General features: G+C 67.7%; 50 protein-coding genes. 27 read left to right on the top strand and 23 right to left on the bottom strand.

From position 1 onward, the window contains the following. Positions 1 to 48 precede the first annotated feature (48 nt). Genes ACE3TE_RS03620 through coxB form a run of 5 tightly spaced genes read right to left on the bottom strand, consistent with a single transcriptional unit; the run spans position 49 to position 4251 of the window. Positions 49 to 924, bottom strand: coding sequence for a cytochrome c oxidase subunit 3 (locus ACE3TE_RS03620; protein WP_374602261.1), 876 nt, complete (start codon positions 922 to 924; stop codon positions 49 to 51). Positions 925 to 956: 32 nt separating this feature from the next. Further along, on the bottom strand, positions 957 to 1538 hold the full coding sequence (locus tag ACE3TE_RS03615; RefSeq protein WP_374602259.1) for a cytochrome c oxidase assembly protein: 582 nt from the start codon (positions 1536 to 1538) through the stop codon (positions 957 to 959). Further along, positions 1535 to 1663, bottom strand: a complete 129-nt coding sequence (locus ACE3TE_RS03610; RefSeq protein WP_374602257.1) for a hypothetical protein — start codon at positions 1661 to 1663, stop codon at positions 1535 to 1537. The genes ACE3TE_RS03615 and ACE3TE_RS03610 overlap by 4 nt, the downstream gene beginning before the upstream one ends. A gap of 39 nt (positions 1664 to 1702) precedes the next feature. Then, positions 1703 to 3334 carry a cytochrome c oxidase subunit I gene (gene ctaD, locus ACE3TE_RS03605; protein ID WP_374602255.1) on the bottom strand — a complete coding sequence of 544 codons (1632 nt, stop codon included), beginning with the start codon at positions 3332 to 3334 and terminating at the stop codon, positions 1703 to 1705. Positions 3335 to 3360: 26 nt separating this feature from the next. Then, complete coding sequence (coxB, locus tag ACE3TE_RS03600; RefSeq protein ID WP_374602253.1) at positions 3361 to 4251, bottom strand: cytochrome c oxidase subunit II; 891 nt, start codon at positions 4249 to 4251, stop codon at positions 3361 to 3363. A gap of 250 nt (positions 4252 to 4501) precedes the next feature. Between coxB and putA the strand changes: the two genes are divergently transcribed. Continuing rightward, positions 4502 to 7663, top strand: coding sequence for a bifunctional proline dehydrogenase/L-glutamate gamma-semialdehyde dehydrogenase PutA (gene putA / locus ACE3TE_RS03595; protein ID WP_374602251.1), 3162 nt, complete (start codon positions 4502 to 4504; stop codon positions 7661 to 7663). 154 nt (positions 7664 to 7817) lie between these two features. Here the strand turns inward: putA and ACE3TE_RS03590 are convergent, their stop codons facing one another. Continuing rightward, positions 7818 to 8429 (bottom strand): hypothetical protein, encoded by a 612-nt coding sequence (locus tag ACE3TE_RS03590; RefSeq protein ID WP_374602249.1) that lies wholly within the window; start codon positions 8427 to 8429, stop codon positions 7818 to 7820. A 201-nt stretch (positions 8430 to 8630) separates the two neighbouring features. On the opposite strand from ACE3TE_RS03590, the gene ACE3TE_RS03585 reads away from it, so the two are divergent. The 4 genes from ACE3TE_RS03585 to ACE3TE_RS03570 all read left to right on the top strand — a co-directional run bounded on the left by ACE3TE_RS03585 (position 8631) and on the right by ACE3TE_RS03570 (position 12005). Beyond that, on the top strand, positions 8631 to 10244 hold the full coding sequence (locus ACE3TE_RS03585) for an AAA family ATPase (RefSeq protein ID WP_374602247.1): 1614 nt from the start codon (positions 8631 to 8633) through the stop codon (positions 10242 to 10244). A 491-nt stretch (positions 10245 to 10735) separates the two neighbouring features. After that, a complete protein-coding gene (locus ACE3TE_RS03580; RefSeq protein ID WP_374602245.1) occupies positions 10736 to 10978 on the top strand; it encodes a general secretion pathway protein GspB in 243 nt (80 codons plus the stop codon). A 3-nt stretch (positions 10979 to 10981) separates the two neighbouring features. Then, positions 10982 to 11659 (top strand): rhomboid family intramembrane serine protease, encoded by a 678-nt coding sequence (locus tag ACE3TE_RS03575; protein ID WP_374602244.1) that lies wholly within the window; start codon positions 10982 to 10984, stop codon positions 11657 to 11659. A 22-nt stretch (positions 11660 to 11681) separates the two neighbouring features. Next, positions 11682 to 12005, top strand: coding sequence for a DUF1820 family protein (locus ACE3TE_RS03570; protein WP_374602242.1), 324 nt, complete (start codon positions 11682 to 11684; stop codon positions 12003 to 12005). Positions 12006 to 12017: 12 nt separating this feature from the next. Here the strand turns inward: ACE3TE_RS03570 and ACE3TE_RS03565 are convergent, their stop codons facing one another. Then, on the bottom strand, positions 12018 to 12962 hold the full coding sequence (locus ACE3TE_RS03565; RefSeq protein WP_374602240.1) for an integron integrase: 945 nt from the start codon (positions 12960 to 12962) through the stop codon (positions 12018 to 12020). 725 nt (positions 12963 to 13687) lie between these two features. Here ACE3TE_RS03565 and ACE3TE_RS03560 point away from each other — a divergent pair. The 15 genes from ACE3TE_RS03560 (at position 13688) to ACE3TE_RS03490 (ending at position 21365) form a co-directional block, all read left to right on the top strand. Then, the gene (locus tag ACE3TE_RS03560; protein ID WP_374602238.1) at positions 13688 to 14362 is read left to right on the top strand and encodes a hypothetical protein; all 675 of its coding nucleotides are present in this window, start codon (positions 13688 to 13690) and stop codon (positions 14360 to 14362) included. Positions 14363 to 14427: 65 nt separating this feature from the next. Continuing rightward, entirely contained in the window at positions 14428 to 14631 is a 204-nt protein-coding gene (locus tag ACE3TE_RS03555) for a zinc ribbon domain-containing protein (RefSeq protein ID WP_374602237.1), read from the top strand. Between the two features lie 106 nt (positions 14632 to 14737). Continuing rightward, positions 14738 to 15058: a hypothetical protein gene (locus ACE3TE_RS03550; protein ID WP_374602235.1), complete on the top strand. Its 321-nt coding sequence runs from the start codon at positions 14738 to 14740 to the stop codon at positions 15056 to 15058. A 433-nt stretch (positions 15059 to 15491) separates the two neighbouring features. Then, positions 15492 to 15899, top strand: coding sequence for a hypothetical protein (locus tag ACE3TE_RS03545; RefSeq protein WP_374602233.1), 408 nt, complete (start codon positions 15492 to 15494; stop codon positions 15897 to 15899). Positions 15900 to 16032: 133 nt separating this feature from the next. Beyond that, positions 16033 to 16317, top strand: a complete 285-nt coding sequence (locus tag ACE3TE_RS03540; RefSeq protein WP_374602232.1) for a type II toxin-antitoxin system mRNA interferase toxin, RelE/StbE family — start codon at positions 16033 to 16035, stop codon at positions 16315 to 16317. Next, positions 16317 to 16577, top strand: coding sequence for a helix-turn-helix domain-containing protein (locus ACE3TE_RS03535; RefSeq protein WP_374602230.1), 261 nt, complete (start codon positions 16317 to 16319; stop codon positions 16575 to 16577). The genes ACE3TE_RS03540 and ACE3TE_RS03535 overlap by 1 nt, the downstream gene beginning before the upstream one ends. 155 nt (positions 16578 to 16732) lie before the next feature. Further along, the gene (locus ACE3TE_RS03530) at positions 16733 to 17239 is read left to right on the top strand and encodes a serine O-acetyltransferase (protein ID WP_374602228.1); all 507 of its coding nucleotides are present in this window, start codon (positions 16733 to 16735) and stop codon (positions 17237 to 17239) included. A 39-nt stretch (positions 17240 to 17278) separates the two neighbouring features. After that, the gene (locus ACE3TE_RS03525; RefSeq protein ID WP_374602226.1) at positions 17279 to 17656 is read left to right on the top strand and encodes a hypothetical protein; all 378 of its coding nucleotides are present in this window, start codon (positions 17279 to 17281) and stop codon (positions 17654 to 17656) included. A 149-nt stretch (positions 17657 to 17805) separates the two neighbouring features. Then, complete coding sequence (locus ACE3TE_RS03520) at positions 17806 to 18375, top strand: hypothetical protein (protein ID WP_374602224.1); 570 nt, start codon at positions 17806 to 17808, stop codon at positions 18373 to 18375. Positions 18376 to 18432: 57 nt separating this feature from the next. Then, positions 18433 to 18990, top strand: a complete 558-nt coding sequence (locus ACE3TE_RS03515; RefSeq protein ID WP_374602222.1) for a hypothetical protein — start codon at positions 18433 to 18435, stop codon at positions 18988 to 18990. A gap of 77 nt (positions 18991 to 19067) precedes the next feature. Beyond that, positions 19068 to 19358 (top strand): hypothetical protein, encoded by a 291-nt coding sequence (locus tag ACE3TE_RS03510; RefSeq protein ID WP_374602220.1) that lies wholly within the window; start codon positions 19068 to 19070, stop codon positions 19356 to 19358. Between the two features lie 53 nt (positions 19359 to 19411). Then, on the top strand, positions 19412 to 19687 hold the full coding sequence (locus ACE3TE_RS03505; RefSeq protein WP_374602218.1) for a hypothetical protein: 276 nt from the start codon (positions 19412 to 19414) through the stop codon (positions 19685 to 19687). A gap of 64 nt (positions 19688 to 19751) precedes the next feature. Beyond that, positions 19752 to 20534, top strand: coding sequence for a PHB depolymerase family esterase (locus tag ACE3TE_RS03500; RefSeq protein ID WP_374602217.1), 783 nt, complete (start codon positions 19752 to 19754; stop codon positions 20532 to 20534). Positions 20535 to 20627: 93 nt separating this feature from the next. Further along, positions 20628 to 20858, top strand: a complete 231-nt coding sequence (locus ACE3TE_RS03495) for a hexameric tyrosine-coordinated heme protein (protein ID WP_374602215.1) — start codon at positions 20628 to 20630, stop codon at positions 20856 to 20858. Between the two features lie 45 nt (positions 20859 to 20903). Beyond that, complete coding sequence (locus tag ACE3TE_RS03490) at positions 20904 to 21365, top strand: isoprenylcysteine carboxylmethyltransferase family protein (RefSeq protein ID WP_374602213.1); 462 nt, start codon at positions 20904 to 20906, stop codon at positions 21363 to 21365. 35 nt (positions 21366 to 21400) lie between these two features. Here the strand turns inward: ACE3TE_RS03490 and ACE3TE_RS03485 are convergent, their stop codons facing one another. Beyond that, positions 21401 to 21685, bottom strand: coding sequence for a hypothetical protein (locus ACE3TE_RS03485; protein ID WP_374602211.1), 285 nt, complete (start codon positions 21683 to 21685; stop codon positions 21401 to 21403). A 152-nt stretch (positions 21686 to 21837) separates the two neighbouring features. On the opposite strand from ACE3TE_RS03485, the gene ACE3TE_RS03480 reads away from it, so the two are divergent. Then, a complete protein-coding gene (locus tag ACE3TE_RS03480; RefSeq protein WP_374602210.1) occupies positions 21838 to 22713 on the top strand; it encodes a DMT family transporter in 876 nt (291 codons plus the stop codon). Continuing rightward, the gene (locus ACE3TE_RS03475; protein ID WP_374602208.1) at positions 22710 to 23462 is read left to right on the top strand and encodes a hypothetical protein; all 753 of its coding nucleotides are present in this window, start codon (positions 22710 to 22712) and stop codon (positions 23460 to 23462) included. The genes ACE3TE_RS03480 and ACE3TE_RS03475 overlap by 4 nt, the downstream gene beginning before the upstream one ends. Before the next feature lie 44 nt (positions 23463 to 23506). Here ACE3TE_RS03475 and ACE3TE_RS03470 read toward each other — a convergent pair whose 3' ends face one another. From ACE3TE_RS03470 to gpmI, 3 genes are all read right to left on the bottom strand, one after another. Further along, entirely contained in the window at positions 23507 to 24790 is a 1284-nt protein-coding gene (locus ACE3TE_RS03470) for a S41 family peptidase (protein ID WP_374602206.1), read from the bottom strand. A gap of 117 nt (positions 24791 to 24907) precedes the next feature. Further along, positions 24908 to 26062: a murein hydrolase activator EnvC gene (locus ACE3TE_RS03465; protein ID WP_374602204.1), complete on the bottom strand. Its 1155-nt coding sequence runs from the start codon at positions 26060 to 26062 to the stop codon at positions 24908 to 24910. Then, a complete protein-coding gene (gene gpmI, locus ACE3TE_RS03460; protein WP_374602203.1) occupies positions 26059 to 27591 on the bottom strand; it encodes a 2,3-bisphosphoglycerate-independent phosphoglycerate mutase in 1533 nt (510 codons plus the stop codon). Before gpmI ends, ACE3TE_RS03465 begins: the two co-directional genes overlap by 4 nt. A 124-nt stretch (positions 27592 to 27715) precedes the next feature. Here gpmI and ACE3TE_RS03455 point away from each other — a divergent pair, with 124 nt between their 5' ends. Beyond that, positions 27716 to 28447, top strand: a complete 732-nt coding sequence (locus tag ACE3TE_RS03455) for a hypothetical protein (protein WP_374602201.1) — start codon at positions 27716 to 27718, stop codon at positions 28445 to 28447. A 138-nt stretch (positions 28448 to 28585) separates the two neighbouring features. Next, positions 28586 to 30334 (top strand): M28 family metallopeptidase, encoded by a 1749-nt coding sequence (locus tag ACE3TE_RS03450; protein ID WP_374602199.1) that lies wholly within the window; start codon positions 28586 to 28588, stop codon positions 30332 to 30334. Positions 30335 to 30461: 127 nt separating this feature from the next. Here ACE3TE_RS03450 and ACE3TE_RS03445 read toward each other — a convergent pair whose 3' ends face one another. Both ACE3TE_RS03445 and ACE3TE_RS03440 read right to left on the bottom strand, forming a co-directional pair. Further along, positions 30462 to 31409, bottom strand: a complete 948-nt coding sequence (locus tag ACE3TE_RS03445; protein ID WP_374602198.1) for an alpha/beta fold hydrolase — start codon at positions 31407 to 31409, stop codon at positions 30462 to 30464. Further along, on the bottom strand, positions 31406 to 33310 hold the full coding sequence (locus ACE3TE_RS03440) for a M1 family metallopeptidase (protein ID WP_374602196.1): 1905 nt from the start codon (positions 33308 to 33310) through the stop codon (positions 31406 to 31408). The genes ACE3TE_RS03445 and ACE3TE_RS03440 overlap by 4 nt, the downstream gene beginning before the upstream one ends. Before the next feature lie 141 nt (positions 33311 to 33451). Between ACE3TE_RS03440 and ACE3TE_RS03435 the strand changes: the two genes are divergently transcribed. Next, positions 33452 to 35134, top strand: coding sequence for a GspE/PulE family protein (locus ACE3TE_RS03435; RefSeq protein WP_374602194.1), 1683 nt, complete (start codon positions 33452 to 33454; stop codon positions 35132 to 35134). 83 nt (positions 35135 to 35217) lie between these two features. On the opposite strand, the gene ubiE is transcribed toward ACE3TE_RS03435, so the two are convergent. Next, the gene (gene ubiE, locus ACE3TE_RS03430; protein ID WP_374602193.1) at positions 35218 to 35976 is read right to left on the bottom strand and encodes a bifunctional demethylmenaquinone methyltransferase/2-methoxy-6-polyprenyl-1,4-benzoquinol methylase UbiE; all 759 of its coding nucleotides are present in this window, start codon (positions 35974 to 35976) and stop codon (positions 35218 to 35220) included. A 112-nt stretch (positions 35977 to 36088) separates the two neighbouring features. Between ubiE and arsC the strand changes: the two genes are divergently transcribed. Then, on the top strand, positions 36089 to 36445 hold the full coding sequence (arsC, locus tag ACE3TE_RS03425; RefSeq protein ID WP_374602191.1) for an arsenate reductase (glutaredoxin): 357 nt from the start codon (positions 36089 to 36091) through the stop codon (positions 36443 to 36445). Positions 36446 to 36557: 112 nt separating this feature from the next. On the opposite strand, the gene ACE3TE_RS03420 is transcribed toward arsC, so the two are convergent. The 9 genes from ACE3TE_RS03420 to ACE3TE_RS03380 form a co-directional block, all read right to left on the bottom strand. Beyond that, a complete protein-coding gene (locus ACE3TE_RS03420) occupies positions 36558 to 36914 on the bottom strand; it encodes a gamma-butyrobetaine hydroxylase-like domain-containing protein (protein WP_374602189.1) in 357 nt (118 codons plus the stop codon). 9 nt (positions 36915 to 36923) lie between these two features. Further along, entirely contained in the window at positions 36924 to 37514 is a 591-nt protein-coding gene (locus ACE3TE_RS03415; RefSeq protein WP_374602187.1) for a hypothetical protein, read from the bottom strand. Then, complete coding sequence (locus tag ACE3TE_RS03410; RefSeq protein WP_374602185.1) at positions 37511 to 38095, bottom strand: RNA polymerase sigma factor; 585 nt, start codon at positions 38093 to 38095, stop codon at positions 37511 to 37513. Before ACE3TE_RS03410 ends, ACE3TE_RS03415 begins: the two co-directional genes overlap by 4 nt. A gap of 84 nt (positions 38096 to 38179) precedes the next feature. Beyond that, positions 38180 to 39517: an ATP-dependent protease ATPase subunit HslU gene (gene hslU, locus ACE3TE_RS03405; protein WP_374602184.1), complete on the bottom strand. Its 1338-nt coding sequence runs from the start codon at positions 39515 to 39517 to the stop codon at positions 38180 to 38182. Then, positions 39517 to 40056 carry an ATP-dependent protease subunit HslV gene (gene hslV, locus ACE3TE_RS03400; protein WP_374602182.1) on the bottom strand — a complete coding sequence of 180 codons (540 nt, stop codon included), beginning with the start codon at positions 40054 to 40056 and terminating at the stop codon, positions 39517 to 39519. The genes hslU and hslV overlap by 1 nt, the downstream gene beginning before the upstream one ends. A gap of 129 nt (positions 40057 to 40185) precedes the next feature. Next, positions 40186 to 41112 carry a tyrosine recombinase XerC gene (xerC, locus tag ACE3TE_RS03395; RefSeq protein WP_374602181.1) on the bottom strand — a complete coding sequence of 309 codons (927 nt, stop codon included), beginning with the start codon at positions 41110 to 41112 and terminating at the stop codon, positions 40186 to 40188. 1 nt (position 41113) lies between these two features. Next, the gene (locus ACE3TE_RS03390) at positions 41114 to 41791 is read right to left on the bottom strand and encodes a DUF484 family protein (protein ID WP_374602179.1); all 678 of its coding nucleotides are present in this window, start codon (positions 41789 to 41791) and stop codon (positions 41114 to 41116) included. Continuing rightward, positions 41788 to 42642 (bottom strand): diaminopimelate epimerase, encoded by an 855-nt coding sequence (dapF, locus tag ACE3TE_RS03385; protein ID WP_374602177.1) that lies wholly within the window; start codon positions 42640 to 42642, stop codon positions 41788 to 41790. Before dapF ends, ACE3TE_RS03390 begins: the two co-directional genes overlap by 4 nt. Continuing rightward, on the bottom strand, positions 42639 to 42752 hold the full coding sequence (locus ACE3TE_RS03380; RefSeq protein WP_374602175.1) for a lipoprotein: 114 nt from the start codon (positions 42750 to 42752) through the stop codon (positions 42639 to 42641). Before ACE3TE_RS03380 ends, dapF begins: the two co-directional genes overlap by 4 nt. Before the next feature lie 34 nt (positions 42753 to 42786). Here ACE3TE_RS03380 and ACE3TE_RS03375 point away from each other — a divergent pair, with 34 nt between their 5' ends. Further along, positions 42787 to 43455: a hypothetical protein gene (locus ACE3TE_RS03375; RefSeq protein ID WP_374602173.1), complete on the top strand. Its 669-nt coding sequence runs from the start codon at positions 42787 to 42789 to the stop codon at positions 43453 to 43455. Positions 43456 to 43548 lie beyond the last annotated feature (93 nt).

The raw sequence follows: 43548 nt of genomic DNA, 5'->3' as shown, positions 1-43548 counted from the left end.
TGAAGCTTTTGAGAAGATTCGCGCCTGAAGGCGCTCCTACAATGTTCGTCAGAGCACGTAGACGAACATGAAGAGGCCCAGCCAGACCACGTCCACGAAGTGCCAGTACCAGGCCACGGCCTCGAAGCCGAAGTGGTGGTCGGGGCTGAAGTGGCCCTTCAGGCAGCGCAGCCAGATGATCGTCAGCATGATCGTGCCCAGCAGCACGTGCATGCCGTGGAAGCCGGTGAGCATGAAGAAGGTCGAGCCGTAGATGCCCGAGCCCAGCGTCAGGCCAAGGTCGGCGTAGGCGTGGTAGTACTCGTAGCCCTGCACCACCATGAAGATCGCGCCCAGCGCGATCGTGGCGCCCAGCCAGAACAGCAGCGAGCCACGCTTGTTGGCCTTCAGGGCATGGTGGGCGATGGTGATCGTGACGCCCGAGCTGAGCAGCAGCAGGGTGTTGACCAGCGGCAGGCCCCAGGCCGAGATGGTCTGGAAGGAACCGCCGATTTCCGCCGGGCCGTTGCTGGGCCAACCGGCGCTGAAGCCCTGCCACAGGAACTGGTTGGTCAGCGAACCGTCGCCCACGCCCGACAGCCACGGCAGCGCGAACTGGCGGGTGTAGAACAGGGCGCCGAAGAAGGCCGCAAAGAACATGATCTCCGAGAAGATGAACCACATCATGCCCATGCGGAACGAGGCATCGACCTTCTCGTTGTACTTGCCCGACACCGACTCGGCGATGACGTTGCCGAACCAGCCGAACAGCACGGCCAGCGTGGCCACCAGGCCGATGTAGAACACCGGCTGGCCCCAGGCGTGGCCGTTGAACCAGTTCGTCACGCCCACCATGGTGGTGAACAGGGTGATCGAACCGACGAAGGGCCAGGGGCTGTGGTGCGGGACGTAATAGATGTTCGGGTCGTCGTGGGTGTGTGCCATGGGGTTCCCCGGTACTCCTGGTGGGCCTTGGATCACGGCGCCGTGCGGGCGGCGGCGGGGGCGTGGGCGCCCTCGCCGACCCGGGCCGTGGCCGCGTCGTTGCTGAAGAAAGTGTAGGAAAGGGTGAGCGTCTGCACGTTGTCCGGCAGCGCCGGGTCGACGATGAAACGCACCGGCATCAGGCGCTCTTCGCCCGCGGCCAGCAGCTGTTCGGTGAAGCAGAAGCACTCGGTCTTGTTGAAGAAGGTGGACGCCGTGGACGGCGCCACCGACGGCGCGGCATTGCCGACGATCGCATGGTCGGAAATGTTGCGCGCCACGTAGTTCATCTCGTACATCTTGCCCGGGTGCACCTGCATCGTGAGCTGGGTGGGCTTGAACTCCCAGGGCAGCTTCGAGTTCACCGTCGCATCGAATTCGATGGTGACCGTGCGCGACTCGTCGACCTGCAGCCCGGCCACCTGCGCTTCGCCGGCAGGACCCTGCTCGAGCTTGATGCCGAACACCTTCTCGCAGGCGATGCGGTACAGCGGCACCAGCGAGAACGCGAACACGAATGAAGCCGCCGACACCAGCGCGATGGTGCGGAAGGTCTTGAGCGCGCTGGGCTTCATGGCAGCACCGCCGTGAGCATGAAGGCCACGAAGATGCCGCCGGCCACCAGCGCAAGCACCAGCGCCGTGCGGCGGGCGTTGCGGCGGCGGTTGGCGTCGGTCGTGGTCGGGCTGGGCGTATTCATGCCGGGCTGGCGGCGCCCCGGGCGGGGCGCCTGCACTCCTTAGTGGGTGATGTCGCCGTGGGCGAGGTCACCGTCCTTGATGACCGGCGGCAGGGTGAAGGTGTGGTGCGGGGCCGGCGACGGCACCGTCCACTCCAGGCCCTTCGCGCCTTCCCAGGACCGCGCCTCGGCCTTGACGCCGCCACGGGCGGCCGACCAGACGATGTAGGCGAACAGCAGCTGGCTGAATCCGAAGCCGAAGCCACCGATCGACGACCACATGTTGAAGTCGGCGAAGGCCATGTTGTAGTCCGGCACGCGGCGCTGCATGCCCGCCAGGCCCAGGAAGTGCTGCGGGAAGAACAGCAGGTTCACGAAGATCGTGGACAGCCAGAAGTGCAGCTTGCCGAGCTTCTCGTTGTACATGTGGCCGGTCCACTTGGGCAGCCAGTAGTACACGCCGGCCATGATGCCGAACACGGCGCCGGTGACCAGCACGTAGTGGAAGTGCGCCACCACGAAGTAGGTGTCGTGGTACTGGAAGTCGGCCGGGACGATGGCCAGCATCAGGCCCGAGAAGCCGCCGATGGTGAACATGACCACGAAGCCCAGCGCGAACAGCATCGGGGTTTCGAAGGTCATCGAGCCGCGCCACATGGTGGTGACCCAGTTGAACACCTTCACGCCGGTCGGGATCGAGATGAGCATGGTGGCGTACATGAAGTACAGCTCGCCGCCCAGCGGCATGCCCACGGTGAACATGTGGTGGGCCCACACGATGAACGACAGGAAGGCGATCGCGGCGGTGGCGTACACCATGGCCTGGTAACCGAACAGCGGCTTGCGGGCGAAGGTCGGGATGATTTCCGACACGATGCCGAAAGCCGGCAGGATCATGATGTAGACCTCGGGGTGGCCAAAGAACCAGAAGATGTGCTGGAACATCACCGGGTCACCGCCGCCGGCGGCGTTGAAGAAGCTGGTGTCGAAGAACTTGTCGGTCAGCAGCATCGTGACCGCGCCGGCCAGCACCGGCATCACCGCGATCAGCAGGAAGGCGGTGATCAGCCAGGTCCAGACGAAGATCGGCATCTTCAGCAGGTCGACGCCCGGGGCGCGCATGTTGAGGATGGTGGCGATGACGTTGATCGCGCCCATGATCGAGCTGATGCCCATCAGGTGGATCGCGAAGATGGTGAAGGCCGTGCTGTTGCCGCCCTGCAGCGACAGCGGCGGGTACAGCGTCCAGCCGCCGGCCGGGCCGCCGCCACCGATGCCGAAGACCAGCTGGAGCACCAGCGGCATCAGCAGCAGGGTGAAGGCGAACGGCAGGATCCAGAACGACCAGTTGTTCATGCGCGGCAGCGCCATGTCCGGCGCGCCGATCTGCAGCGGGATCATCCAGTTGGCCAGGCCGACGAAGGCCGGCATGACCGCGCCGAAGATCATCACCAGCGCATGCATGGTGGTCATCTGGTTGAAGAATTCCGGCTCGACCAGCTGCAGGCCGGGCTGGAAGAGTTCGGCGCGGATCACCAGGGCCATCGAGCCGCCGATGAAGAACATCACCAGCGCGAACACCAGGTACAGGGTACCGATGTCCTTGTGGTTGGTGGAGTAGAGCCAGCGCTGGACGAAGCCCTGCTTGTGCTCGCCGTGGTGGTCGGCGGCGTGGGCGTCAGTGTGTGCCATGGTCTTGTGCCTCTCTCAGGTTCTGCTCAGCCCTCGCCGCCCGCTTCAGCGGGGGCGGTGGCAGCGATGCGGGCGGCTTCGGCGAGGTCGCCGGCCTTCTGGGCGGCCAGCCAGGCCTCGTACTCGGCGCGCGGCACGGCCTTGACCACGATCGGCATGAAGCCATGGTCCTTGCCGCACAGTTCGGCGCAGACGCCGCGGTAGGTGCCCGGCTGCTTGATTTCCGTCCAGGCCTCGTTGATCAGGCCCGGGATCGCGTCCTGCTTCCAGCCCAGGGCCGGCACCCACCAGGCGTGGATGACGTCGTCGGCGGTGACCACGAAGCGGATCTTGGTGTCGGTCGGCAGCACCAGCGGACGGTCGACGTCGCGCAGGTAGTGCGGGACCACGCCGGCGTCGGGCCGCTCGCCGGACTGGCGGATGCGGTCGGATTCGCGGTCGAGGCGGGAGATGAAGTTCACGTCCTCGCCGACGATCTCGTAGCGCCACATCCACTGGTAGCCGGTGATCTTCACCGTCATCTCGTGGCCCTTGGCGTCGTACTGCTGGATCACCATCGTCGTGGCCGGCACCGCCATCACCACCAGGATGATGATCGGGATGACCGTCCAGATGATCTCGAGCTTGGTCGAGTGGGTGAAGCCCACGTCCGGCTTGGCGCCCTTGGACTTGCGGAACTTCACCATCGCATAGGCCATTGCGCCGAACACCGCGATGCCGATGGCAACGCAGATCCAGAGCATCAGCATGTGCATGAAGTAGGCGTTCTCCGCGGTGCGGGTGACGCCCTCGGGCATGTTGAGCTGCCAGCGCACCGGCTCGCTGTTGGTGGCGGCCCACGCCGAGACACTGGCCAGCGCGGCCAGCAGGCCGGTGGCGACCCTGGCGACGATGGCGCTTGCTTTCTTCGCTTTCATCCGAACATACCCCAACGTGTGGTCTTGGCTCCGCCCGGCTCCCGTGCGTCGCCGGCTGCCATGGGGCGGCCAGCGGCGGGGAACGCAGGGCAGGAGAACTGGCGGATTTTAGCGACCCGCGCGACGGGGGGGCAAGCTGAACCGGCAACCCGTCGTCCGGAAAGGTGAACGCCGACCGCTTCCGGCACCCCCGGGCGCGGCCTTAGAATCCGCGTTCACGCGCTGCCAGCGCCGACCACCACGGACCCCTGTGACCCCGATCCTGAGCCCTGAACTGCCCGGCGCGCCGTCGGACCTGCGCGCCCGGATCACCGCGGCCTTCCACCGCGACGAGGCCGAACACCTGGCCGGCCTGCTGGAAATGGCCCGCCTGCCGGCCGTCGAGCAGGCGGCGGTGCAGGCCGCCGCCGTGGGCCTGGTCGAGCGCACCCGGGTGCGCGGCGCCGACCCGGGCATGGTCGAGGCCTTCATGCGCCAGTACGACCTGTCCAGCGAGGAAGGCGTGCTGCTGATGTGCGTGGCCGAGGCCCTGCTGCGCGTGCCCGACCGGGCCACCGCCGACAAGCTGATCCGCGACAAGCTGGGCGACGCCGACTGGGACAAGCACATGGGCCGGTCGAGCTCCGTGCTGGTCAATGCCTCCACCTGGGGCCTGATGCTGACCGGCCGCATGGTCAACCTGGCCGAGGAAACCCGCCGCAACGCCATCGGCGCCTTCCGCCGCCTGGTCGGCCGGGCCGGCGAGCCGGCGATCCGCCTGGCCGTGCGCCAGGCCATGCGCATCATGGGCCACCAGTTCGTGATGGGCCGGACGATCGCCGAGGCGCTTGAGCGCAGCCGCAAGGGCGAAGCCGCCAACTACCTGTATTCGTTCGACATGCTGGGCGAGGCCGCCTTCACCCAGGCCGACGCCGACCGCTACCTGAAGGCCTACCGCGACGCGATCGAGGCGATCGGCGCCAGCGGGCCGTTCGACGACGTGTTCCGGGCGCCGTCGATCTCGGTGAAGCTGTCCGCGCTGCACCCGCGCTACGAGCTGGCCCAGCGCGCCCGCGTGCAGGCCGAGCTGACCCCGCGCGTGCTGGAGCTGGCCCGGCTGGCCAAGGCCCGGGGCATCGGCTTCACGATCGACGCCGAAGAATCCGAGCGCCTTGAACTGAGCCTTGACGTGATCGCCGGCGCCTACGAAGACCCCTCGCTGGAGGGCTGGGAAGGCTACGGCCTGGCCGTGCAGGCCTACCAGAAGCGCGCGCCCTACGTGATCGACTACATCGCCGACCTGGCCCGCCGCACCGGCCGCCGCATCCCGATGCGCCTGGTGAAGGGCGCGTACTGGGACAGCGAGGTCAAGAAGGCGCAGGCCGACGGCTACCCGGGCTTCCCGGTGTTCACCCGCAAGGCCAACACCGACGTGAGCTACCTGGCCTGCGCGCGGCAGATGCTGGCGGCGACCGACGCGATCTACCCGATGTTCGCCACGCACAACGCGCACACCATCGCGGCGATCCACCATTTCGCGAAGGGCGCGGCGGCGAAGTTCGAATACCAGAAGCTGCACGGCATGGGCGACGACCTGTATGCCGAGGTGGTGCCGGCCGACAAGCTGGGCGTGCCCTGCCGCGTGTACGCGCCGGTGGGCTCGCACGAGGACCTGCTGCCCTACCTGGTGCGGCGCCTGCTGGAAAACGGCGCCAACTCCAGCTTCGTCAACCGCATCACCGACGAGTCACTGCCGGCCGCCGACCTGGTCGCCGACCCGGTGGCCGTGGCCTCGGCCTTCGAATCCAAGCCCCATCCCCGCATTCCCCTGCCGCGCGCGCTGTTCCGGGCCGCCGGCGAAGACAGGACCAACTCCATGGGCGCCAATCTCGCCAACGACGACACCCTCGCCACCCTCGCGCGCGACATGAACGCCGCGCTCGCCCCGGTCTCGGCGACGCCGCTGGTGCCGGGCGCCAAGTTCTCCGGCGACACCGTGAAGGTGAGCAACCCCGCCGACCGTCGTGAACAGGTCGGTGAGTACGTCAACGCCGATGCCGCCACGGTCGAACTGGCGATCGCCAACGCCGTGGCCGCGCAGCCGGGCTGGGACAGGATGCCGGCCGCCAGCCGCGCGCGGATTCTTGAACACGCCGCCGACCTGCTGGAGCAGCGCATGGGCGCGTTCATGGCGATCTGCGTGAAGGAAGCCGGCAAGTCCATTTCCTCGTCCGTCGGCGAGGTGCGCGAGGCGGTGGACTTCCTGCGCTATTACGCGATGCAGTCGCGCAAGCTGTTCGGCGCCCCCGAGAAACTGCCCGGCCCCACCGGCGAATCCAACGAGCTGTGGCTGCACGGCAAGGGCGTGTTCGCCTGCATTAGCCCCTGGAACTTCCCGCTGGCAATCTACCTGGGCCAGGTGGCCGCGGCGCTGGCCGCCGGCAATACCGTGGTGGCCAAACCGGCCGAGCAGACCACGCTGACGGCCTACCTCGCCACGCAGCTGCTGCACGAAGCCGGCGTGCCCAGGGATGTGCTGCAGCTGGTGCCCGGCGACGGCGCGACCGTCGGCGTGGCGCTCACGAAGGACCCGCGCATCGCCGGCGCGTGTTTCACCGGCTCGACCGAAACCGCCTGGGCGATCAACCGCGCCCTGGCCGCGCGCAAGGCGCCGATCGCCGCGCTGATCGCCGAGACCGGCGGCCAGAACGCGCTGATCGCCGACTCCTCGGCCCTGCCCGAGCAGCTGGTGAAGGACGCGATGGTCTCGGCGTTCGATTCGGCCGGCCAGCGCTGCTCGGCGGCGCGCGTGCTGTACGTGCAGGCCGACATCGCCGACAAGGTGATCACGATGCTCTCGGGCGCGATGGACGAACTGCGCGTGGGCAACCCGGCGCTGCTGAGCACCGACGTCGGCCCGGTGATCGACGAGGATGCGCGCAAGGTGCTGGAGGCGCACGCCGAACGCATGGACCGCGAGGCCAGACTCATTAACCAGGTGAAGCTGCCGGAAGACACCGCCAACGGCTGCTTCTTCGCGCCGCGCGCGTACGAACTCAAGAACCTATCCCAGCTCGAGCGCGAAGTCTTCGGCCCGGTGCTGCACGTGCTGCGCTACGAGGCCAGCGAACTCGACCAGGTGATGGCCGACATCAACGCCACCGGTTACGGCCTGACCCTGGGCATCCATTCGCGCATCGACGCGACGGTGGAGAAGATCGCCAACACCGTGCGCGTGGGCAACTGCTACGTCAACCGCAACCAGGTCGGCGCCGTGGTCGGCGTGCAGCCCTTCGGCGGCGAAGGCCTGTCGGGCACCGGCCCCAAGGCCGGCGGCCCGCACTACCTGCTGCGCTTCGCCACCGAACGCGTGCTGACGGTGAACACCACCGCGGCCGGCGGCAACGCCTCGCTGCTGACCCTCGACGACTGAGCGATTCCTGTAGGAGCGCCTTCAGGCGCGAATCCTTTCTTTGCCAAAGGCAAAGTCAAAAGATTCGCGCCTGAAGGCGCTCCTACAACGGCCGACGGCGAACAACGGCCGACGGCGAAGGCCCTCCGACGGAGGGCCTTCGTGTTTCCGGCCCTCAGGTCGGGTCGGGCTGGCGTTCGACCACGTACACGCAGGCACAGGTGGACCCGGCGCCGCAGACGCCGCTGCGGTAGTGCGCGCTCATGCCGATCGAGGCGCATTCCTCGAGGCAGGCGTTCTGGCGGCCCTTCTCGGCGGTCAGGCAGGCGTCGAAGATCATCCACACGACCAGCGGGCCCAGGCCGCCGCCGCCGCGCATGACCGTGCGCCGCGGCGGGTCGGCCGGGCGCCGGGCGCGGCGGTTCTGCAGGTCGACGCCGTGTTCGTAGTAGTGGTCAAGGATGAGGTTGGCGCGCGCCTCTTCCTGTGCGGTCAGGATCCTGGGGCGGGGCGGGAACTCGCGCACCCCCTCGCCAGGCAGGTACAGCCGCAGGCTGCCGTCGATCGCGATCACGGCGCGGCTGCGCCGGCCGCCGCTGTCCTCCCAGACCAGGTGCGTGCTGCCGTCGGCGGGGAATTCGGTGGCCTCAGGCACCGCGGAGGTGACGGTGAGCACCGCCGGTCCGGGCGGGCGTTCGACGGTTTCTTCGTCCGGGCCGGAAACAGCCCAGGCAAACGCGGTGGCCGACCACAGGGCGGCGATGGCGAAGCAGCGGGTCAGGATCATCGGGATTCTCCTTGGCGCCGGAGTGGCGCAGGCACAGCGTCCGCCCGCGGCGCCGGCGACGAATCGGCACATGTACGGACCACCGGTAGGCAAGCGACGGCGCGGGCGCGTGGAAAGCCACCCGCCGCGGGCAGGAAGGCTGCGGTTCCTGCGCGAAGGGGCGGCGTGGCATGCTGGTCGCCCCTTTCGCCCGGACCTCGCATGTATCTCGAGCACTACGGCCTGGACGAGCCGCCGTACTCGATCACGCCCGACCCGCGCTTCGTCTACCTGAGCGAGCGCCACCGGGACGCGCTCGCGCACCTGCTGTTCGGCATCGGCCAGGGCGGCGGCGGCGGTTTTGTGCAGCTCACCGGCGAGGTCGGCACCGGCAAGACCACGCTGTGCCGCCTGCTGCTGGAGCAGCTGCCGGAAAACGTGCGCGTGGCCCTGGTGCTGAACCCGCGCCTGGACCCGGTGGAACTGCTCGAGACGATCTGCGAAGAGCTGCGCATCGACGTCGCCGGCCGCCGCGGCAGCCTCAAGGGCCTGGTGGACGCGCTCAACCACTTCCTGCTCGACGCCTACGCGCAGGGCCTGCGCGTGGTGCTGATCATCGACGAGGCGCAGAACCTCAGCCCCGAGGCGCTGGAACAGGTACGCCTGCTGACCAACCTGGAAACCCCCACGCAGAAACTGCTGCAGATCCTGCTGCTGGGCCAGCCGGAACTGCGCGACATGCTGGCGCGCCCCGACCTGCGCCAGCTCGCGCAGCGCGTCACCGCCCGCTTCCACCTGACGCCGATGGACGGCGCCGAAACCGAGGCCTACCTGCGCCATCGTTTCGCGGTGGCGGGCGGCAGCCGGTTCCCCTTCACCAAACTGGCGGTCAAGCGCATCCACCACCACGCCGGCGGCGTGCCGCGGCTGGTGAACATCATCGCCGAGCGCGCGCTGCTGGCCGGTTACGCCCACGACGAAATGCAGGTGGGCGAACGCTGGGTGGACCGCGCCGCGCGCGAAGCCATGGCCCCGCGGCTGTCGAAGCTGCCGCGACTGAACCTGGCCTGGGGCGTGGCGGCGGTGCTGGCGGTGCTGGTGATCGCGCTGGCGATGCGCGAGCGCACGCCGCTGCCGCCCGACGCCGAACCGGAAGCCGCGCCCCCGGCCGAAACCGCCCCGGCCGCGCTGGTCGCCGTGCCCTACCTGCCCGGCGCGCAGCTGGCCGACCGCATCCGCCTGGCCGGTGCGCCGGCGCAGCCCGCCTGGGGCCAGCTCCTGGGCCTGTGGACGGTGCGTGCGAACGAAACCACCGTCGACCGCGCCGAGGCCTGCCCGCCGGTGCTGGCCCCGGGCCTGTACTGCCACCGCGGCCGGGCGAGCCTGGACAAACTGGCGGCACTGGGCCGGCCGTCGCTGCTGCGCCTGCGTGCCGACGGCAACGAGGCCTGGGCGCTGCTGCTGGGCGCCGACGCGCTGCGCGTGCGGCTGTGGCTGGGCGGCGGCCGCTTCGATACCGACCGGCTGGCGCTGGAGCGCCGCTGGGACGGCGACTACGCCACGCTCTGGCGCGGTCCGGATTTCCTGTGGCCGGCCCCGGTGGCCGGCGGCAGCGGCCCGGCCGTCGACTGGATCCACGACCGCCTGCGCGACCGCGCCGGCCTGCAGTCGGCCGAAGCCGGACCGGCGGTGCTCGACCCCGACAGCATCGCCGCCGTGCGCCGGCTGCAGGAGGCCAACGGCCTGGCGCCCGACGGCGTGATCGGCCCGGAAACCCTGATGGCGCTGGCCGCCCGCGAAAACGAGGGCCCGCGCCTGCGCCGGGTGCTGGACTGATGTCGCTGATCCTGGAAGCGCTGAAGAAGTCGGAAGCCGAACGGCAGCGGGGCAAGGCGCCGGGGCTGTTCGTCGAGCAGGCGGCGTTGCCGCGGCGCCGAGGGTCCGGCGCGCCGGCGTGGGCGTATGCGCTGGGCGTGCTGTTCGTGGTGGTGGTGGCGATGTTTGGCTGGAGGGAGTGGTCGCGGGGGGATTTGGCGGGCAGTCCGCCCCCGCCCCAGCCCTCCCCCGCGGGCGGGAGAGGGAGCCCGGAGGTTGCGAGTACGGCGGGGATTGCGGAGGTCGCGGTTGCTCCCCCTCTCCCGCCTGCGGGAGAGGGCCGGGGTGAGGGTGCGCCGGGTGCCGGGGCGCTTCCTGAGACTTCGGGGCTGCCCCCTCCCCAGCCCTCCCCCGCACGCGGGGTAGGGAGCGCTGACGTCGCGGCGGCTCCCCCTCTCCCGCCCGCGGGAGAGGGCCGGGGTGAGGGCAAGCCCGACGCCAGCGAGATCCCGATGCCCACCAACGCCCTCCCCCGTCTCGCCGACCTGTCCGCCGCCGAACGCAATGCCCTGCCGCCGCTGAAGATCACCATGCATGTCTTCGCCGACGACCCGGCGCAGCGTTTCGTGATCCTCGACGGCCGTCGGCACGCCGAAGGCGCGACACCGGCCGACGGCGTGGTGATCCGCGAGATCCGCCGCGACGGCCTGGTGCTTTCGCTGCGCGGCCGCGACGTGCTGCTGCCGAGGCCCTGAGCGGTGTTCGTCGACCTGCCGACCCGCCGACGCACGCAATGGCGCTGGGCCACGCCGCTGCTGGCGCTGCTGATGGTCGGCGCCTACATCTGGATCTTCCTGCTGCCCGACGACGCCGCCTGGCGCGCAACGCTGCTGCGCTGGGGCACGCTGTCGGGCAGCGTCACCGAATGGCGCGCGGCGCTGCGCGACGAGCGCCTGCTGACCCTGCTCACCGCGCTGTTCATCCACGCCGGGCCCGTGCACCTGGTCGGCAACCTGCTGTTCCTTCTGATCTTCGGCCTGCCGTCGGAGCGCACGATGGGGCCCTGGCGCTACCTGCTGCTGTTCCTGGCCGGTGGCGCGCTGGCGAACCTGGCTGCGGCGCTGCTGATGGGCACGCCGGCACGCGCGATCATCGGCGCCAGCGGCGGCGTGTCGGCGGTGATCGGCGCCTACCTGGCGCTGTTCCCGCGCGCGCGCCTGGGCGTGGTGGTGCCGCTGGGCCTGTGGCTGGAATTCATCAAGGTGCCGGCGGCGCTGCTGATCGGCCTGTGGGCGACGCTGCAGCTGATCTTCACCTTCGTCGGCCCCAGTTTCGGCGCGGTGGCGTGGTGGGCGCACCTGGCGGGCTTCGTGGTCGGGCTGGTCTACGCGCTGGCGCTGAAACCCATGCTGGCGCGGCGTTCACGCGGCCGCTAGGGCCGGGAATATAATCGCCGCCATGAGCACGCGCATCCTCTACAAGGTGACTTTCCTCAATGCCGGCAAGGTGTACGAGCTGTACGCGCGCCGGGTGGCCGCCAGTTCGCTTTGGGGTTTCACCGAAGTGGCCGACCTGGTCTTCGACGCGAAGGAAGGCGTGGTCGTGGACCCGACCGAAGAACGCCTGCGCGACGAGTTCGCCGATACCCGCGTGCTGCACCTGCCGATGCAGAGCGTGATCCGCGTGGAGGAGGTGGACCGCAAGGGCCAGCTGAGCATCCGCGACGCCAGCACCGGCGAGAAGGTGGTCACCCCGTTCCCACTGCCGGCCAAGCCGCGCTGACACCGGCGCGTTTCACCGGCGGTCGAGCGGACTGAGCACGCCGCCGGCACCCCGGTTCAGGACGTGCGTATAGATCTGCGTGGTGGCGACGTCCTTGTGGCCCAGCAGCTCCTGCACCGTGCGGATGTCGTAGCCGGCTTCGAGCAGGTGCGTGGCGAAACTGTGGCGCAGCGTGTGCGCGCTGACGGGTTTGACCAGCCCCACGCGACGGGCGGCGCCCTTGAGCGCGCGGCCGACGACCTGGTCGTCGAGGTGGTGCCGCCGTTCGACGCCGTCGCGCGGATCGACCGAGCGACGCTCCGAGGGAAACAGGTACTGCCAGCCCGGCTCGCGGCCCGCGTTCGGGTATTTACGCGACAGCGCAAAGGGCAGCCAGGCCTGCCCGAAACCTTCGCGCAGGTCGGCGGCGTGCACCGCCCGCGCCCGTTCGACCTGGCGCTGCAGCGGCTCGACCAGCGACACCGGCAGCACCGTGCGCCGGTCGCGGGCGCCCTTGCCTTCGCGCACGGTGATCTCGCCGCGGCCGAAATCCACGTCCTTGATGCGCAGCCGCAGCACTTCCATCAGGCGCATGCCGGTGCCGTAAAGCAGGCTGGCCAGCAGCCAGGAGCGCCCTTCCAGCACCGCCAGCAGCGCCCGCACTTCGGCGACCGACAGCACCACCGGCACCCGCTCGGGCCGCTTGGCGCGCACGACCTTGTCCATCCAGGGCAGCTCGGTCCCGAGCACCTCCCGATACAGGAACAGCAGCGCCGCCAGCGCCTGGTTCTGGGTGCTCGCCGCCACCCGCCCGCGCACCGCCAGCAGCGAGAGGAAGGCCTCGACCTCGCGGCCTCCGAGCTCGCGCGGATGCCGCCGCCCGTTGGCCTGGATGAACCGTTTGATCCAATCCACATACGCCCGCTCGGTGCGGATCGCGTAGTGCTTGACCCGCATCACCCGCCGAACTTCGTCCAAAAGGCGCGGAGCGCGCGCCGGCGGCCCGACAGCGGCGGCATTCTCCTCGCCGCCCGAGCGGCCTGCGGAAGTCTCGTTTGCACTCCGATAACCACTTGGCCGTCGCGTTCGATGCATAAGCACCGATGCTGCCGGCCCGCCGCCGCCCCGCAAATCAGCCAAGCCGTTGATGTGGGGTAGGAATTCTCGCTTGACCGGCACCCCGATCTGTCAGAACGTACCCGCAACGCCCCGCGTCAGGGGCCGAATAGGTGTTAGGCCTATGTTCGCTTGCCCGTCGTGCGGACAACGCAGCATCGGATTAGTCCGACGATTTACTGCGACTCCAGCGTTCCCGACCCGATGCTCGGGCTGCGGCGCCCACGTTCATCCATCCGTAATTGGCGCCTCTGTTCTCGCATTTGCTCCGTTTCCACTGCTCTTAGCTTCGGTTGTCTCTGCCATCTATTGGGGATCAATCTGGGGCCTGCTCTTGTGGCCCGCGTCGCTCCTTGTCCTACTGGTAGCAGTTGGGGCGTTTGGAGCAATTGAGGTGACTGACGCGGCTAGCATTCGCTCGGAGCAAAAGCAGCTATTGGCAATCATCGTGGCGGCACTTCTGGCCTTGGCCTTGGTTCTTGCGCTTCTGCTTTGAGATCTTCGGGCCTCGATAGGCCTAACCAATCATTCAAGCCGACGCCTTCGGCGCGGCTTAACTCAAGGTGTTAGGCCCCACAAGGCATCTCATGTTCGCGAAGATCTCAGAATTCATTTTTGGCGGAACTCGAGGTTTTAACGACGCAGAAACTCGTCTCCTTACGAGCGTCGCGGATTCCTTGCCCGCGCAAGATCGGGACGTTCTGAGAAGTCAGGTCAACCTGACCATTAGTTCAAGCCGACGCCTTTGGCGCGGCCTAACCCAAGGCGCCAGGCCGCTCATGATCAAACTTGCACGGGACCAGAAGTTTTGGTGGCTCGAGCCATTTGCTTTCGCCCGGGCACGGCGCGGCCGAATGCCTGGCATGAACACTCCAGCCTTGGCGATCATCCTGTCGGTCCTATTCGGGGTGCCACTCTTCCTCGTTGCCTTCCCAGACAGCTCCGCTGAGCTCGCCGTTATTTGTCTTATCGCCGGCATCAGCGGCCTGACGACTGCATTGACACTTCCTTGGATAACTCAGCTCCCGAACGACGTGATGATTGCAAGTGATCGAATCGTGCTTGGTCGAGACGTCGTGCCATTCGATCAGATCAGCCACGCTTTGGTGGGAGAAACGATGCTCGCCGGGCGAAGCTTCCGGGTGCTGAGCTTCACGACCAAGTCCGGGCGATCCTACTTGTTCGGACTGAGCCGCAAGGTAGACTCGAAGGAACTGGAAGCGTTCTTGAGGCAGGCCGGTGTTCGTGAGCCAGCGGCTTAACTCAAGGCGAGTTCCGATTATTGTTCTTCTGGGCAGATCTTGTCCGACATCAAAACGGAAACGTCATGACCTCATTCACTTGCCAAAAATGCAATGGCACTGAGTACAGTCGCAGGGAGATGCGCGCCGAGGGCGGCATTTTGTCGGCGGCTTTCGACATATCAACCAATCGCTTTACGGCGGTCAGCTGTGAGACCTGCGGCTACACCGAGCTATACCGCGCGAACGCAGGCACCGGGTCCAAGATTTTTGATTTCCTGGTCTCGTAGGGCTAAGCAATCATTCAAGCCGCCGCCTTCGGCGCGGCTTGGGTCAAGGTATCAGGCCGCCCAGGAGGCTTCGTTGCAGCCAAGCCAAGTACAGAACGAACCAGGCGTGGCACTCGGCAGCGGCCTGATTACTGTTCTGGTCGTACTGCTAGTGGCCACGCTCGCCTCCGGGCTTGAGGCAGGCCCGATTCGCCCCGGCCCGAGCAGCATTTTTCTTGGCCTGTACCTCATGGCTTGGGGCGCCATGTTCCTGGCGAGCTACTACTTCAGCCACAAGACATTCTTCTTGCGTGGCCTTATCTGGCTCTGTGAACATTGGTCCAGCCCCAAGGGTCGAGGCATGGCTTTGTTCTACGCGGCACTTGCCATGTTCCTTGGCGGCTTGGCCGTGCTATCCGGGCTTGGGCTGATCGATGTCGCGGCCTAAGTATTCATTCAAGCCGACGCCTTCGGTGCGGCTTAGCTCAAGGCGTTAGGCATGCGTTTCAGCTATCGACAAGGGAGTAAAGCTGGACTCCTCTTCGGCACGGCCCTCGCAGTTGCCGGTGTCCTCACCGTAGTTTTCGCGCCATCGCATACGGTCTACCACGGGCCTGTTTTTAGAGTTCCTAGCGCCTCCTCCGTGCACAAGCCGGAAAAGGTCTCGCCATCGCGGGCTCGGTTCTACGGCGGGTGCGGGATTGTTGGCGGTGTCTTGTTCTCGCTATTCTCACTTTATGTTCCAAGACCAAGACCCTCAGGTAGCTCCACGGAGCCTAACTAGTCATTCAAGCCGACGCCGGATGCATATCTGGCACATGTCATTGCCGCGGCCGGCGCGGCTTAACTCAAGGCGTTAGGCGCCTCAGGTGAGTTCCTCAATGATCTATACGTCCATTCGAAGCTCTCTGCTCTGGTTTGTCGTGGCGGTGATTCTGACCACGTTCGTGGTCAATGCATTCGGCTTCGCCAGCCCTCTCGTTGCTTCCGCGCGATACGGCGAACATGCAGCCAAGCACTCTCGCGACCTGTTGGTTGCTGGCCAATTTCTGGTGCCATGGCTCTCCATCAGCTTCATCCTGCCTGCCATCTACCTTGCACGCGCCTTACCAACGAAAGCCGCAAAGTACATTTGCATTTGTCTGGGCTTTCTATTGCCTGCGTCATATTTCGCGGAACACTACGGTCCTACGATCTTCGAGCTCATTGGTGTTGCGCTCCGAACCCTTGCTCTTGTTGCGTACGCCTTACTTCTGCGCACCGCAATCAGCCCGCAGGACGTCGCCTAACTATTCGTTCAAACGGACGCCGGACCGCCTATTCCGGTAAACCGACTATCGCGGCCGGCGCCGCCTACCTCAGGTGTTAGGCCTCGCCCTTGGGCACCTTGACAGACCATATTGCGTCTAGACATAATTGCGTATGTGGCGAATCGAAGAACACCGGGATGTAGACAAAGAGCTGTCTGGCCGCGTCCCGGTGGACATCCTTAAGCGGTACGAAAAATGGAAGGACATTGCCAGCTTGTCAGGGCCGCCGGGCCTTCGCGCCATCAAGGGCTTTCGCGACGAGCCGCTTAGAGGCAAGTGGAAGGGATTTCGTTCTTCCCGGCTCAATGAGCAGTGGCGTGTCATCTACAAGGTTGTGGCTGACGCGCTACTCGTTCAAGTGGTCCGTGTCACCCCTCATGACTATGGGAAAAGCTAATGCGCAACTTCAGCCCTGCCAAAAAGCGCGTGGACGTCTCCCCTGGAGAGTCGGTGCGCATCATTCGTGAATTGCAGGGACTCAGCCAGACCCAGCTCTCGGAGCTATGCGGCATCCCGCAAACGACGATTTCCAGCATCGAGAACGGTCGGGTCAATCTCGGCGTTGAGCGGGCGAAGGTCCTGGCTATCGCACTTCGCTGCCACCCTGCGGTTCTTGTTTTTCCAGGCTGGGAGATCCCGCATAAATCGGCGGCCTAACCAATCATTCAAGGCCTAACCAATCATTCAAGCCGCCGCCTTCGGCGCGGCTCAACTCAGAACGCCAGGGCGAAACCCAAGACATGATTTCAGCTCTCAGGCTACTGAAAAGAAAGGTCGCTGCCGCATTGCTGCGCAGGTGTTGTGATGACCCAATGGTCTTCGCACTGATCAAGGCCGATCACTCACGGTTTGTGGCTTGTGGCTCGCACCCCAATACAATCCTCGGCCTGTTCCTGTTCAACCTGGAATTCAGGTCGGTATTCTTTTATCGCGTTGGATCGGAGAGAACCGCAAGCAGGATTCTCCATCGCCTCTATCCCCCTCTGCCCAGCTTGCACCTGGGCATGAGAAGTTGCGGCCCGGGGCTCTATATCGAGCATGGCTTCGCGACCATCGTCACTGACGTCGCCATGGGCAAGAATTGCTGGATCAACCAGCAGGTGACCATTGGCACCACGGACAAGGGCAGCCCCACGATCGGAGACAATGTAAGAGTCTGCGCGGGTGCAATCGTCGTCGGGCCAGTTTCAATTGGCAATGGCGTCACGGTCGGGGCAGGAGCCGTCGTCGCCAAGTCCGTCCCTGACGACTGCGTCGTCGTGGGCAATCCGGCCTACATCCTCAAAAGGAACGGATTGAGGGTCAACGAGAAGTTATGATCGCCGCACCCCCAGGCGTTCGACCGCGACCATTCCCTGATGCCCGACATCTCCGCCCTCGTCCCCTTGGCACTGTACTTTGGCGGCCCCCTCTGGATCCTGGTCTGGCTGGGGTACCGCTACGGCTACAGGCAGCAGGTCACCGGCGCCGGGCTACTTTGGCGAACGTTGCTGTTCTGCAGCATCCTGGGTTGGTCAGTCGCTGGCGGGCAGTCGCACGACACCGGCTGGGCCATGCCGTTGCCGTCGATTGTGGCGCTCTACATGTGGGCGACGGATTCGCTACATGGCGCGCTCGTCATTCCACCGGTGTGGGTTGTCCCACTTTTCCACGTGGTGTTCTACCTGCTAGCCGTAGCCTATGGCTACCGGAGCCGTGAGAAGACGTATTCCCCGTTCCCGGACGAGAACCCATGAAAGCATTGCTGACATCCCTGGCCTTCCTGCTTGCAGCCCCGGGTGGTGCCGCGGACATCCTTCGGGGACCCGACCCCGTCGCCTTCGACTCAGCCCTTTAAGGGCAGATATTCTGCGTGGAAAGGCGGGGATCTGGAATATAGCCGCGCATGAACCGTAATCGCATCCTGGTGCTTGCCGGTGCTCTTTTTGCGGCTTTGGTCCCGATCGGGGCTTGGGCGTTCTTCAAGCCCGTTCGCATCATTGCGCCACAGCTGAACGGGGTCACCTGCGTCGACTCGGTCTGCGTCGATGACATGGCTGCGTTGCCGGCCGCCCAGCAGCTGCATTCGGATGCAAGGTCGAATGTCGCGCGCAAGCTTCGCCCGCTCAGGGTCCCGCCCCGCACTGTCTTCTGCTCAACCCGAGCCTGCTACGAGTCCTTCGGCGGGATCGGGCGTGGCATCACCGTGTTGCATCTTGGCGTGGTGATACCGCCAGAGTCGTGGCAAACCTACATCGTCGAGCATGAGTTCATCCATATGCTCCAGGCCCAGGAGCTGGGCCTTCGTGGCAGGGAGCGCACGCCGGCCTGGTTCAAGGAGGGCATGCCGTTCTTCGTGAGCGCGCCGCCGTCCTTCGACCTCCCCGACTACGCCAGGCCCCTTGTCGGGCAGTACGCTGCGTGGGAACGTCGAGTAGGCCGCGAAAACGTCTGGACCGAGTTCGGCGGGCGTTGAACCTTGTAGCATTCCGGGGGCGGCACACTCGCCGTGTTGATCCGGCACCGGGCGGCAATGGTTGATTCGCTGGCACGAGCACTATCCATCGCGGGCCACCCTGCCGTGCTGATGCCCGCAGCCGCCGTGATCGCGTCGCCCGGCGAAACCGGCCTTGCCGCACTCGCTGTTTCGCTGGCCTGCGGCGCTGCGGTGCTGGGCTACAGCGTCTACAAGGCGCATCGCGCCGACTGGGTCCACATCGATGCTTCGGTGCCCGCCGAGAGAGCCCAATTGAATACCCGCGTCAGCGTCGGCCTTGTGTTGGCGGCTGGCGCGCTTTGGTTCGCCGGGCTCCCCCTCGGGATTTCTATGGCCGCTGGCCTTTCCGGCCTCATCGTCGCCGCCGGCCATGTACTTCGGCACGTGGCCAAACTGTCGCTGCATGTTGCCTTCGCGGCGTTCGCTTCCCTCCTGGTTTGGCCGGACCTCGTGGCGGCATTCGCACTGATGCTGGTGGCGGTGGCTGTGGCCTGGTCCCGCATTGCGTTGCGCCGCCATGTCCCGGCGGACATCCTCCTCGGAGCCCTTGCCGGCGTCGCGGCGGGGTTGGCATTCCAGGCGTGTATGGCGTGAAGGACACCATGAAGGTAATCCGATACTTCTGCCGCTTGCCTGTATGCTGCGCGGATTGACCCCAGGTGCCAGGGCTGATGTCGGACATGCGCAGTACGCAAACCAGCAAACTCCATCGGCTCTGGGCGCTTCCCCTCCTGGGGTTTGGAGCCTGGTTCCTTGGTCGCGGCGCAGAGTCCGGGCAGCTCAATTTCGGGCTCCTCGGCGTCGGCATGTTGCTGGGCGGCGTTTTTGCGCTGCGGCACAATTTGCTGGATCTTTCACCCGCCGGGCTGGACCCGCGCCAGGTTGGATTTGGCTGGGTGTCGTTGCTCTTGCTTGCAGTGTTGCTTGTTCTTGCCGCTGCGGCGGTGAGCATCGCCACATGAACGTTCGTCCCACCTGATGATTCCTTCGCGGCTGTTCACAGGGAGTCCCCCGCATGGATCCGTTGATGTCACCCGACCAGGCTGAATCGGTTGCCGAGAAGCTGCTCGGCCCCGCGCGTGAAGAAAGTGCCAGGGCGCAGGCGCGTATCGCGCGGCGGAGGCAGGCGTTTTCCCGGCTTTCCACGGGTGCGGCGACCCTGGTCGCCTACTACTTCGGGCACAAGCTTGCGCTGGAGATGACCGACAGCCCGCTGCTGCAGCAGGCGCTGGCGGTCACCATCGGGCTGGTGGCCGCGGTGCTTTGGCAGCCCGGCCGGCGCCAATCCTGAACGTCCAGGCTGGCGTTGTTGGCCAGAGTCGGAGGAGCCACGAGCGGATGCAGGTGAAACCACCGTGAGGCTTGCCCTGCCCGGATGGCTGTTGGGCGCCGCCCTGCTCCTGGGCGCGGCGCAGACTACGCGGGCCGCCGAGCAGTTCCTTGAGTTCGACATCAACGGCCTGACGCGCCGCGTGCTCGTCGTCGTCCCTGATTCGCCCGCCTCCGGGCCGCGCCCGCTGGTGGTGGTTTTCCACGGGCGGGGCGACGACGACCGGGCGTTCGCGAACGCCGTGCGGCTGCACAAGGACTGGCCGGACGCCATCGTCGCCTACCCGCGCGGCGAGAAGCGCGAATCCTCGCCCTCGCGCGGCTGGCAGGTCCGCGTTGGGGACCAGGGGGATCGCGACCTGGTGCTGACCGATCGCCTGCTTGAGGAAATGGCCACGCGCTACGGGACGCGACCCGCGGATACCCATGTGGCCGGATTTTCGAATGGCGGCCACTTCGTCCTGTTGCTCCTGGCCGAACGGCCGGAGGCGTTCGCGACGTTTACCGTCATTGGCAGCGTCATGCCGGGGTTCGCCAGTGATTCGCCGCCCAAGCCCGTGCTCTACCTCTTTGGCCGCGGGGAAGACCGGCGGTACAAGGAAAGCTGGGCAGGTACCGTCGAGGCCCTGGCGCGGCACAATCGCGGCAAGGGGCCGCTGGAACCGTTCATGGGCTGCTGCCAGCTGCAGTCGCCGGCAGCGGGCGGCGCCCCGTTCGTGTTCGGCCTCTATGGCGCCGGCCACATCTGGCCTGCTCAGGGGAATGAGTGGCTGAAGGATTTCGCCAGGCACGAGTGGTCGGCACCCTGAGTCCGCCCCGCCTGCGGAACACACACGGTCCTGGGCCCAGAGGCCCGGTCAAGCTGGTAAGGTTTTGACAAACCCTACGCGGAGGACGCGACGATGACGGACGCATGGCTGACAACCCTGATCACCGACACGCCGCAGGCCGGCTTTGAGCTCGCGATCGTGCTCAGCCGTCGCGGCGTGAAGTACACGCAGCCCGATCCAGGTGTGCTCAAGCAGCTTCGCGCCGATTACGCGAACTCCGCCGACGGCCTCACGGCCGCGTCGCATGTGATCGCCCTGAACTTCCAGACGATTGCCGCGGCCAACGACTACTGGCGAAAGTAGCACCCGGTCGCGTAAGCGCGATTCCCAGGGAGGCAAGAACCGCCCATGTCACTGCTTGACCACAAGATTCCGCCGCCCATCGTGGGCCTGGTTTGCGCCGGCCTGGCCTGGACCATCGCCCGCTACCTGCCCGATGCCGGGTATGCGTCGCCCTACCGGACGTGGATCGCGCTGGCCCTGGCGGTCGCCGGCATTTCGCTCGACCTGTCGGGCCTCGTGGTTTTCCGCAAAGCCAGGACCACGATCAACCCGCTCTCGCCCGACAAGTCCACCGCCATCGTCCAGGCCGGTCCCTACGCCTTCACCCGCAACCCGATGTACGTGGGCATGGCGCTGATCCTGCTGGGTTATTGCGTCTATCTCGCCAATGCCGTGTCACTGGTTGCGGTGGCGATCTTCTGCGCCTACATCACGGCCTTCCAGATCATTCCGGAAGAACGGCTGCTGCTGCGCAAGTTCGGTGATTCCTACGCGCGCTACATGCAGGCCGTCAGACGCTGGATCTGACGGCCTGCAGACGGGCTGCCCGCCCGGTGCAGCAGTTACATCGCGACGTTGCAGGCCCGCGATTCGCTGGGCGACGTGGCGGCCATCACGCAGCGGTAGTCTTCCTTGGTGACCTTGCCGCTTTCCACGCATTCCTTCGCGGCTGCGACGATCAGCTCGTCCATTACGCCGCCGGGAATGCCCTGCAGCTCGGCGCCTTTCTCGAACATCTGGCGGCACTCGGACTCCGTCACCGGCTCGCCGCCGGAACCACCACCGCCGCCCGAACACGCCGCAAGGGCGAACACGCCAGCGGCCATCAGCACGATCTTCAACGTCATTTTTTTTCCCCAGGAAAGTCTGAAATCCGGCGGGCAGTTCAAGCTGCCGCTCGGCACATCCCGGCCTGCAAGGGGCCCGGTCGGGAAATCCTAGACGCACCGGCCGTGCTTCGCCAGACTGCGGCGGACCCTGCTCGGCCTGAATCCTTCCCATGACCCCATCCCCCGCCCTGCGCGGCCCGCGCCTGGCCCTTGCGGTGAGCCTGGCCTTGCTGGCCTTCGCCGGCAATTCCGTGCTGGCGCGGCTGGCCCTGCGCGACGGCGCCATGGATCCGGCCAGCTTCACGGCGCTGCGGCTGGCCTCCGGCGCGCTGGTGCTGTGGGTGCTGGCGACCCTGTTCCGGAAGGGTGCCGAAGGCCACGGGCGGTGGGGATCCGCGCTGGCGCTGTTCGCCTACGCGGCGTTCTTCTCGTTTGCCTACGTGCAACTTGAAGCAGGTGCCGGCGCCCTGCTGCTGTTCGGCGCGGTGCAAGTCACGATGATCGGCCGCGGCCTGTGGCGCGGCGAACGACTGGCCGCCTGGCAATGGCTGGGCCTGGCGCTGGCGATAGCGGGCCTGGCCGGCCTGCTGCTGCCGGGGCTGACGGCACCACCGCCGGGACCGGCGGCGATGATGGTGGTGGCCGGCGTGGCCTGGGGGGTGTATTCCTTGCGCGGACAGGGCGGCGGCGATGCCATTCGCGTGACGGCCGGCAACTTCACTCGCTGCCTGCCGTTCGCGGTGGTCTGGAGTCTTCTGATGGTCAAGGATATTCGGCTCGACCCCGCTGGCGTGGGCTACGCGCTTGCTTCCGGCGCCCTGGCATCCGGGCTGGGCTACGCGGTCTGGTACACCGTCCTGCCCACGCTGCGGCCCAGTGCGGCCGCCACCCTGCAGTTGCTCGTGCCACTGCTGGTGGCCATCGCGGGAGTCTCCTTGCTGGGCGAGCCTGCGACACTGCGGCTGGCCCTGGCCGCGCTGGCCATCGTCGGCGGCGTGGCGCTCGTGGTGCAGGTTCGGCCGTCGTCCAGGATCGCCAGCCGATGAAGAGCACGACCGACGCAACCCGGCGTTTTCGCCTCTCCTCCAACCTTGGTGTCGACTTCCCGACCATCAAGACCGGTCGTGTACGCAATCGCCTCGGCCGGGTGCGGGGAGTGGACTGCGAACTGTTCGGAAGCGCGTTGCGATGCGGGCTGGTCGACGGCGCTCCAAAACTTCGGGAGATCAGGCTCACAACTCTTGCCTCCGACCGGGAGGCGGTGGCTGGTGAGCCGATCTTCGAAAAGGGAACGGTCAGCGTCACCGTGCTTTTCGACGCGCGCGAGGCCCTGGATGCGTCGGAAGACGAGATCAGATGGCGCATTCTCCGGGCGGGGCTGCTGGCACTGGGCGCGGTCGCGCGCAGAGCGGAGGCAGGGCAAGCCGTCGTCGCGGCGCTGGAATCAACGCATGAGGTTGTGCCTGCCGGTAACTTCCCGGCTTTTCCGGAAGCAAGCCAGCAGGACGTCGACCTCTACTATCGCTACGAGACCTTTTCGAAAGGCAAGGCAAGCCGGCGACTGACCATCGTGCTCTCGCCCTCGGGACGCGATTGCCCCGACCACGACTTCCAGCCGGTCTTCAATGCCCTGATGGAAGCGTTCACCCAGCACCGGCTGGGTTCCTGGGTCGGCGACAGCCAGGATGAAATCGAGTTCAAGTGCCGGGACGTACAAGCCGCAATCGCATTCGTGGAGAGCTACCTGCCGCGAATATTCGATGGTGGTTTTACCTTGGTTACGGATAAGGACTGAGCACCGGGTTCCGCGAGCCCCTGCCCTGGTAGTAGTGCCCCGCTTCAGAACCGGCGCCGCGCCCGTGCCGTGGCGGCGCCGCCCTTGAGCGCATCGAGCGCGCGACCGATGGCGATGTCGCCTTCGATCACTTCGCCGGCCTTGGCCACGGACTCGCCCTCGCCGGCCAGGTGTCCGGCCAGGTCCTGTTCGCGCAGGCCGCGGGCGGCTTCGCCGCGCAGCACGATGTCGGGACGGATGCCGCGGGCCTGGATCGAGCTGCCGCTGGGCGTGTAATACCGCGCCGTGGTGAGCTTGATCGAATCGCCGTTGTCCAGGGGCACGACCGTCTGCACCGAGCCCTTGCCGTAGGTGCGCGAGCCCATGACGCTGGCGCGGCCGTGGTCGCGCAGCGCGCCGGCCAGCACCTCGGCGGCGCTGGCGGTGCCGGTGTCGACGAGCACGATGACCGGCGCGCCCTTGATCAGGTCGCCCGGCTTGGCGTGGAAGCTGGCGTTCGAATACGGCAGGCGGCCCTGGGTGCGCACGATCAGGCCCTCGTCAAGCAGGGCATCGGCGGCTTCGACCGCGGCGCTGAGCAGGCCGCCCGGGTTCGAGCGCAGGTCCAGCACCAGGCCACGCAGGGCGTCGCCGGTGTCCCCGGCCAGCTTGCGCAGCTGGCGGCGCATCTGCGGGCCGGTGTCGGTCTGGAAGGTGCTGATGCGCAGGTAGGCGTAACCGGGCTCGAGCAGGCGGCTGGAAACCGATGTGACGGTGATGGCCTCGCGCACGATGGTCAGGTCGATCGGATCGACCGCCCCGACGCGCGTCAGGGTGATGGTGACCGGCTCGCCGGCGTCGCCGCGCAGGTCGTGGTGCGGGCTGGTGTTGCCGCTGAGCGGTTCGCCGTCGATCGCGACGATGATGTCGCCGGCGCGCAGGCCGGCCCGGTGCGCGGGCGTGCCGTCGATCGGGGCGACCACCAGCAGCGTGTCGTCGGGGCGACGCTCGGTTTCGACGCCGATGCCGACGTATTCGCCGCGGGTGTCGTCGAGCAGGGCCTCGGCGGCTTCCTTTTCGAGGTAGGCGCTGTGCGGGTCGAGGTCGGACAGCAGGCCGCGCAGCGCAGACTTCATCAGGCGCTGGTCGTCCACCGGTTCGACGTAGGCGTCCTTGACCGCGTTGTAGACGGACACGTAGCGGCGGATTTCGGCCAGCGGGACATCGGCCGGCTGCGTTTGCGCCACGACCGGGTCGGTGGGATCCACCGGCGCGGCGACGGGCGCCTGCGCCTGGGCGAGGGCCAGGGCGGGGAGCAGGGCGAAGCTCAGGGCAACCAAGTGGCGCATCACCGGATTATGCGCCCGTAAGCGCGTGTAGGAGCGCCTTCAGGCGCGAATTTGTTCCTGGCCAGGGGCCAAGTCAAAAGATTCGCGCCTGAAGGCGCTCCTACGGGGGTGCCGGATTCAGGGTTTGAACCAGGGCTTGGGGTCCTGGGGCTGGCCGTTGCGGCGCAGTTCGAAGTACAGGGCCGGGCGGCCCTGGCCACCGGAGCTGCCGACCGTGGCCAGCGGATCGCCGGCGCGCACCCAGTCGCCGACGTCCTTGAGCAGGGCGTCGTTGAAGGCGTAGAGGCTCATCCAGCCGTCGCCGTGGTCGACGATGACCAGCAGGCCGTAACCCTTCAGCCAGTCGGAAAACGCCACCCGCCCCGGGGCCACCGCGCGCACCTCGGCGCCGGCGGTGCCCGCCACCAGCCAGCCGTCGCTGCTGCGGCCGTCGGGCAGCTTGCCGCCGAAAGCCGCGAGCACGGTTCCGGCCAGCGGCCTGCCCAGCTGCCCGCGGCGGCTGGCGAAGGGCCGGGTGTCGTCCACCTGCCGCGGGATGTCGGCGACGGCGTCGCGCAGCTGTTCGAGCAGCTTGACCACCGTTTTTTCGTCGCGACCGAGCGCGGCCAGGCGTGCGGCCCGGCCCTTGAAGCCCGATTCGAGGTTGGCCAGCACCTTGGCGCGATCGGCGCGCTGGGCTTCCAGGGCATCGAGGTCGGCCTGCTGCTGGGTCAGGGCCGCGGCCAGCACGTCGCGCTGGTCGCGGATGCGCTGGGCGACGGTGGCCAGGGCCTGCAGCTCGTCGAGCAGGCCGGCGATGCGCTCCTGGCGGTCGGCCTGGAAATAGCGGTGGTAGGCCAGCACGCGGGCCAGGTCGGCCATGCGGTCCTGGGCCAGCAGCAGCTTGAGCTGTTCGTGCCGGCCGAGGGCGTAGGCCGAACGCACGAGTGCCGCGAGGGCTTCGCGCTGCTCGGACAGACCGGCCTCAAGCCGGGCCTGCTGCGCCTGCAGGTCGCGCAGTTCGGTTTCGGTGGTGGCGATGCCGGCTTCGGTGCGGCGCAGGGCGCGCACGGCGTCGCCGACCTGGGCGTCGGCTTCGCGCAGGGCCTTGCTGGCTTCACTGCGTTCGCCTTCGAGCTGGCGCTGTTCGGCGGTGATGGCCTTGATCTGCTGGCGCAGCGCCTGCAGCCGCTGTTCGGCGGCGGCTTCCTTTTTCTCGCGGTCGGTCGACTGGGCGAAGGCCGGCGCGGCCAGCAGGGCCAGGCAGGCCGCCAGCACCAGGCGACGGATCAAGCCAGCTCCACCAGCGAGCGGCCGCTCATCTCGGCCGGCTGGGCCAGGCCCAGCAGGGCCAGCAGGGTCGGCGCGATGTCGCGCAGCGCGCCGCCGTCGTGCAGCCGCGCCTTGCGGCCGCAGTAGACGAAGGGCACCGGGCCGACGGTGTGCGAGGTGTGCGGCTGGCCGGTGTCCGGGTCGCGCATCATTTCCAGGTTGCCGTGGTCGGCGGTGACGATCATTTCGCCGCCCACGTCTTCCAGCGCGCCGCGGATGGCGCCAAGTGCGTGGTCGACGGCCTCGGCGGCCTGGATGGCGGCGGCCAGGATGCCGCTGTGGCCGACCATGTCGGGATTGGCGATGTTGCAGATGATCACGTCGTGTTTGCGCGCGCGGATGTCGTCGGTCAGGCGCGCGGTGAGCTGGGGCAGGCTCATTTCCGGCTGCAGGTCGTAGGTGGCGACCTTGGGCGACGGGATCAGCGCGCGGTCTTCACCTTCGACCACCGCTTCCTTGCCGCCGCTCATGAAGAAGGTGACGTGCGCGTACTTTTCGGTTTCGGCGATGCGCAGCTGGCTCAGGCCGTTGGCGGCGAGCACTTCGCCCAGCGTGTTCTTCAGGTCTTCGGGGCCGAAGGCGACCGGAGCCGGCAGCTTCGCGTCGTATTCGGTGAGGCAGACGAAGCGGCCAAGCTTCGGCACGCGGCGCGCGAAGCCGTCGAATGCCGGGTCCACGAAAGCGGACGTGAGCTGGCGGGCACGGTCGGCGCGGAAATTCATGAACACCACGGCGTCGCCGTCGCGCATCGGGTGGTGGCCACGGATGACGGTGGGAAGCACGAACTCGTCGTTCTCGTCGCGGCCGTAGGCGGCCTGCAGCGCGGTGACGGCGTCGGAGGCGGTGTCGTCGGCGTCGGCTTCGACGATGGCTTTCCAGGCGCGCTCGAGGCGATCCCAGCGCTGGTCGCGGTCCATCGCGTAGTAGCGGCCGATCACCGTGGCCACGCGCACGTCGCCTTCATCGCACAGGGCGTGCAGGCGCTGCAGGCTTGGTTCGGCCGAACGCGGCGGCATGTCGCGGCCGTCGAGGAAGGCGTGCACGGCGATGTCGGCCACGCCTTCGCGGCGGGCCAGTTCGATCATCGCGAACAGGTGGTCTTCGTGGCTGTGCACGCCGCCCGGCGACAGCAGGCCGAACAGGTGCAGGGTGCCGCCGGCGGCTTTCGCGGCGCGGCAGGCGGCCACGAGTTCGGTGTTCTCGAAGAAGCTGCCGTCTTCGATGGCGGCGTCGACGCGGGTCAGGTCCTGGTAGACGATGCGGCCGGCGCCGATGTTCATGTGGCCGACTTCGGAATTACCCATCTGGCCGTCCGGCAGGCCCACGTGCCTGCCTTCGGTGTGCACCAGGGTGTGCGGGCAGTCGGCCAGCAGGCGGCGCCAGTTGGGCAGCCGGGCCTGGGCCAGGGCGTTGTCGGTGGGGTCTTCGCGATGGCCCCAGCCGTCGAGGATCAGCAGCAGCAGGGGCTTGGGGCGGTTGGCGGCAGACAAGGCAGGCTCCGGGACGTGTGGCACGGGCGAATTGTAGCCCCGGCGGGGATAGTGGGGCTGTCGGGGCTTTAAACCCCTGCCCCGGGTGCGGCATCAGACCCGGTACTTTCCAAGGAGTCCCGCCATGCGTATTCGCCCCCTCGCCGTCCTGGTTCCCCTGTCGCTCTCGCTGGCGCTGGCCGCCGCGCCCGCGTTCGCCGAGCAGGACATCGAGAAAATGAACGGAGCCGTCACCGCCGAAGCCGGGCGCGAGTACGGCGAGGTTTCAAGCTTGAACGGCCGCGTCACCATCCGCGAGGGCGCCACCGTGCGCAAGGCCGACACCGTCAACGGCGCCATCCTCATCGAGGCCAACGCAAAGGTGGGTTCCGCCGAGACCGTGAACGGCGGCATCGAGCTGGAGGAAGGCGCCACCGTTGGTGAAATCGACGTCGTGAACGGCGCCGTGAAGCTGGGCCGCGATGCCCGGGTGACCGGCGACGTGGAAGCCGTGAACGGCGGCGTGCGCGTCCATCCCGGCGTGGTGGTCGGCGGCGACGTCGGCAACGTCAACGGCAGCCTGCATTTCGACCGGGCGGAAGTGGGCGGCAAGGTGGTGACGACCCAGGGCGACATCACGCTTGAAGCCTCCACCGTGCGCGGCGGCCTGCTCGTCGAGAAACCCAACCGCAGCTGGTGGTCGACCGGCCGCAAGCGCCTGCCGCGCATCGTGATCGGCGCCGGTTCGGTGGTGGGCGGCGAGATGGTGTTCGAACATGAAGTCGAGCTTTACGTGCACCCGGACGCGAAGGTGGGCAAGCAGAGCGGCGTCTCGCCGCGGATGATCGACAGTCCGGATGCGCCGCGCGAGGACTGACCTCCCCTCCTGTAGGAGCGGCTTCAGCCGCGAAGCCTTTGCCTTCGGCAAAGCAGAAATTCGCGCCTGAAGGCGCTCCTACACGACCCCCGGGATGGGGCTAGAATCGGGGTTTCCGTTCAGCTGGAGACCCCACGCATGAAACACACCCTGCTTTTTGCCGCCGCGGCGCTGGCCCTGTCGGCCTGCAGCCCGGCGCCCGAGCCTGCGGAGTCCGCGGACACCGCCGCGGCCCCGGCCGCGACCGCCGCGCCGTCGGCCGACCACGGCTTCGGCCCGGAGATTTCCGCCGAAGACTTCGCGGCGCACGTGAAGGTGCTGTCCTCCGATGAATTCGGCGGCCGCGCCCCGGGCACCCCCGGCGAGCAGATGACCGCCGACTACCTGGTCGCGCAGTTCGAGCGCCTGGGCCTGCAGCCGGGCAACGGCGACAGCTGGTTCCAGGAGGTGGCGATGGTGGAAACCACCGCCGACGAATCGACCTCCAGCGCGAAGATCACGCTCGGCGGTGAAGACCGTCCGCTGGCCTTCGGCACCCAGATGGCGCTGGGCACCCGCACCGCCCAGACGGAAGTGAAGGTTGACGCCAGCGAGATGGTGTTCGTGGGCTACGGCGTGAACGCGCCGGAAGCCGGCTGGAACGATTACGAAGGCCTGGACGTGAAGGGCAAGACCGTCGTCATGCTGGTCAACGACCCGGGCTTCCACGTCGACAGCGCCGATCTCTTCAGCGGCAAGAAGATGACCTACTACGGCCGCTGGACCTACAAGTACGAAGAGGCCGCCCGCCAGGGCGCCGCCGCCGCGCTGATCATCCACGACGATTCCGGCGCCGGTTACGGCTGGGACGTGGTGAAGAACAGCTGGTCCGGTGCGCAGTACGACCTGACCGTTGCCGACGACCCGGAGCCGCGCCTGCCGATGCAGGGCTGGATCACCGGCGAAGTGGCCGAGAAGCTCTTCGCCGACGCCGGCCTGGACCTCGCCGCGCAGCGCACCGCCGCCAACCAGCCCGGCTTCAAGGCCGTCGACCTGGGTGACGCCACCTTCAGCGCCACGCTGAACTCGACCATCAACCAAAGCAGCTCGCGCAACATCCTGGCCAAGCTGCCGGGCAGCGAGCGTCCGGACGAAGCCATCGTCTACACCGCGCACTGGGACCACCTGGGCGACCACAGCGCCACCCACGGCGGCGACGGCAACGCGGTGTCGGCCGGTTCCGAGGGTGAGGACCACGTCTACAACGGCGCCATCGACAACGCCACCGGCGTGGCCGGCGTGCTGGAGATCGCCGAGGCGTTCACGGTGCAAGACCCGAAGCCGGCGCGTTCAGTGGTGTTCCTGCTGGTGACGCTTGAAGAGTCGGGCCTGCTGGGTTCGAAGTACTATGCCGCCAACCCGGTGATCCCGCTCAAGGACACGGTGGCGGTGGTGAACCTGGACGCGATGTCGGTGGTCGGCCCGACCAAGGACTTCGTGGTCATTGGCCTCGGCAACAGCGAACTTGACGAGGTGCTGCGTCCGATCGCCGACGCCCAGGGCCGCACCCTGGTCGAGGAGGACGGCGTCGAGAAGGGCTTCTTCTTCCGCTCCGACCACTTCAGCTTCGCCAAGTACGGCGTGCCGGCGCTGTACGCCAAGGGCGGCATCGACCACGTCGAAAAGGGCAAGGAGTACGGCCGCGAGATCCAGGCCAACTACCAGACCGTGGCCTACCACAAGGCCGCCGACGAGTACGATCCGAACTGGGACCTGCGCGGCGTCGTGCAGGACCTGCAGGCGCTGTACGGCGTCGGCCGCGAACTGGCCGGCAACGAGGCCTGGCCGAACTACGTCGAGGGCAATGCCTTCAAGGCCGCCCGCGACGCGTCGCGCGCCGGCGAATAAGTTCGCCCGGCAGTGACGAAAAAGGCCGCCTCCGGGCGGCCTTTTTTTGCTCTTGTAGGAGCGCCTTCAGGCGCGAAGTTTTTCTTTGCCAAAAGCAGTGTCAAAAGATTCGCGCCTGAAGGCGCTCCTACATGAAATTGCGGAGGGCTTCGGCGACGTTGCGGGGCTGGGCCATCATCGGCATGTGGCCGCAGCCGCTGAGGATGACGGTGCGGCTTTGCGGCAGGCCCTTGGCGAAGACTTCGGCGGCGCTGATGTCGATGACCTTGTCTTCGCGGCACCACAGCAGCAGGGTCGGCGCGCTGATGTTGCCGAGCTCCGCTTCCAGCGCGAACGCGTCCGGGCCGCGGCCGATGCCGTCGAGCACGCGCTGTTCGAAATCGGCGTCGGCGCGCCGGCGCCGCACCAGCGCTTCGCTGGCCGGCCAGGGCACGAAGGGCGGGTCGGCGAAGACGATGCCGAGGTAGCGCTTGAGCTCGGCGCGGTTCGTCACCTGGAAGGGGTTGTCGCCGGCCAGCACCGCATTGGCGAAGGCGTTTTCTTCGTAGCGCACGCCGGCCGAGGACATCAGCACGATGCGCGGCGCGGTTTCGGGATGGCGCGCAGCCAGCAGGCCGACGATCTGTCCGCCCATCGAATGCCCGACCACCAGTTCCGGCGCCTGCGGCAGCGCCTTGATGAAAGCGGCCAGCCGCGCCGCCTGCGCCACCGGGCCGTAGTCGGCCCCCGACAGGCGGTCGCTTTCGCCCCAGCCGGGCAGGTCCACCGCGATCACACGGTGCGTGCGCGACAGCTCGCGCATCAGCGGCAGCCAGTTCTCCTTGCTGCCGGTGAAACCGTGCACCAGCACCAGCACCGGCGCGTCACGCGGGCCGGCGGCGACGCTGGCCCAGCGATGGCCGGCGACTTCGAAATCCAGCGGATCGGCGCCGGCGAGCCAGCGCTGGCGCGCGAACTCGGCCTGCAGCAGGCGCTCGGGCGCGCTGGCGGCCAGCCCGATCGCACCGATGGTGACGCCCAGGGCGCCGGCCAGCAGCAGCTTGTTGCGCGAGCTCGCCGGGCGCGCGGAGGTCATTGCGTTCCTGCGTCGGCGGCCTTGCGGGCCTTGGCCAGCAGCGACTCCACCGAGCCACGGGTGATCGGGTGGTAGCCGGCCCTGGACATCGCGTACACCTGCGTTGCAAAGGCCAGGCCTTCTTCGCTGGCGACCAGCGCCTCATAGGTCGGCATGATCAGCTTGCGGCGGCCGATCTTGCGCAGGAACAGCGACATCGCCGGCCGCGCCTCGAAATACTGGCTGCGTTCGGACAGCGGGTACCAGCGCTGCGCCAGTTCGCCGTTCGCGGTGCCGGTGAAGCGGAAGGCCTGGTCGAGTTCGACCATCTGCGCCGGTTCCAGCGACTCCGGCATGCCTTCGAGGAAGTACACCCACTCCTGCGTGGTCCACTCGGCCGTGCGCAGGTCGCGGGCAGCCTCGCGGCTTTCCAGCCAGTCGGCGCGCGCGGCGTCCACCGCGGCGAAACGCGGCGACTCGATCTTCGGCGCAAAATCGGGGATGCCCGGCGCGGTCATCCACGCCATCACTTCCTCGCGGGTGACGGCCTCGGGCTGCTTTGTCATCAGCTCGCTTTCCAGGAAGGCCAGGAACTGTTCGCTGGTGGCCGACTGGAAGGCGTGCTGGTCGAACCAGGCGCGCAGGAAGGGGTCGAAGCTTTCGCGGCCGAAGCGCTGCTCCAGGAACTGCAGGAACCACGCGCCCTTGTCGTAGGCCACCGCGCCCAGCGCTTCCTCGGGGTCGGAGCCTTCGCGCGCCGGCAGCATCAGCACCTGCTGCGCCTCGGGCACTTCCTTGAGCTCTTCGCGCAGGCCGTTGCGGCTGATCGTGAACTCCATGTCGGCGCGGGCCTTGCCGAACAGCTCCTCGACGATTCGGTTCTCCACGTAGCTGGTGAAGCCTTCGTTGAGCCACATGTCCTTCCAGGTGGCGTTGGTGACCAGGTTGCCCGACCACGAATGCGCCAGTTCGTGCGCGATCAGCGACACCAGCGACTTGTCGCCGACGATGACGGTCGGCGTGATGAAGCTCAGGCGCGGATTTTCCATGCCACCGAAGGGGAAGGACGGCGGCAGGATCAGCAGGTCGTAGCGGCCCCAGCGGTAGGGCCCGTAAAGCGACTCGGTGACCTGGATCATCTTCTCGGTGTCGTCGAATTCCTTCACCGCGCGGTCGATCACCTGCGGCTCGGCCCAGACGCCGGCGCGTTCGGAGATCGGCTTGAACACCAGGTCACCGGCGGCGATCGCCATCAGGTAGCTCGGGATCGCCTGCGGCATCGTGAAGCGGTAATCGCCGTCGCGTTCGGCCTGCGGGTCGTTGTCGGCGCTCATCAGCGCCATCACGTCGGCCGGGGTGCGGATGCGCGCGGTGTAGGTGAAGCGCACCGACGGCGTGTCCTGCAGCGGCACCCAGCTGCGGGCGTGGATGGCCTGCGACTGGCTGAACATGAACGGCGTCTTGCCGCCCGAGGTCATGCTCGGCGCCAGCCACTGCAGGCCGGAGGCGTCGGGCGAGGTGGCGTAGTGGATGCGCACCTGCTCGTACTGGCGCGGCAGCGTGATCGTGAGCTTGCTGCCGAAACGCTCGTCCTCTTCGGCCAGGGCGAACTCGAGGTCGCGCCACTTGCGGGTGCCGTTGCGGCCTTCGATGCGCTCGATGGCCAGGTCGCGGGTGTCGAGCACCAGCTCGCGGGCGTCTTCATCCACCCAGTCCAGGCCCAACGTGGCGTGGCCCTCGAGCTGGCGGTCGCCAAAGTCCACGGCCAGGTCCAGGCCCAGGTTGGCAATGCGAACCTTGTCCGGCTGGGCATAGGAGTGTTCGTCGCCGCGGCGGTCGTCTTCGGCCGGGGCCGGGACGGGTTCCTGGGCAAGGACGGGCGGGGACAGCATCAGGGCGAGCAGAAGGCTGAAGCGGCGCATGGGCGTTTCCGGAATGCGGGACCGCCCGATTCTATCGCAGGCCGGGCCCGGTTCCCGGACCGGGAGGCAAACGTGACATGGGACAAACCCGCCCTCCGGGAGGCGCGGCATACTGGCCTGAAACCACTGCCGAGCCCGCCCATGTCCACGCCCGCCCCGCCGCGCAGCCCGACCCTGATCACCGAACCGGGCGCCCTCGCCCAGTGGCTGGAGTCCTCCCCCAGCGGCTCGCCCTGGAACCATGACGGCGGCAAGCTCAGCCCCGAGGACTGGCTGGACCTGGGCGACGACACCACGGAAGCCCATTTCCACAAGGCCCGCGCCCTGGGCGTACCCCTGGTCCGGCTGGCCAACCTTTCGCCCGACCAGGCCGCCACCCGCCTGATCCGCCCCGAGGTCGCCCGCAACCTGCGCGCCGTGCCCCTGCTGGTGCGGGGCGGCAGCGTCGCCGTGGCGATGGAGGACCCGGGCAACAACGAAGCCCTGAGCACCCTGGATTTCCTGTCGCGCCAGCGGGTGCACGCCCTGCTGGCCACGCCGCGCGAAATCCGCGAGGCCATCGCCCGTCACTACGACCGGGTCGAGGACCAGGACATCGCCCGGCAGCTGGGCGTGGACCCCACTGGTACCACGGTCGAAACCAGCGAACAGGAAGCCCAGCGCCTGTCCCGCGAAAAGCCGGTGGTGCGCATCGTGCACGGCCTGATCGCGGATGCGGTGGCCCGGCGCGCCTCCGACATCCACCTGCGCCCCGGTGAAAGCGGCACCGACGTGCTTTACCGCATCGACGACGAAATGGTGCCGGTGCGCCGGCTGATGAGCAGCCTGCATCCGGCAGTCACCAGCCGCGTGAAGGTGTTGGGTTCGATGAACCTGGCCGAACACCGCAAGCCGCAGGACGGCCGCACCACCTTCACGCTCGACGACGGGCGCGAAGTGGACCTTCGCATTTCCGTGCTGCCGGCGGTGTATGGCGAAAGCGTGGTGATCCGCCTGCTCGACACCAATGAAAGCCTGTGGGACCTGGACCAGCTGGGCCTGACCGATGACGACCGCCGCCGCATCGAGGACGTGATGGGCCGCAGCCACGGCATGTTCCTGACCACCGGGCCCACGGGCTGCGGCAAGTCGACGACGCTGTACGCGATGCTGCTGGAGCTGCGCAAGCAGCGCATCAACATCCTGACCATCGAGGACCCGGTCGAGTTCTACATCGACGAAATCCAGCAGATGCAGGTCAACCGCGCCGCCGGTTTCACCTTCGCCAGCGCGATGCGCAATTTCCTGCGCCACGACCCGGACGTGATCATGGTCGGCGAGATCCGCGACCAGGAGACGGCCGGCATCGCCGTGGAGAGCGCGCTCACCGGCCACCTGCTGCTGTCCACCCTGCACACCAATACCGCCGCGACGACGGTGACGCGCCTGCTGGACCTGGGCGTGGAGGCCTACCTGCTGCGCGCCTCGCTGCTGGCGGTGATGTCGCAGCGGCTCGTGCGCCTGACCTGCACGCACTGCAAGGACGTGGAGGACGTGGACCCGCATATCCGCGAAAGCCTGGGCGTGGGACCCGAAGAGGTGTTCCATGCCGGCCGCGGCTGTTCGCACTGCGAGGGCCTGGGCATGTTCAAGCGCCGGGCCGTGTACGAATTCATGGTGATCACGCCGCGGATCCAGTCGCTGATCGTGCCCGGCGCCGAAGCCGACAAGATCCACGCGACGGCGCTGGAAGAAGGCATGGTGCCCATCACCCAGGCGGCGGTGAACCTGGCGCGGCAGGGAATTATTTCCCTGACCGAAGCCTGGCGTGTGCGCGCGGATTGACGCGTCACCTGTAGGAGCGCCTTCAGGCGCGAATTTCTTCTTGGCCAAAGGCCAAGTCAAAAGATTCGCGCCTGAAGGCGCTCCTACAGTTTGTAGCCGGAGTGGATGGCGCAGATGCCGGCGCTGAGGTTGCGGTAGTCGCAGCGGCCGAAGCCGGCGGTTTCCATCATGGCCTTGAGCTCATCCTGCGGCGGGTGCTTGCGGATGGACTCGGCCAGGTACTGGTAGCTGTCGGCGTCGTTGGCGAACAGCCTGCCCAGGCGCGGCAGCACCTGGAAGGAATGGAAGTCGTAGACCGGGCGGAACCATTCGGGCTTCACCTGGGAGAACTCCAGCACCAGGGCGCGGCCGCCGACCTTCAGGACGCGGTGCATTTCCTTCAGGGCATTGGCCTTTTCGGTGACGTTGCGCAGGCCGAAGGCGATGGTGACGAGGTCGAAGCTGGCGTCCGGGAAGGGCAGCGCCTCGGCATTGAGCTGCACGTACTCGAGGCCGCGGACCAGACCACGGTCGGTGAGGCGGTCGCGGCCGACACCCAACATTTCCGCATTGATGTCGCCAAGGACCACGCTGCCGGTGTCGCCGACGCGTTCGTGCAGCAGGGCGGCGATGTCGCCGGTGCCGCCGGCCAGGTCGAGCACGCGGTCGCCGCGCTTCACGCCCGAGGTGCCCACGAAGTAGCGCTTCCAGACCCGATGGATGCCCAGGGACATCAGGTCGTTCATCAGGTCGTACTGGCGCGCGACCGAGCTGAACACCTGCCCGACCAGCTTCTTCTTCTCGCCCACCGGCACGTCGCGAAAACCGAAGTGGGTGGTCTGCTCGCCGCTCTTCTCGTCCATCGCGCAAGTATAAACCCGGGCCAGCAAAACCGGGGTCAGAGTCGAATTTTGAATGTCCGCTGCGGTCCGGCCGGAAATTCGACTCTGACCCCGGTTTTGGCATCATGGGCACATGAAGACGATACGAATCTGGCATAACCCGCGCTGCAGCAAGTCACGCGAGGCGATGAAACTGCTCCAGGACCGGGGCGTGACGGCCGAGGTGGTCGATTACCTGGGCCAGCCGCCCTCCCCGGCCGGCATCGAGGCCCTGCTGGGCAAGCTGGGGGGCGACCCGCGGCTGCTGGTGCGGTTCAAGGAGGACGAGGCGAAGGCCCTGGGGCTGTCGCCTGACGACCAGCGCCCGGCGGCGGAATGGGCGGCGGTGCTGGCGGCGCAACCGAAGCTGATCGAGCGGCCGGTGCTTGAGGTGGGCGACAAGGCTGTGATCGGCCGGCCGACCGAACGGCTGCTGGAGCTGCTGGACTGATCACCATTTCCCTTTGTAGGAGCGCCTTCAGGCGCGAATCTTTTGCCTTGGCCTTTGGCCAAGAAGAAATTCGCGCCTGAAGGCGCTCCTACAGTCCCGCCCACAACAGCCTTTAGCGGGAGAGGCCGGCGCCTTCCAGGGCGGCCAGGTAGGCGGGCCAGCGGGTGTCGAATTCCTCGCCGAGGGTGGCCAGCAGGCGCCAGCTGTAGAGGCCGCTTTCGTGGCCGTCGTCGAAGCGCAGCAGCACGGCGTAGTGGCCGACCTGCTCGATGGCGCGGATATTGACGTTGCGCTTGCCGGCCACCAGCACCTTCTGGCCAGGGCCGTGGCCCTGCACTTCGGCGCTGGGCGATTCCACGCGAAGGTATTCGCAGGGCAGCCGGAATCGGCGGCCGTCGTCGAAGGCCACCTCGAGCTCGTGCGAAGCCTGGTGCAGGATGATGTCGGTGGGGCGCGGCGGATTGTTCATTCGCGCATTCTAGGGCGCGCGCGCCTGTTCCTGCAGGGCGAGCAGGCGCCTGCGACGGGCCCGGACTCCGTGGCTGCGCCACGCGCCGTAGACGCCCACCAGCGGGATCACGATGACGTACAGCAGCACCAGCCCCCGCAGGCTTTCGCCCTGCTCCGGCGGACATCCATCGGCCAGGCACCAGAGCCAGTAGGCGTAGAGGCCCAGCCAGAGCGCGAGCACGCTCCACATGCCGAAACGCCAGTAATGCAGGGTGGTCGCGCAGCGACGGATCTCGAGGTCCAGCAGCGCACCCCCGTCCAGCCCCGTCTCGCTCCACTGGCTGCGGCGGATCCACAGCATGTAGGCCTGGTAGAGGAAGGTCAGCAGGCCCAGCACGCCCATCAGGCCGCGCCGGTAGTCCCCGCTGTCCGCATTGAGTGCGATCAGGGCACAGGCAACGACCACCAGCACGGCCAGGCCGGTTTCCCCGATGATCGTGCGCCGCATGGCGCGACCACGCCGGGCGACTTCGCGACGCAGCGCCTCGACGTCGATGGTCGGCGCCTCCTGCTGCTTCCAGGCGGCCGACAGCACGTCCCACTCCTTGTTGGCGTTCATGCGCCTGCTCCCAGCCATTCATTCAGTTGCCGGCGCGCGCGCGAAAGCCGCTGCGTCACCGTGTTCTCCTCCAGGCCCAGGCTGTCGGCGATTTCGCGCTGCGAGAATCCCTCCAGCGCCAGCACCACCACCTGGCGCTGGCCCAGCGGCAGGCGGCGCACGGCGATCACCAGCTCGTTGCGCTGCTGGTGGGCTTCGGCGTGGCGGAAGGGGTTGGCGACCGGGTCCGGGTGTTCGTCGTGCAGCTCGTCGCCCTGGGCGCGTTTTTCCTTGGCCAGGTGGTCGAGGGCGCGGTTGTGGGCGACGCGGGCGGCGAAGGTGCGCAGCGAGGCGTCGCCGCGCCAGGCCGGCAGGGCCTTCCAGACCGCCAGGCTGATTTCCTGCAGCAGGTCGTCGCGGCGCGCGGGTTCGGCTTCGTAGCTGCCGGCGATGCGCGCAAGCATCGGGCCGTGCTCACGCAGCACGTCCTCGATGCGGGGGGCGTCGGCGGGTGCCACGGCCGGCCGCGGCTCAGGCACTGGCCGGGGGCGCGGCGCCGGCCGGTCGGCAGCCAGGTTGGAAACGGCGGAAGCGGCGGTCATGTCGGGTTCCAGGGTCACTTGGAGCGGTAGACACCGCCTGCGCTGCAAACCTGACATTCATGCCCGCGATCATAAACCCGGGTTTTAGAGGATGTAGCGGCTGAGGTCGGGGTCCTGGACGGCGTCGCCCAGCTGTTCGTCGACCATGGCCTTGTCGACCATCAGGGACAGGCCGCCCTTGTCGGGGGCTTCGAAGCTGAGTTTTTCCAGCAGCTTCTCGAGCACGGTGTGCAGGCGGCGGGCGCCGATGTTTTCCTGGCGTTCGTTGATCAGGAAGGCGATCTCGGCCAGGCGGTCGACGGCGGTTTCGTCAAAGCCGATGTTCACGCCCTCGGTGGCCAGCAGCGCCATGTACTGGCGCACCAGTGCATTCTTCGGCTCGGTGAGGATGCGCTTGAAGTCGTCGCGGCTGAGCGCGCCCAGTTCGACGCGGATCGGGAAGCGGCCCTGCAGCTCCGGGATCAGGTCGGAAGGCTTGGCCACGTGGAAGGCGCCCGAGGCGATGAACAGGATGTGGTCGGTCTTGATCGAGCCGTACTTGGTGCTCACCGTCGAGCCTTCCACCAGCGGCAGCAGGTCGCGCTGCACGCCTTCGCGGCTGACGTCGCCGCCCTGCACGTTCTGGCGCTTGGCGACCTTGTCGATCTCGTCGATGAAGACGATGCCGTTCTGCTCGCAGGCGTTGACGGCCTGGGCGCGGATCTCGTCCTCGTTGACCAGCTTCCCGGCTTCTTCCTCGATCAGCAGCGGCCGCGCGGCCTTGATCGCCAGCGTGCGCTTCTGCGACTTGCCGCCGCCCATGGACTGGAACATCTGCCGCAGCTGCTGGCCCATTTCCTCCATGCCCGGCGGCGTCATGATGTCCATACCGGCGGCCATCGGCGGCTGCAGCTCGAGTTCGATCTCGCGATCGTCGAGCTCGCCCTGGCGCAGCTGGCGGCGCAGCTTGTTGCGGGTTTCGTTCTCGCCTTCGGAATTGACCTCGATGGCGAAACCGGGGCCGCGGCGCTTGGGCAGCAGGGCGTCGAGGATGCGGTCTTCGGCGCGTTCCTCGGCCTGGGTGTGCACGCGCTGCTTGGCCTGTTCGCGAAACATCTTCACGGCCATGTCGGCCAGGTCGCGGATGATCTGCTCGACGTCCTTGCCGACGTAGCCGACTTCGGTGAAGCGCGTCGCCTCGACCTTCACGAACGGCGCGTTGGCCAGCGCCGCCAGGCGGCGGGCGATTTCGGTCTTGCCGACGCCGGTGGGGCCGATCATCAGGATGTTCTTGGGCATCACCTCGTCGCGCATCGACGGATCCAGCTGCATTCGCCGCCAGCGGTTGCGCAGGGCGATGGCGACGGCGCGCTTGGCGCCGGCCTGGCCGATGATGTAGCGGTCGAGTTCGCCGACGATCTCGCGGGGGGTCAGCTCGGACATCAGAGTTCCTCGATCACGATGTTGCGGTTGGTGTAGATGCAGATGTCGCCGGCGACGTTGAGCGCGGCTTCGGCGATCGAGCGGGCGTCGAGTTCGGTGTGGTTGTAAAGCGCCCGCGCCGCGGCCAATGCATAGGGTCCGCCGGAGCCGATCGCGACGATGCCGTCCTCGGGTTCGATGACGTCGCCATTGCCGGAAATCACCAGCGAGGTGTCCTTGTCGGCCACCGCCAGCAGCGCCTCGAGCTTGCCCAGGCGGCGGTCGGTGCGCCATTCCTTGGCCATCTCGACCGCGGCGCGCACCAACTGGCCGCCGTTCTGCTCGAGCTTGCCTTCGAATATCTCGAACAGCGTGAAGGCGTCGGCGGCGGCGCCGGCGAAACCGGCGACCACCTTGCCGCCGGCCAGCTTGCGGACCTTGCGGGCATTGCCCTTCATGACGGTGTTGCCGAGCGTGACCTGGCCGTCGCCGGCGACGACGACGCGGTCGCCGCGGCGGACCGAGAGGATGGTGGTGGCGTGGAAAACAGTGGGGTCCATGGGGGATTCCGTGGGGGCTTGGGACTGTTGTGGGGGCGTCGGCGCGTGCTTCAACCCGGGCGGGCCCTGTGGGAGGGGGGACGGGTGCAATTAGGCCCGGGGCCGCCTCGAGGGCGACACCATCCGAGCCTAATTGCACCCGTCCCCGTTCCCGTCCTTCTTGCGGCGGGCGCGGGGATGGGCGGCGTCGTAGACCTTGGCCAGGTGCTGGTAGTCGAGGTGGGTGTAGACCTGCGTGGTGGCGATGTCGGCGTGGCCCAGCAGTTCCTGGACGCCGCGCAGGTCGCCGCTAGACTCAAGCACGTGGCTCGCGAAGCTGTGGCGCAAAAGATGCGGATGCACGCGCTTGAACAGGCCCTGCTGCATCGCCAGCGCGCGCAGCCGCACCTGCACCGTACGCGGGCTGATCGGCCCGCCCTGCCGGCCCGGGAACACCGGTGCGGTCGGCGATGCCGGCGCCGAAGCCGTCTTCCAGTCGGCCAATGCCTTGCGGGCATGGCTGCCCACCGGGATCACGCGGCTCTTTTCGCCCTTACCCAGCACGGTGACCAGACCGTCGGCCAGGTCCAGGCCGCCCCAGCGCAGGCCGCAAAGTTCAGACAGGCGCAGGCCCGAGGAATAGAACAGTTCCAGCATCGCCCGGTCACGCAGGCCCAGCGGCCCGTCGGTGTCGACTTCGACCAGGCGCGAGGCTTCGTCGGGGTCGAGCACCTGCGGCAGTTTGCGCGGCGACTTCGGCGCCCGCAGGCCCAGCGCCGGATTGAGCTGGGTGCCGTGTTCGCGGTTGAGGAAGCGGTAAAGGCTGCGCACCGCCGAAAGCCTGCGCTGCAGGCTCTTGCCCGAAAGGCCGCGCCGGTGCGCGCCGGCGACGTAGCCGCGCAAGGCTTCCTGCCGCAGCTTCGCCCATGCGCTGATGCCGTTGTCGCGCATCCAGCCGGACAGGTCGGCCAGGTCGCGCCGGTAGGCATCGAGCGTGTGTTTCGACATGCGCCGCTCGACCGCGAGCCAGGCCAGGAAGGCGTCGATCTCGGGCTGCAGCGGCGCGTCGGGTGCCATGTCAGTCGGCGGGCGGGCGGCCCAGCGCCGTCACCAGCGATTCGGCCATCAGGCGCAGGAACAGCGTGCCCATTCCGGGGAAAAAGCGGTTGGCATCGGAGCTGCCGACCGCCAGCATGCCGACACCCGGCAGTGGCAGCAGCACCGCGGAAGCAGCACGCGCCTGGTCGTCGCCGAACAGCAGGGCCAGCTTGTCCTGGTTGAGCCGGCCGGTCAGCGGTTCACCGCCGGCGAGGAAATCGACGAAGGGCTTGAGCGCGGCGTCGTTTTCCGGGATCACCTGCAGCCAGTCGGCCTGCAGGCCATCAACCGCCTCGAACAGCACCACGCGCACGTCTTCGCCGCGGAAATCCTCGCCCAGCACGGCGACCATCGTGCGCAGGGTCTCGGCCTTGCCGCGGGCGCGCATCAGCGCCAGCGAAAGCTGGTGGGTGCGCACGGCCAGGCGCTCGTTTTCCTGGGCGTTGGCGAACAGCTCGTTCAGGCGCCGGGTGAGCTCGCGGTTCTTGTCGCGCAGCACGTCCAGCTGGTAGCTGGCCAGCGAGGCCGCCTGCCCTTCTTCCTTGGGCACCAGCAGCGACACCGCGAGGTCCGGGAACTGGCCCAGGAACTTCGGGTGCCGGCGCAGGAAGGCGGCGACTTCGTGGGCGCCGAGGCGCTCGTTCTTCTCATCGATCATTCGGGTTGCTCCAGCAGGAAGTCGCCTTCGAACACGAAGGCGGTGGGTCCGGCCATGGTGACCGGAGAACCGTCGCCGGGCCAGGTGATTTCAAGGGTGCCGCCGGGCAGCTCGACGAACACGTGGCGGCCAACCCGACCGCGCCGCGCCAGCACCGCCACCGCCGCGCAGGCGCCGCTGCCGCAGGCAAGGGTTTCACCGGCGCCGCGCTCGAACACGCGCAGGCGGATCCGGTCGGGCGCCAGCACCTGGGCGAAGCCGACGTTCACGCCTTCAGGGAATTCGTCGCGCGCCTGCAGCGCCGGGCCGATGCCGGCGACGTCGGCGGCGTGCACGTCGGGCACTTCGATCACCGCGTGCGGGTTGCCCATCGAGGCGATGCCGAAGGCCACGTCCTGGTCGCCAAGCCTCAGTCGATAGGCGTCCGCAGCTTGGTCGGCATGAAACGGCAGGTCGGCGGGTTCGAAGGACGGCACGCCCAGCGCGAGCGCATAGCGGCCCGCACCCAAGGCCTCGACCATCACGGGTCCCGGCGGCGCTTCAAGCACGAAGCGGGCGTCCGGCGCCGCGCCATCGCGCTGCAACCAGGCCGCGACGCAGCGCGCGCCGTTGCCGCACTGCTGCGCCGCCGAGCCATCGGCGTTCCAGATCCGGTAACGCGCGACGGCGGCGGGATCGCCGGCATCCTCGATGGTCAGCAGCTGGTCGAAGCCGACGCCGGTGTGCCGGTCGCCCAGCGCACGGGCCAGGGCCGGCGACGGCGACGACCGGCCGCCGCGCAGGTCGAGCACGACGAAGTCGTTGCCCGCCCCGTGCATTTTCGTGAACCGCAGGCTCGCGGCGCCGGTCATGGCGCGGCGGCGGCCCCGGTTTCGGCGGGACGCACCAGGTCGCCCTTGTTGCCGCAGGCGGCGACCAGGGCGAGGCTGAGCAGCAGCATCATTAATCGGGCGGTTTTCATGCGGCGAGTATAGTCCGCGGCAGGACCCGGGCGAATGGAGCAGACGATGTCGCTGTCGAACTGGTTGTTGCTGGCCGCTGGCCTGCTGGCCCTGCTTGGACTGCTGCCCTGGCTGCGGCCGCGGCGCACGCGTCGCCACGGGCGCCGCGGCGGCTTCGGGCGATTCCTCGGCCTGATTGTGCTGCTGCTGGCCCTGGTCCTGGCCGGCCTGGGCGGCCTGCTGCGCCAGTACCACTGGCTGACGGCCGACGTGCCGGTGGCGACGATCAGCCTGCGCCAGCTTGGCAGCCAGCGCTTCGAAGCCACCCTAATGCGCCCGGGCCAGCCCGACCGTCAGTTCGAAATTTTCGGGGACGAGTGGCAGCTCGACGCGCGGGTGATCCGCTGGACGCTGCCCGGCCAGCTGGCCGGCATGCGTCCGGTGTATCGCTTCGAACGACTGTCGGGCCGCTACGGCGATCCCAAGCAGGAGCTGGTGGCGCCGCGCAGCGTGCACGACCTGCGCGAAGGCTGGGATTTCTGGGAATTCCGCCAGCGCTGGCTGGCCGGCCTGCCGGTGGCCGACGCCCGCTGGGGCAGCGCCGCCTACCTGCCGATGATCGACGGTGCGACTTACGCGGTGTCGCTGAACCCGCGCGGCGGCCTGGTCGCCAAGCCCGCCGACGCCCGGACAGAGCTCCTGCTCCAGCAGGCCGGCTGGTGAGGCAAGAAGGGGGGGGGGGTTTCAAATGAACTGGTTATTTTAAAAAGAACCCCCGGTTTTTGTTGGGGGGGGGGCCCCCCGGGGGGGGGGGGG

Source organism: Arenimonas sp. (assembly GCF_041919775.1).
Lineage (GTDB): Bacteria > Pseudomonadota > Gammaproteobacteria > Xanthomonadales > Xanthomonadaceae > Arenimonas.
Note: the sequence above shows the minus strand (reverse complement) of the source record. Positions and strands in the feature narration are given on the sequence as shown.

Coding starts and splice junctions, on each gene's coding strand:
- ACE3TE_RS03620 (WP_374602261.1), bottom strand. CDS start 924: ATGGCACACACCCACGACGACCCGAACATCTATTACGTCCCGCACCAC.
- ACE3TE_RS03615 (WP_374602259.1), bottom strand. CDS start 1,538: ATGAAGCCCAGCGCGCTCAAGACCTTCCGCACCATCGCGCTGGTGTCG.
- ACE3TE_RS03610 (WP_374602257.1), bottom strand. CDS start 1,663: ATGAATACGCCCAGCCCGACCACGACCGACGCCAACCGCCGCCGCAAC.
- ctaD (WP_374602255.1), bottom strand. CDS start 3,334: ATGGCACACACTGACGCCCACGCCGCCGACCACCACGGCGAGCACAAG.
- coxB (WP_374602253.1), bottom strand. CDS start 4,251: ATGAAAGCGAAGAAAGCAAGCGCCATCGTCGCCAGGGTCGCCACCGGC.
- ACE3TE_RS03590 (WP_374602249.1), bottom strand. CDS start 8,429: ATGATCCTGACCCGCTGCTTCGCCATCGCCGCCCTGTGGTCGGCCACC.
- ACE3TE_RS03585 (WP_374602247.1), top strand. CDS start 8,631: ATGTATCTCGAGCACTACGGCCTGGACGAGCCGCCGTACTCGATCACG.
- ACE3TE_RS03580 (WP_374602245.1), top strand. CDS start 10,736: ATGCCCACCAACGCCCTCCCCCGTCTCGCCGACCTGTCCGCCGCCGAA.
- ACE3TE_RS03570 (WP_374602242.1), top strand. CDS start 11,682: ATGAGCACGCGCATCCTCTACAAGGTGACTTTCCTCAATGCCGGCAAG.
- ACE3TE_RS03560 (WP_374602238.1), top strand. CDS start 13,688: ATGTTCGCGAAGATCTCAGAATTCATTTTTGGCGGAACTCGAGGTTTT.
- ACE3TE_RS03555 (WP_374602237.1), top strand. CDS start 14,428: ATGACCTCATTCACTTGCCAAAAATGCAATGGCACTGAGTACAGTCGC.
- ACE3TE_RS03545 (WP_374602233.1), top strand. CDS start 15,492: ATGATCTATACGTCCATTCGAAGCTCTCTGCTCTGGTTTGTCGTGGCG.
- ACE3TE_RS03540 (WP_374602232.1), top strand. CDS start 16,033: ATGTGGCGAATCGAAGAACACCGGGATGTAGACAAAGAGCTGTCTGGC.
- ACE3TE_RS03535 (WP_374602230.1), top strand. CDS start 16,317: ATGCGCAACTTCAGCCCTGCCAAAAAGCGCGTGGACGTCTCCCCTGGA.
- ACE3TE_RS03530 (WP_374602228.1), top strand. CDS start 16,733: ATGGTCTTCGCACTGATCAAGGCCGATCACTCACGGTTTGTGGCTTGT.
- ACE3TE_RS03525 (WP_374602226.1), top strand. CDS start 17,279: ATGCCCGACATCTCCGCCCTCGTCCCCTTGGCACTGTACTTTGGCGGC.
- ACE3TE_RS03520 (WP_374602224.1), top strand. CDS start 17,806: ATGAACCGTAATCGCATCCTGGTGCTTGCCGGTGCTCTTTTTGCGGCT.
- ACE3TE_RS03515 (WP_374602222.1), top strand. CDS start 18,433: ATGGTTGATTCGCTGGCACGAGCACTATCCATCGCGGGCCACCCTGCC.
- ACE3TE_RS03510 (WP_374602220.1), top strand. CDS start 19,068: ATGTCGGACATGCGCAGTACGCAAACCAGCAAACTCCATCGGCTCTGG.
- ACE3TE_RS03505 (WP_374602218.1), top strand. CDS start 19,412: ATGGATCCGTTGATGTCACCCGACCAGGCTGAATCGGTTGCCGAGAAG.
- ACE3TE_RS03495 (WP_374602215.1), top strand. CDS start 20,628: ATGACGGACGCATGGCTGACAACCCTGATCACCGACACGCCGCAGGCC.
- ACE3TE_RS03490 (WP_374602213.1), top strand. CDS start 20,904: ATGTCACTGCTTGACCACAAGATTCCGCCGCCCATCGTGGGCCTGGTT.
- ACE3TE_RS03485 (WP_374602211.1), bottom strand. CDS start 21,685: ATGACGTTGAAGATCGTGCTGATGGCCGCTGGCGTGTTCGCCCTTGCG.
- ACE3TE_RS03480 (WP_374602210.1), top strand. CDS start 21,838: ATGACCCCATCCCCCGCCCTGCGCGGCCCGCGCCTGGCCCTTGCGGTG.
- ACE3TE_RS03475 (WP_374602208.1), top strand. CDS start 22,710: ATGAAGAGCACGACCGACGCAACCCGGCGTTTTCGCCTCTCCTCCAAC.
- ACE3TE_RS03470 (WP_374602206.1), bottom strand. CDS start 24,790: ATGCGCCACTTGGTTGCCCTGAGCTTCGCCCTGCTCCCCGCCCTGGCC.
- ACE3TE_RS03455 (WP_374602201.1), top strand. CDS start 27,716: ATGCGTATTCGCCCCCTCGCCGTCCTGGTTCCCCTGTCGCTCTCGCTG.
- ACE3TE_RS03450 (WP_374602199.1), top strand. CDS start 28,586: ATGAAACACACCCTGCTTTTTGCCGCCGCGGCGCTGGCCCTGTCGGCC.
- ACE3TE_RS03445 (WP_374602198.1), bottom strand. CDS start 31,409: ATGACCTCCGCGCGCCCGGCGAGCTCGCGCAACAAGCTGCTGCTGGCC.
- ACE3TE_RS03440 (WP_374602196.1), bottom strand. CDS start 33,310: ATGCGCCGCTTCAGCCTTCTGCTCGCCCTGATGCTGTCCCCGCCCGTC.
- ACE3TE_RS03435 (WP_374602194.1), top strand. CDS start 33,452: ATGTCCACGCCCGCCCCGCCGCGCAGCCCGACCCTGATCACCGAACCG.
- ubiE (WP_374602193.1), bottom strand. CDS start 35,976: ATGGACGAGAAGAGCGGCGAGCAGACCACCCACTTCGGTTTTCGCGAC.
- arsC (WP_374602191.1), top strand. CDS start 36,089: ATGAAGACGATACGAATCTGGCATAACCCGCGCTGCAGCAAGTCACGC.
- ACE3TE_RS03420 (WP_374602189.1), bottom strand. CDS start 36,914: ATGAACAATCCGCCGCGCCCCACCGACATCATCCTGCACCAGGCTTCG.
- ACE3TE_RS03415 (WP_374602187.1), bottom strand. CDS start 37,514: ATGAACGCCAACAAGGAGTGGGACGTGCTGTCGGCCGCCTGGAAGCAG.
- ACE3TE_RS03410 (WP_374602185.1), bottom strand. CDS start 38,095: ATGACCGCCGCTTCCGCCGTTTCCAACCTGGCTGCCGACCGGCCGGCG.
- hslU (WP_374602184.1), bottom strand. CDS start 39,517: ATGTCCGAGCTGACCCCCCGCGAGATCGTCGGCGAACTCGACCGCTAC.
- hslV (WP_374602182.1), bottom strand. CDS start 40,056: ATGGACCCCACTGTTTTCCACGCCACCACCATCCTCTCGGTCCGCCGC.
- xerC (WP_374602181.1), bottom strand. CDS start 41,112: ATGGCACCCGACGCGCCGCTGCAGCCCGAGATCGACGCCTTCCTGGCC.
- ACE3TE_RS03390 (WP_374602179.1), bottom strand. CDS start 41,791: ATGATCGATGAGAAGAACGAGCGCCTCGGCGCCCACGAAGTCGCCGCC.
- dapF (WP_374602177.1), bottom strand. CDS start 42,642: ATGACCGGCGCCGCGAGCCTGCGGTTCACGAAAATGCACGGGGCGGGC.
- ACE3TE_RS03380 (WP_374602175.1), bottom strand. CDS start 42,752: ATGAAAACCGCCCGATTAATGATGCTGCTGCTCAGCCTCGCCCTGGTC.
- ACE3TE_RS03375 (WP_374602173.1), top strand. CDS start 42,787: ATGGAGCAGACGATGTCGCTGTCGAACTGGTTGTTGCTGGCCGCTGGC.